Below are 57,172 nucleotides of genomic sequence, written 5' to 3'. Positions count from 1 at the left end.
AGAAAATAAAAAAGAGGCACTACTCAGCGCATATGCGTTAAGTAAGTGCCTCCGTTCTCTCCGGTTAGGCTAGGCTTATTTATTTTTCGGCAAAGACATGATATAGCGGATGATCCGCTTTGCCTGCATGACTTTTAATTTCAACAGTTCCGTATTCCGGCAGCGGATACATGACAATCTTCCCGCCGCTCACAATGTAAAGTCCATCGTCTTTTAACTCTGCTTTTCCGTTAATGATCGGAACCTCGATTTTCTTAATCCTCAAGGATTTTTCCAATTTATCCCTACCTCCATTTTATCAGTATTATCAGTGCTTGTCCTCCAACATCTTCGCAAATTGAATCAGCTTTTCACGGGATATCATTGACGGATGCTGCTCGCCGTTTTCATCCCATTGCACATAGAAAATGTCATCGTCCTTGCCTTCCATAAACATGTTCTGATCACCAAATTTATCATTCCACTTGAGATATTGCTTTGTCTCAATCTCTTGCAATCTCGTTTCACTCCTTCGCCATAGTGTCGGAATGCGACATAATTTATTTTTATTCTGGAACAATTAATCTCGTAAAATGGGTAACGTGTTTAGGAAAATCGCTGTCTAGCGGCTTTCCACAGTAAGGTGGTTCAACGATCGGAAAACTCCACCACAGGCAATCTCCGTCATCTTCTCCCCATTGTTCAATTGATCTTGGCTCGTTTGCATCTTCAAGTTCGCCTAATCGCTTAACAGCAAGCTGATAAGCATAGAAAGCGTCGTAATCGTTGAACTCTCTCGGCTTATGTTTAAAATTTTTCAAATCATATTTAAAGCAGCCAATCGTTTTCTCTGTTAATCTGTCCATGACCTACCTCCTTCGTATTAGCTGTCTAATTTGGTTTTTAAAATCTTACAACCAATTAAATTTGGATAATCTTTTTCAAATCTATCCTTTGCTTCCTTTTCATTTCCGGCAGAAACAAAGGCTTTTAGAATTATTTTGGGCTGATTTGGAAAACAAAATTCCAATTCATAATGTGCCATACGTCCATCCCTTTCTTCGCTATTGCTGTCAACTGCGCCGTTCATGCCAACTCAATCCGCAGCTTCTTCCGCCGCTCTTCAAATAGTTTTGCTCGAGCTTCTTTGCGGCTAATCGGAAATATCGGCTTAGCATAGAAGCTAACTTCTATATCCGTTCCATCAATCTCTATGTCCGAGTATTCAATTGCTTTAACCCACGTGCCCTCCAATAGGAATACGCGTCCCAGAGTAGTTGCTTCTTTCAACCGAACATCATCATATTTGCATCTTGTTAACACCTCCTGCCAATGTTCAACAGGTGTCCAAACTCGTTCGCTGTCTGCATAATTCATTTGATTTAAATCCTGGCAAGTGAACCAAATAGTCAAGTGTTGTCCATACAGAACGTAGTTGTTAATACCAATGATCAAATAAGTGTGTCCATCATTTTCTAGGGTATCTCCGACCCTATGCGGATGCTTGAATAGCTTGGTGCTGCATTTAAACACTACAATCGGGCTCTTCAGTTCCTCTGACAATCGAATTCACCTCACCGTCATCACTGGCTATTAAATACGCCCTATAAAACGCATGTTAGCGCCATCATGCACTATTTTGTGCGTAATCACTTTACCCTTTCATCCATCTTCATGATCAGGCCATGCACTGCCTGTCCGTATTTTTTCTTTAGTTCCGGATCGGGAATGTCGGCCAGTGACAAGAGCAAATCGCTAAATCCACTCACTAACTGATCGAAACGAAGTTTGAATTCAATTGTTTCTTTCCTACCTTGAGTATCCGCTCTCCTAAGTTCCGCCATTTCTGCCACCACTTCATCAGGAATCTTCTCAACAACCTCTGGAGCTGGCGGGACGTCGATAGGCTTCTCTTTTAATTGTTGCTGTAACAGATTAACCTGTGCTTCGAATTTCTTTGCCTGTTTATTGCTCTGATCGATCGTTTCCCGCAACTTGTTTACTTCTTCTTCATTTCCGGACTTCCGAGCTGCCTCAAGTTCATCATGCAACCGCTCAGACACTTCAAGCTGCTTTTTCAGAGCCTCTGCTTTGTTCTGATACTGCTTTTCTTTCTCTTGCGTTTTGGCGCGTTCAGCGTCCAGTTGTTTCTGCAAATTCTCTTTTTCCTTAATTGCTTTTTGCAACTCACGGGCAGACATTTCTTCAACATGGTTCTCTTCTACAAAATTTTCACGTTCATCACTAGGAACACTAAGCAAGGCAACCGCTTGGCTGTAGCTCAAATTCGCAAACGTTTGCGAATTTAAACTTGTTCCGAAAAGTCCTAATTGATCGTCACCGTACTGCTGAAATACCTTCATGAGGTTGTTGGCCGTGCGCTGTGAATAATCCACGCTCTCTTCCAACCATTTGCCCCACTCACCATGCGGAAGTAACGACTTCGCCTCGGACAGACGCCGCCCAATCTCTATGCTGTTCACGATCAGCAATTTGCGCGTCTGCTCTTTGATGCTGTTGATCTCGGCGGCGATCATGACTGGCGTCCGTGTCGCAACATCATTCATGCCCATAGCGATTCCCTCTTTTCATATTTTCGGTTTAATTTAGTCATTGAAAATTCATCAAGAAATTTCTTAACCATTGACGTGGGCAACGTATCATTATGACCATAAGCCTGCCGGATTTCGTTTCCTCTGACTTCAACCGTTACATACGGAACATCCGGTGCTGATTTGCGTCTGACAAATAAAATATTTGTCTCTCCATCTGCATAAGACTTAACGTAAGTTCCCACGCAATGATGAAGCTTTTCTCCTTCGGATATTAGTTCTTGCGCGCTTTTTGCCGGACGTATCATCAAATCGTTGGCTAAGAAAATATACCTTTTAAGCGCGCGGTATCGTTTTAAAATCTTTTTATCAAGCAATGCATCCCGCTGTACTTCCACTTGTTTCATAAGGTTGTTATGCTGCCGGCGAAGATGCGGCGGGAAATGGATATACTCATCATTCAGATCCATTCCGAGTTCCTTACAAAATCTTTGATAATCGGCTAGCATATAGAGAACACCAGCTGGAGAATTATAAAATTGTTTATCTTTCTCTGTTTGCTTTTTTAAATAGTTCAGTGTTTTTCGTATTGTAAATGGCTTTGAAGCTTTGCCTAAATCATTCGGATCAATAGAGCCGCCTATTCCTTGAACTATTTTTATTACCTCATCAGTGGTGAATTTCGATCCATCCTTGCAAGCCATTTGAATCATTCTTAACGTTTGCAAGTTTATTTTCTCTTGTGAACGAATGACCGGTTTGATCATTTGCTTCGGCAATCTAAGCACCTGTTGAATACTCTTCCCGCGCCAATTGATTGATCCATAATTTGGCCATCCACGAAGTTTTGCTTCAATCGCTTCTCCGAAACCAATTTTCGTTAAATATTCAACAGATGGGTATTGTGCGGCTAGTGAAAAGAATCTTACAAAGTCATCATCACTATATTTTTCCCATGTGCTGTATTGAAAGGGCGTACCTCTTACTGCCTTTGAAATGCTTTCTAGTGATACACAGTTTTTCATGCCGGCCATTGTCGTTCGTCTGAGTGGATAAACGGATTTGTGACTTTCCCACCGCTTAGACCAAGTATTCAATTGATACATGATGCCCTTCTCGCCAGGGCAAAACAGATACACCGCATGAATTTGATAGCCTGTTTCTACTGATCGAATATCTCCTGAGTAATCACGTTCAACGAAATATCCCTTGGCCACAATAGATTTATCATCGTGAATCGATTTATCATAATAGACAAAATAAGCGAAATCTCTAAGGTGTTTGTGTCCCTTGCCACTTGCTCTTACATGACATTTCGACCCGCATTCAGGGCATGTTATGACGCTACCGTGTTTCAGCGTTTCTTTGTTCTCAAAGTCCTTTTGGCAATGAGTACAGTATCCATACTGATGGCGGCCGCTGCGATGGGTAAAGATATATCTGCTTGATGTCAATACACATTCGTCAACGAACTTTTTCATTTCCGGAGTAATCTTTGTGTTAAAATGTTTTCGAACCTTTTCAAATTCACCCATAGTCGCAGCTCCTTTCACATGAAGTCCTCAAGCTTCACATCGAATGGATCTGCTTGGGATTTTTGCTCTTTTTGGGTTGGTTCCTGGTTAGCCGGCTCTTGCACAGCCGGATTTCCGTCTATTCCAAAGTATTTGAGAACTACCTCATAACCTTCTGCGTCCGTCAAAATTCCGCAATTGTCCACTTTTTTCTTTTGCGCTTCGGTTTCCATGGCTTTCAGACTCATCATGATCGTTTTCTTTTCGTCAGCGATTTTATCCGCATCGTTCGGATGCACCTGAAGATGCCCGATTAGAAACTGACCAATCACTTGCACGTACGGATTCTTCTCCTTGTCCATTTCTGCTTTGATCTTGTCAATTGCTCTATTTGGCATTGTCCATTACCCCTCACCATTTCTTTTCATTCACAGGCTTCCATCCATCCCGCCGCCGTGCATTCAGATCATGTTTCTGCAATGGCTCATAGCACCAAACCTTTTGCCGATCTTCCATCCGAAAGAGCAATACCCAGCGGCGCCGACTCATATGAATTCCTCTTTGGCATTTCGCTTCATTCGAAAATACCGGAGTCTGCCTTCTTTTTTAGTCTCACACCAGGACTGATTCCACGTTGCCTGCAGCGTGGCCATCACGCTTGGCTTTGGGCTTGCGTAATGAGTTTCACAAACCTCAAGTATCTGATCTACAGTCACCCAGCCTTCACGTCTCATAAATCCTTTAATAATGCGAATCGTTTCGCTGTAGTCAGTAATCGACTCACCGCCTTTCACACCTCCGACCTGCTTTGATGAATAGTTCCTGATCGAATGACGTATGGAATAAACCTTTCGCATTTTCTTGAAGTGGTGATTAAACTTCGCTTTTTGAAAAACATAAATCGGATGATGATCTGCATGCATGTCCACATAGATCAGGCCAATTTTGTTTTGATCCATGAACTCGCGAATCACCCTTGCCGGCCATTTCCTGCCCTTTGGAATAGGCACTGCCATGTAGACGTACGGAGCATAATTTAAGCGGTCCCGCACTTGGTCAAGCAGTTTAAATGACAATCTTGTTTTGGTTTCAACGATAATGTCCATTGGTCCGCTCAATCCGAGAATGTCACAAAGCCCAACTTCTCCGTAAACTTCGTTGCATCCGATATCTTTGATCAGCCAACTTTTGATTGGGAAGAATAGATCTGACTCTTTCATGTCTTCACCTCAACTAACCCACAGAATAATTGCCTTGGGTGCGTTATCTGGATAGGCAACACTGATTTGCTTAATAGTTTCAAAGCATCCTTCATGTTCTTGGCAAATTAGAACTTCCATATCATCTGGAACATCAATACTTTCAAATTCATCTAACAGCTCTGCCTTTGTCATGTTGTCACCTTCCCGCCTAGAAAAGGTCTCAAATAGTCGATTGCGATTCCGTTCCTGCTCTTAACCTGTTCGCAATTTTCAATAAACCATGTGTATGGAATGCTCTTGCGGCCACCATACGCCATGTCCTTCCACCACTGTGCAAGTTGCATGGACGTTAAAATAAATGTTTCTTGATGCACAACGAATCTTACCAATACAAAGGATATCCCGCCTGTCACTCTAAAGTTTTCTAGGAACCGCTGTTGATGCTCTTTGACATTTTTGAGCGGGAAGCATGTTGGGTTTGTCGTTTCCTTTGCATCAAAAGCTATTCCCCGCCCTCTTAAGATTCCGAGAAAATCAATCGTGCTTTTTTCAGAAAAAACTGCCTTGTCATTTAGCTTTTTCATCGGCGTAGCAATTTTCTGAATCACAGCTGTTCTGGTAAACTGATATGATATATTGCTAGATTCAATTTCCCGCTCGAGCTGCATCCCTCGGTTTCTGTAGTTAGTCATCCGTGCCACGCTCCCCTCAGGGCAATCGGCTGCCTGTTGTCACCGTAATCCTTGCAATGTTCCCCGGGTTTTCCAACTCGCTTGTGCAGTTCCTCAAGCTCTGCTTCTGAAAGAAAATAAGTCTTGACCGGTCCATTGGCGGGATTAACTAATGGCTTGCGCGGTTTCGGTGCTCTTGGTGGTCGCTTCTCACCTTTCTTAACGCTCACCGCTTCCTCAGGTGTCCATTTTTGCAAGCGGATCCGGTGCTGCACATTTGCTTTGCCGAGTCCGTTTTGCTCCATCTTTTCAAGGAGCTCACCTTTAATTTCGTGACCGTCAACGATAAATGGTTTAATCATCGCTCTTGCTCCTTTCTATTGCCTGCATAGCTGCTAGAGAGATTGCTTTAGCTGCTGATTCGTCACTTTCCGCATTCACCATCGGCAGATTGTCATTCCCGTATCTCATTGCGACCCATATGTTTAGTGATCGATAGAGTGCATCAAGCTTGAAATATATAAAAACTTCCCAAGCATCATGTATTTCTTCGGTTGGTCGAAAATATCTCCATGAATCGCCATCTGGTATCATCAGCACTGCATGATCATGGCCATTCCGAATAATCACGTCATGTTCAAACTTCGAATAGCCCATCGCCTCGGCCAGCTTCCGATCAATATCAAGATTATCCATTCCGTTTCGCCTTCTTCCTGCGGTACATTAGTGCCTCGTGCCGTATTTGATATTCCAATCGTTCCAAGCTGCAAAATGGATAATTTGTCTGTTGCAGGATTCGCCGACAATCAGCGTCAGACGCTTCAGGCAGTTCTTCCCGCACAAGATTGTATATGGCTTTCATCCTGCCACCTCCGGCCACCATAGGGTTAAAGCAAAAGTTAGTCCCGCCGCGAATGCTATTGCTGAAAAGCCAGTACGTACGTCCGGATCCTCGTTCTGATTCCAATCACCCATGATGCCAACAAAAAACAAAAGTGCTAAAAGAATGCGTGTAATGATCATGTGTTTGCCACCTCTCTCTTGCGTGATGACTGATGTATGTATCTTGGTGACTTGGCCAAATGTCATTACGCATATTTCAAATTGAGTTTAGAAACTCTTCCAGCTTTTCAGCGCGCCGTTTGACCTCTTCCGGATCTTCAGGAGGCTTGTCCTTCTTTGGGTGTTTCATAAACTCAGGCACAACTTCCTGGTGCTGCGATTGAGGTCCGTGCCTCCCCCGCTGAATCTGATGTGTGCGGCGGGATGTTTCCCCGCTTTCCAGTTGTTCTGCATCGGCAACTGTGTGAACGCCTTGCTTTCGCCAATATTCCAAACGGTTGTAGATAAACTTCCAAGTACGGCCGTTCCCTCGTACTGCTACCTTTATGCCGTAAAAGATAATTTCCTTAGGATCATCAAATCCGAAGTTGCTGCATATATCATCAATGTCCTCACGAAGCGTCTCGGTGATAAATGCTGGTGAGATGATATTGTTTTTCAGGAGCTTGTCCACAACGGAGATGTCCTTCGTTGCTTCCTCCTCATTTCTTTTAATATCTTTTTCTTTACTTTCCTTTCCTTTACTTTCCTTTAATGCATTGCGTTCGCTATGCGTTTGCATTGCGTCTGCATTGCTATCGCTATCCGAATGCACCGAAACCGCGTCACTACTAACTTTTTGCCAACGCTTTTGTGCTGCTTTTCGTGCTTTTTCCGACTTTTTATCCTTGTGATTCATGCGATTTACAAGTGATTCCGACCATATAAATTCATCATCTTCATGCAACAATCCGAACTCATTTATGCACGCATCTACAAAGTCATGTGCCGCATTGCGTTCGCATTGCATTTGCATTGCTAACGCATCATACAGGTGTTTTGTCTTCTTGAGCTTGTACCCATCTTCATCACGGAGGATTTCAATCAGACACCAATACCGGCCATATCCCTCCATGCCAAAAGCTGAACGCATGGCAAGAATCTTGGGGTCATACCTGGCATTGCTGTCATGGCTGAAATAATACGCATCCTTAGCCATAACACCGCATCCCTCCTTTCCTTACATGATGTTCGCCATCTAGAACGGCAAATCATCATCCGATATGTCGATCGGCTTACTTCCCGCGAATGGATCATCCGGTTGTGGCTTTCGATATTTCCCCTTGCCAGCGTTTTGACTACCGCCTCCAGTATTGCTTGTACTTGCTGATTGATTGCTAGAATGCGAGCTCTTAGGCTCTAAAAACTGGACACTCTCAGCGATCACTTCGGTTACGTACACCCGCCGCCCTTCGCTATTTTCATAACTGCGCGTCTGAATTCGTCCGTCTACTCCTGCCAAGCTGCCTTTCTGTAGAAAATTCGCCGCATTCTCTGCTGGACGCCGCCACACAACGATCTGAATAAAATCTGCTTCACGTTCCCCTTGCTGATTTGAAAAAGGTCTGTTAACAGCCAGTGTAAAAGTCGTTACCGCCACACCGTTCGGGGTATAGCGAAGCTCCGGATCTTTCGTCAACCGGCCAACCAAAACCACCCGATTAATCATTGATTATCACCATCATTTTCATGCGTCTTTGCCATTTTCTTGCGGAGCGATTCATAAGCCCGTGCATGTTCCACTGTCGGGAATCGCATAACTAAGCGTTTTCTCCCGCCAGGACAATGCCAATAACCGCCTGATGCGGACATGGCCATCTGATCAACCGGATCAGAACTAAAATCCTTGTCAACAACCAATGGATTATCCCCCTTTCAGATTCTCTTTTGCTGTCCGAACAAACGCTTTCATGTCCCGCCCTTTCATTAGTGGCGTGCAAAGCCATACAAACGGCTTTGATTGCGGTTTACGGCTTGCCAGCTTTTCCAGTGTTTCCGCGGCAATTGCTCTCATTTTGTTTTCACCTTCTCCCCACTTCATTCATCTTGCTCAGTCGGTCATAGTTCCACAAAAATTCTTGATACTGCAACCGATCCATAATCCATGACAGATCGTCAATGAGGTCTTGCGCCTTCTCTCGATCAGTCATTATGCTTGTCCCTCCTCTCGAAACAAGTCCTTGAAGTTATCCTCCAAAAACCGTCTCATTGGTTCAGCAATGAATTTCCACCGTTGCCCTTGTCGGCGCGGATAAAAAACCGGGCCGCCATTATCTGCATCAAGTTTCTGGCGCCATTCCTTTCGATAAAGAATGTTGCGTGTCAGCCAAAGATATTTGAATCCCGTGTAATGCTCCAAGTCTTTGAAAGACCAGAATAATTTGTCCTCATCCAATAAAATCACCCGCCTTTCGAATTGGAATTTTTATAAAAAAGATTCCAGATCAGCTCACCTCTTCGTCTTGCGTTTTATGCAAGTTGCGATTAAAAAAAATTGATGTTGCTTCTTGAGAATTAAGATTCAGAACTTCATAGATTGAAATCATCGCACGATAAGATGGATTTTGTTGTCCACTGATTATCGCGCCAATCGTGTTTCTACTTAGTCCAGTCGCTTCAGAAAGGCTTCTACGATTAAAACCTCTCAGAACCATTTTCGCTTCCAGCCTCTTGCCATTTACACATGTGCTCACAATGTTCACCTCCCAACTTGCATCTTACGTAAGTTATTCTAGCATCCTTGTTTCTGTCGGTCAAGCATATTATGCAAGATTTATTGTTTTATGCACAATTAATCTTGCATTAAATGCAACATTGCGATAATATTAATCTATCAAATAGGGAGAAGGAATTTCAAAGATGAAGATGACTATTTCTGAAAGAATAAAGGAGATGCGGTTGAAACGTGATCTGACCCAGAAGCAGCTTGGTGATATAATCAAAAAATCAGAAGCAACCGTCAATCGTTATGAATCAGGTAACATTAAGAATTTAAAAAATGACACAATTCTAGAAATTGCTCAAGCACTTCGTTGTTCCCCTGCTTATTTAATGGGATGGTCCGATATTCGGGATTCTAAAATGGATATTAATATTACAGATCAGTTAGTTTCGTTTCCAATTGTCGGAACCGTTAAAGCCGGAGCGGATGGTCTTGCCTATGAACATATTGATGGGTATGAATTATTTGATGGGAGTTATGATCGTTCAAGCCATTTTGTCCTTCGAGTTAGTGGCGATTCAATGACAGGTGATGGAATTTTCGATGGAGATTTAGTTATGGTTAAGGAAACCTGTGATGTTGATTATAATGGTCAAATTGCTGTTGCGATTGTAAATGGTGAGGAAGGTACATTAAAACATGTATATAAGACAGATGAAAGTATCACACTTCAATCTTCCAACTCCGAATATGCCCCCCGTACTTTCGTTGGTGCTGATATGAATATTGTACGCATTGCTGGTACTGTTGTCGAAATGAAAAGAAAGTTTTTATAACATAATGAGCCAATCATCCCTGGCTCTTTGCAACCCTTACATAGAACATACATTCCCACTGAAAGGAGGTGATAGAAAATGGCATCTTATCGCAAGCTAAAATCAGGTTGGAAATACCGCATCACTTATTATGATTCTGAGGGAAAGCAGCATGAGATTGGGGATAAAGGGTTTAGAACAAAGGCAGAAGCACGCATGGCCGCGCAAGAAGCTGAGCTCCAATTTAAACATGGGGACAAAATCGATAAAAGCAATATTGCCTTTCCTGTTTACATGCGGAGCTGGTACGAGACATTTCGCAAAGGCAAAAAGTCGATCCGGAACGATGAGGACATTGATCGGGCTGTACGTTTTGCTGAGGAACACTTTGCGGGAATTGAATTGAAAAACCTAGACCGCAAGATGTATCAGAAAGCCTTGAATAGTTATGGGAATGGGCACTCCACGAATTCCGTAAGCAAGAGGCATATTTATATGAAATCCTGCCTGGAGGAAGCCTTACAGGAAGGCATCATTCATCGGGATCCGACATTTCGTGTGACTGTAAAAGGCACAGTTGAAGAAAAGGACGAGGACCTCAAATACATTAGTTTTGATGGTGCCCAAAAGATCAGCAATTATTTCATAGAACGCTTAGACAACTTTGATTATATATCCAGGTATATGATTATCTTTTGTCTAGCTACCGGCTGCCGCTTTGGAGAAGTGCTGGCAGTTACTTGGGATAATGTTATGATCGATCGGAACGAGGACGGAGAGCCCACGGGCGGGACTGTAAACGTTAAGCGCTCATGGGACTATCATAAGAACCCGCGATTCATACCGACAAAAAATGAAGCATCTCGACGCGTCCTGCCGATCGATAAGACAACCTGTATCTGGTTGGACAAGCTGCATGCGCAGCAGAGCGAATACTTTTTAAAACATAAGACGCTTTTAAATGCCTGGCGAAAAACGCCCTTCGTATTCGTTAACCATCAGCTGAATCATATTTCGAACAATGCGGTAAACAAAACGCTCAAGCGCGCCTGCACGAAGTTTGACTGTACAGAGATCACGTTTCACGGTCTGCGCCACACCTTCGCGTCAATCCTGTTGTATAAAAAGGTTAGCATTCATTATGTGAGCCGCCGACTTGGCCACGCGGATATTGGCACGACTTTAAGAATCTATGCGCACGTCCTAGATGAAATGGAGCAAAGGGATTCTCAGGCAACAATGGCTGTCATGGACGAGCTGTTTCAAAAGCCAAAAAGCTCCGTTGTTCCGCTCAAACAGAAGGCTTAAAAAAACAGCCAGTTTTTAGCCAGCAAAGTTCTAAAAAACTGTAAAAAGTTATAAAATAGTAAGTAACGAAAAAACCCCGAAAACCGTATCAGATTAACGATTTTCAAGGATTCGTAAAAAACTATGAAATTCTCCGAATGGAGACGGTGGGAGTCGAACCCACGTCCAGAAGCATCGTGATTTAAGTTTCTACGAGCGTAGTCGGCATATTAGCAGTTCGCCCCAGCGTCGGCCTGCCGACAGGCTTTTGCGAGGCTATCCCGATTGTTCTCTTCCTTAGCCCTCAGGATGCGGGCGTCCGGCGTATCCCACTAGAGTGAGTCCCTGATCCTACCACATGGGCGATGGAGGGAGGGACCGCAAAAGCTACTTAGGCAGCTAAAGCGAGGTTGTTATTCGTTTTGCCAGTTATGGCTTTGGCGTTTTTACGAGGCCGACCCCCTCGGCTCGCCGCTTAAACCCGACCTACCCCTGTCGAATCCGTAACGTCCCCGTTTAAAAAGCAACGGGACTTGCGGTGAAAGTGAATCATCCATAACTGTAACTGTTACTAACACAGTAAGGTCATTATAGCAAAAGAAAGCAAGCTTTTCAACTTACATTTTCTGGTGATCGCGAAAAGCGCGTGCCATTTCACGTTGAGCGGTTTGCTTTTTCATTGACTCCCGCTTATCGAACATCTTTTTGCCTCGCCCGAGACCAACCAGAACTTTCGCAAATCCGTTCTTAATATATACCTTGAGCGGAATCAGTGCATAGCCGGTCTTATCGGCCTCCGGGCCAAGTTTATTGATCTCTTTCTGATGCATCAGCAGCTTCCGAGTGCGGAGCGGATCGTGATTGTATCGGTTGCCCTGCTCGTATTGACTAATGTGCATATTATAAACAAACGCTTCGCCATTCTCCACACGGGCAAACGCATCCTGAATACTAACCTTGCCGCGGCGGATCGATTTGATTTCCGTACCCTGCAGCACAATCCCCGCCTCTACTGTTTCCTCAATAAAATACTCATGATGTGCCTTGCGATTTTGTGCAAGCACACGACTTTCGCCTTTTCCCATATCAAACACCTGCCAGACTTTCATTCATTGTTTCATTATAGGTCATGCAGACGCCGCGGGGCAAGCGCTTCACCATTTGATCCGCTTACCTCCGCCTTTTTACCGAAACAAAATCAAGGAGAATGACAATAACGATAAATACGAACGAAGCCAGCAGCATGTCGAGCGGCGTTTTATTCGACTTCGTCATAATTTGCGTGTACCAAAACCATTGAATCGCAAAGCAGGCTATGAACAACCCGGCATAGTACAGAATCTTTTTCATGACTTTATGCCCTCTCTCCGTCCGGATAGCCGATTTCTTCATAGATCGCATGTGCGACACCGTCTTCATCATAATTCTTGGTCACGCGGTCGCAAACCGCTTTAATATCGTCATGAGCATTGCCCATGGCGACGGACACACCGGCGACCTCAAACATCGACAAATCGTTGTAATTATCACCAATCGCCATTACCTGATCGATCGGAATGTTTAAATAATGTGCTAGATGATCAAGCGCATTTCCTTTCGATACGTTAGGGGGCATGATTTCAAAGTTACCCGTTCCGCTTGAAACAATGCTGTATTTATGTTTGGCTTCGTACACATCGCGAGCCTTTTTCAACTTTTCGTCATCATAGGAAAAAATAATAATCTTGGAAAATTCTGTGCTTCGATTTTTAAAAATGTCCCAATCTTCAACAAAGCGATAAAAGTCAGCACGTGTCGCCTCTTGAAAACCAACGGATCGGTCCTCGTGAATACCCAGCCTTTTCAGTTCTTCGCGAAGCCATGTTGTTCCTTCTTCAGGAACATAAATATGATGTTCTGAATAGACACCAAAATAATAGTGCTGCTCCGCAAGCTCTTTTACAATTTCCAGTGCTTCATCTCGGTTCAGAAAATCCGCGCCAAGCAGTTTGCCGTCAGAGGAATGAATGGTTGCTCCATTCGCTCCAATCAGATGCGTTTCCATATCGAATTCCGTCATTTTGCTTTCAATATCAAAGAAGGCACGTCCTGAAGCAATCGCCAGCGTCACACCCTTGGAACGTGCATAACGCAGCGCTCTTAAGTTTCCCCAGCTGATCCCGCGATGCTTGTTTAACAACGTCCCATCCATATCCATTGCTATTAATTTTATCATTAGATCCTCCTGTTTATTATTGATGTTCTCGCCGTGCAAAATCGACAAAGCGGAATTTATCAGCCCGATGGCGCGATTCGGTGAATTGAAACAGTTCAGCATTTTCTAAGTAGACCAGACTGCGCACCACCACAACATGGGTATCCTGACTCATCGTCAGATAACGTTTATCCTCAACGCCTGCACGTTCGACTGTAATTTCCTTTTTGGCAAAGCCGATTTTTAACCCAAGTTCATTCTCAATATAATCATACATGGAACGTTCGCAAATATCTGCAGTGAGCATGGGCACGATCCCTTGAAGTAAATAATCCTTATCCAAAATGACTGCTTCCCCATTTACCGTGCGCGATCGGATCACTTTCCAGACCGTCTGATCGTCACGAATATTCATCATCATTTTTAAATGATCATCAGGTTTCATTAATACAAGCTGATGTACTTGCGTTGTCCATTTGTTCTTTGAATGATTGGCAAGCTCGCGAAAGCTTGTTAATCCTGAGATTGGGAAGTTCTGCCTGCTTACATCCAGAACAATGGAACCTTTCCCCTGAATCTTTTGAATGTACCCGTTGCGCGACAGCATTGCAAGCGCCTTCCGAATGGTTTCACGCGATGCTTTGAACTGCTCACCGAGCTCATTCTCAGTAGGCAGCAGCGAACCGGCCGCAATTTCTTGTTTGTGTATTTTTTCACTGAGATCGTTATAAATTGAAATGAATTTGCTCCTGCCCATAATTACCTTTCCCCTTCAGTTGCCGAACGACTGCCCATTTCTATTTTATCAAAAAAACTTTTTTAGACAGTAAAAATAAAAGGGCAAAGCTGCCCTCTTATCCATAATCCCAATATCAGTATATCAAAGTTTCGGTATGAAAGCCTTCACATATCAGGCAAATTAATGAACTTCCTCATTTACCTTCAAGATGGTAAACCACTGATTCATAAGGACGAAGCTTCAGATCCTGCAGCTGTTCCGGGGTATCAGAATAATTACTGATCAGCACTTCACTTTGAGCACCTGCTAATTCTTGAGGTACAGAGAATTTTGCGTTGGCATTGGCAAAATTGCTGACGACAAGCAACCGATCACTTACCCCGTTACGAAGATAGGCGAAAATTTGCGGATCCTCGGGAAGCAGCAGCTGGAAATCACCGTTAACGATCACATCGAACCTTTTGCGAAGAGCGATCAGCTTCTGATAGTGATAATAGACAGAATTCAGATCGTTCAGTGCCGCTTCGGCATTTATGACTTTATAATTATTTGCGGCATCAATCCATGGCTTGCCTAGGGTAAAACCGCCATGCTCGCTCGCATTCCATTGCACCGGTGTCCGACCATTGTCTCTCGATTTTTGCCGGAGAATCGCCAAAATTTCCTTTTCAGACTTGCCCTCTTCCCGAAGAAGTTTATAGGCGTTGAGCGATTCCACATCCCGATAGTCATCAATACGCTTGAAGTTCGGGTTGGTCATTCCAATTTCTTCGCCTTGATAGATATACGGTGTACCTTGCAGCATGTGCAAGGTAGTGGCGAGCATTTTCGCAGATTCAATTCGGTATTCACCCTCATCGCCGAATCGAGATACAATCCGCGGCTGATCGTGATTGCACCAGAAGAGCGCATTCCAGCCCCCGCCGTCATGCATGCCTTTTTGCCACTCTTCCAGAACCTTTTTCAAATCAACAAGTCTTAATTTCCCGATCGCCCACTTCTGGCCATTGGGATAGTCGACCTTCAAATGGTGAAAATTGAAGGCCATACTAAGCTCTTCATACTTCGGATTCGTGTAATGGATACAATTGTCAACCGTTGTCGAGGACATCTCGCCAACGGTAACGGTTCCCGCACGTCTGCTGAATACCCGTTGATTCATCTCATGCAGAAACTCATGAATTCGCGGTCCGTCCGTATAAAACGGCCGACCGTCTCCAGGCGATTTCGGATCATGATCATCCGGAAAACGCTGATCTTTTGAAATGACATTGATCACGTCGAGGCGGAAACCATCCACACCCTGATCAACCCAGAAATTCATCATCTTGTAAACATCATCACGGACGGCTTTGTTTTCCCAATTCAAATCCGCTTGGCTGACGTCATACAGATGCAGATAATACTGCCCGCTTTTTTCATCCAGCTCCCAGGCCGGTCCTCCGAATTTCGACTGCCAATTGTTCGGCATTCCGCCATCTTTGGATGGATCGCGCCAAATATAATAATCACGATACGGACTGTCGGCACTGCTCAGCGCAGCCTTGAACCAAGAATGCTCTGTTGATGTATGATTGACGACGATATCCATAACGATTTTCAGTGCTCTCTGATGTGCCTCAGAGAATAAGCGTTTCAAATCCTCCATCGTTCCGTACTCCGGCTGCAGACTGTAGTAATCGCTGATATCATAGCCATTGTCGTTTTGCGGTGATCGATACATCGGCGTCAGCCAAAGGACATCGACACCCAGCTTTTTCAAATAATCCAGTTTCTCGATGATTCCATTAATATCGCCGATACCGTCTCCATTTGTATCCATGAAACTCTTCGGATAGATTTGATAGACGGTTGCCTTTTTCCACCAATCTTCATTCATATCGTCACACCCTATCTCTTTTTTACTTTGCACCCTGATCTCTTTAGCGTTACCCTTCGTCAATCGACTTCTTGCTGAATTTAGAAAAAATGTACGTCAGAATAAATGGCAGGATCAATACGATCAGCATACCGATGAAAAATGGTCCCCAATATTTCGGAATGATTGACAGAAAGCCCGGCAATCCACCGATACCGATTGATGTTGCCTTAACGCTGCACAAGGTAATGAATGCACCGGCAATACCTGAACTGATAATTGCCGCAAGAAATGGATAGCGGAATCTCAGGTTAACCCCGAACATCGCCGGTTCCGTAATACCAAGCCATGCAGAAACTGAGGATGTCATCGCGAGCCCTTTCAATTTGGCGTCACGAGCCATGAGGAAAATGGCAAAAGCCGCCGCGCCTTGCGCAATGTTTGACAATGCAAGCATCGGCCATAGGAATGTCGAACCGGTGCTTCCGATCAACTGGAGGTCAACAGCAAGAAAAATCTGATGCATACCCGTGATAACCAGTACGCCATAGAAGAATCCGTAAACCAAACCGCCAAGAATCGGAACGTAGTGGAACAAACCAACGATGCCGGCTGTGATCCAGTTCGCCAGCTGCAGAGTCACAGGTCCGATAATCGTAAAGGAAAGCAAACCGGTGACAAGCAACGCAACCGGAGCCACGACAAGCAGCTGGATGGAATCCGTGACATGTTTTTTCAAATAAACTTCAATTTTTGCAAGCACATAAGAAGCAACGAGTACTGGAAGCACTTGTCCTTGATAACCGACTTTGTCAATGTGCAGTCCGAACAGATTCCAAATCGGAACGGTGCCCTTGGTCTGTGCTTCTGCCAGGCTGTAGGCATTCAACAGTGATGGGTGAACGAGTACAAGACCGAGTACGATGCCTAGCAATGGGTTGCCGCCAAATTTCTTCACTGCGGACCAACCGATCAGTGCAGGCAGAAAGACAAAAGACGTATTTGCGATGACCAGAATAATATCAGCAAAATCTTTCCACTGTGGATAGGCTTGCACCACTGATTCTTTAAAGAAAATCCCCGGATTTGCAAGCACGTTGTTAATGCCCATCAACAAGCCGGCAGTTACGATTGCAGGAAGAATAGGGATGAAAATATCTGCCAGCGTTTTAATCCCCTTCTGCAGCGGATTCATTTTTTCTGCCGCCGCATCTTTTACTTCTTGTTTTGAAGATTCGCCGATTCCCGTTAAACGAACAAATAAATCATATACCTTGTCAACGGTACCATTTCCAATCACGATCTGAAATTGACCATTTGCTGAGAAAAAGCCTTTGACCAGGTCAATCTTATCAAGTTCTTCTTTGTTTACTTTATTTTCGTCCTTTAAGATTAAACGCAGCCGGGTAACGCAATGCGTCGCGGCGCTAATATTTTCACGACCGCCGACCGTATCAATGATCTGATTAACCGATTCTTCATTAATGACTGCCATACGAATCACTCCTGTTTTATGATTCTGCAAATTAGTGCGAGATTATTTTTATAAAACGTTTTCATTTATTTTCCTATAAATTGAGCTGCATTTCAGCACTACACGGCCGTTGCAATGCCTAGATGTCCGCTCAGCTATTTACTACATTTGTAAGTATAACGCTTTCATTTTTATTTGTATAGTCAAATGATTTATATAATATGATTTGTATAGATAAATGCTTGTCCATTTATAAAATGTCAGTATCTATGGAAAGTAAAAAGCCCCGACCTCCGAATTCAAAGATTCGGATGCCGAGGCACCAATTATCCCTTATTTACTTTTGCTGTTATTGTTCGAATAGGAATTTCCTTGACCTGAACCACGATTATTTCCGCCTCGACCTCCACGGCCACTGCGGCTTCCACCTCGCGAATCAGAATGTCTGCCCCCGTTTTTGTCGCCGAACCGTTTCTTGCCGGGGCCATTGCTCGGTCCGGTTTTTCCTTGGATAATTGTTGGTCGTGATTTTTTCTGACGCGGCTTCTGCGGTTTCATGCCCACAACTTCAAAGTCGACCGCATGTTCATCCAGATTAACAGCCAGCACACGAACTTCAATTTCGTCACCGATCCGGTACATATGACCGGTTCGCTCGCCCATCAGTGCCATATTCTCTTCACTGTAGTGATAATAATCATCGGTCAGATAACTGATATGGACAAGTCCTTCGATCGTGTTCGGTAATTCAACAAACAGTCCGAAGTTGGTGACACCACTGACCACACCATTAAATGTCTCTCCAACCTTGTCCTGCATATACTCAGCTTTCTTCAAGTCATCTGTATCACGTTCCGCTTCAACCGCATGCTGTTCGCATTCGGAGGTATGCTTCGCAATTTCCGGCATTTCACCTTTCCAGTAGGCCAATGTCTTCGGATCCGTTTTCTTCTCAAACAGATATTTGCGCAGAAGACGGTGAACCGTCAAATCCGGATAACGACGGATTGGCGATGTAAAGTGTGTGTAATATTCCGTTGACAAACCGAAGTGTCCCAAACATTTGTCATCATATTTTGCCTTGGCCATCGAGCGCAGCATCACGGTACTGATAACCGCTTCTTCCGGCTGCCCTTTTGCTTTTTCAAGCAAGGACTGCAGCGTACGCGGATGTACTTTATCCGGCGAACCGTGCAGCACATAGCCGAAGTTAACAACGAAATCAAAGAACTTTTCCAAACGTTCCGGGTTTGGTTCTTCGTGAACACGATAAATGAACGGTAGATGTAGCTTGTCTACATGCTCAGCAACCGTTTCGTTAGCCGCCAGCATGAAAGACTCGATTAAGCGCTCAGCAATCGTTCGTTCACGAACGACAACATCCACCGGCTTGCCTTGTTCATCGACAATAATCTTTGCTTCTGTGAAATCGAAGTCAATCGCGCCGCGATCTTGGCGATGCTTTTCAAGAATACCGGCTAGTTCTGCCATGAGATCAAAGAATGGAATCATGTCTTTATAACGTTCCAGCACTTCGTCGTCTTCGCGTTTCAAAATCTTACGGACATTGTTGTAGGTCATGCGTTCTGTCGAACGAATGACACTCGGGAAAATATCATGGCCGACAACAATGCCCTGCGGATTGATCTCCATCTCGCAACTGATCGTTAAACGGTCAACATGCGGATTCAAACTGCAGATTCCGTTCGACAGACGATGCGGAATCATTGGAATCACGCGGTCAACAAGATACACACTCGTTCCGCGTTCGTATGCTTCCGCATCCAGTGCTGATCCCTCTGTCACATAATAGCTGACGTCCGCAATATGTACGCCTAACTTATAGTTGCCGTTGTCCAAACGAGAGACCGTTACCGCATCATCCAAATCCTTGGAATCTTCACCATCGATTGTCACGATCGTCTCTTCACGTAAATCACGGCGGCCAATATAATCCTTCTCCGACAGTTCATCCGGAATCGCTTCAGCTTCGGATAGAACTTCCGGCGGATATTCAAGCGGCAAATCATGCTTGTAAATAATGGATAGTATATCGACACCGGGATCATTCTTATGACCGAGAATCTGAGTAACCATACCTTCAGCATTTTTGCGGCCTTCCGGATATTTCGTGATTTCAGCAACGACTTTATGGCCTTCCATTGCACCGTGTTCCGCATTTTCCGGAATAAAAATGTCTCCGGTAATTTTATTGTCGTCCGGAATGACAAAACCAAAATGCTTCCCAGCATTAAAGGTTCCGACGACCTTGGTGATTGCTCGCTCAAGAATTCGGATGACGGTACCTTCAGGACGTTCACCTGATGTTTTGTGAGACACACGAATAACAACCGTGTCTCCGTTCATAGCGCCGGCGAGATCGTTTGGGCTGACAAATACATCATCCAGTTTTTCGTCTTCTTCCGGAATAATAAATGCAAAGCCCTTAGCGTGTGCTTGTACACGGCCGGTCATTAAGCTCATTTTTTCAGGCAGACCGTAGCGATCCGAACGTGTACGGATCACAAGTCCCTGCTCTTCCATTTCATTCATTTCTTTCACAAAATTAGTGAAGTCCTCCGGCTGTTCTGCTCCAAAAGCAGCTTCCAGTTCTTTTAATGTCATCGGCCGGTAAGTTTCTTCTCGCATATAATTCAGGATTTTCTGAATGCGTTCTTCCGCCATGTCGTTAACCTCCCTATACTTAGGAAACAGACCAATCTAGGCTTTCAAGAAACGCATAGATATCCTTGTGCAGTTGCACTTTCTCTGTTCCTAACGTAATCACGTGTGTTGAATTTTCGTACCACTTTAATTGCTTGTTTGTAGAATGAATGGAATCATAATAATAGTGTGCGCTTTCCGGGTTAATCATTTCATCCTTTTGCGCCTGAATAATCAGAGCAGGAGCCGTAATTTTATGGCTTTCTTCCCTGACATTGTCAATCAGAGCGGATAATTGATCCAGAACAACCGGTATTCGACGTCTGAATTCTTGCAATTCGACGGTTATTTCTTCACCGCTTTTTCCTTGATACTGCTTGTACGTACGTGCGTATGCCGTCGTACCGGCAACCAAGCGGTCACGCATTGCGGAATAAGCCGGAGCGCACATTGGAATAATACCCTTCACTGAAAAAGTGTATCCACATTTGAGTGAAAATACCCCGCCTAATGAAAGACCGCAAACCGCAAATTCAGTATGCCCAGTTTGCTGCAAGTGTTCGACAGCACGGCAAACGTCCTGCCACCACTCCTTAGGTCCTGTTTTGAGTAATTCCTCCGGTGGTCCGCCATGACCGGAATAAATCGGTCCGCAGCATGTGTACCCGCGCTGATTCAAGTAGCGTCCGAGCTGCCGGACATCAATCGAATTGCCTGTAAATCCATGCAGCAACAGTACAGCACGCGGTCCGGATTCAAGGAAAAATGGCTTTGGACGTTTTAATTCCATCCTTCCCTCATCCCCTAAACAAAAGATCCGCTTTTGCCTTATTCCACACGTTCTCTATCCCTGTTTCACGCGAACTTTGCTTCTATAAAGAGTTCAATTGCGATCAGCATGAATGAACAGCATATTGAAATGAAATAGGCATCTTCTTCCAAAATATATTATACGCTATATCTTCTGCCAGGTCTAAAGGAAACCGGAAGTTTTAGCCGGACAAGTCCGCATGGACGGTTTCCTTGTCAAGTTCGAATTAAAATAAAAACCGGAGTATCCGCTCCGGTTTTACTTACTGGCATTATTTAAAATAGTAGCCAATTAAAAACGCGCAGGCAAAAAAGACAATTGAGAAGAAAATCGTCAGCCTTTTAATGCCGACTTCAATGCCTCTCGCTTTTTGCTTGCTGAATAATTGTTCAGCTCCACCAGTAATTGCTTCGGACAACCCGTCGCCCTGACTTCTTTGAATCAAAACGAGCGCAATGACTACAACAGCTGAAATAATCATAACCGTTAATAAAAATGTATGCATCGACGTGTACCCCTTATCTTCGAATCAACGTTCATTCAGTCATTAGTTTTAATGTACCATACCGAAGTGCCAAGAGCAACCGGCCACGGATGATTTTTAACCGCGCAGATCAATCGTTCATTTGATCTGCAACCCTGTCCATTCTTCGCTGCTTCCGTTTATAAGTAATAGTCGCAACCGTCACGCAAATCTCATAGAGGAGTAAAAGTGGAATCGACATGACCGTATCGGAAACAAAATCCGGCGGCGACAACACGACGCCAATGACGATCAGCACAAAATAGGCAATTCTGCGCATTTTTTTCATAAGTATCGGCGTCAAGATACCTAAATTGGTCAAAAACACCACGATCACCGGCATTTCAAACAAAACTCCGAACGGTAAAACAACGTTAATCATAAATCGAAAATAGCGATCCGTTGTAAAAAGCACTTGGAACATATCGTCGTTCATGCCAAGAAGAAAATGAAGGATGTTCGGAAAAACAATTTCGTAGCCAAAGACGATTCCTCCTATAAAGAGCAAGAAAATCGCCGGTATGTAAGAAAGCGTCAATTTACGCTCGTTCTTACTTAAAGCCGGGGCTACAAACAGCCAAAGCTGCCACGCCGCAAACGGAATGGTTACAGCGATTGCAACAACGCCGGCGATCAAAAAATAGACGCTGACAATATCCGTCGGTCCGAGCACAGCCAACTTATTAGAGACACCCAGATCACTAACGAGCCAAAGATAGAAGTTTTTTGTAAAAAAAAGCATAGCGGCGGCGCTTAAGACAAAGACAACGAAAACAGAAATGATTCGTTTTCGCAGCTCATTGAAATGTTCAATGAGCGACATATTTTTTTCAGTCATCTGTTACCAGTTCCTTAAGCCTTTTTTTCGTTGCTTGTCTTCTCCGCTTCGGTAATTATCGTTTTATTACGCTGATCCGATTGATCATCGCCAAGTCCTTGCGTTGCTTTTTTAAACTCCTTCAGCGTCTTTCCGAAAGATTTTCCAATCTCAGGAAGCTTTGACGGTCCGAAAATGACAAGCGCAATCACCAGAATGAGAATAAGACCGGGAATACCAATGTTTTGAAGCATGACACACACCTCTTTAGTTCATCTTTCGTTTAACCTAATAAGAATTCACTGCATAGTATTCGTTCTGATCATCGCACGATTGCTGTCGATTGGTCAATTTTTTTGTTTCTTTATCAAGGCGACTTATGTTCAGAACCAACACATGAGGATTTATTTAACAACAAAAGAACAGGATCCATGAATGATGGATCCTGTTCTTTGACTTAAGATTCTTTAATTAGAATCGATCTTACTTAATGTTGTAGAATGAAGCATCGCCAAGGTATTCAGCAGAAGAAGCGAGATCGTCTTCGATTCTGATCAACTGGTTGTACTTAGCGATACGGTCAGTTCTTGCAAGAGAACCAGTCTTAATTTCGCCTGCATTCGTTGCAACAACGATGTCAGCGATTGACGTATCTTCAGTTTCACCGGAACGGTGAGAAACAACTGCAGTGTAGCCAGCCTTTTGAGCCATTTGGATCGCGTTCAACGTTTCCGTCAGCGTACCAATTTGGTTAACCTTGATAAGGATCGAGTTGGCAACGCCAAGGTCGATACCTTTCTTCAGGTAGTCAGTGTTCGTTACAAACAGGTCGTCGCCGACGAGTTGAACTTTGTCACCAATTGCCTTGGTAAGTTTTTGCCAGCCTTCCCAATCGTTTTCATCGAGGCCGTCTTCGATCGAGATGATCGGATATTTTTCAACCAATTTGGTGTAGTATTCGATCATTTCGTCGGTCGTTCTTACAACGCCTTCGCCTTTGAAGTTGTACTTGCCGTCTTCGAACAATTCAGAAGAAGCTGGGTCGATTGCGAGCTTAACGTCAACGCCCGGTTTGTAACCTGCTTTTTCGATTGCTTCAAGAATCGTGTCAAGAACTTCTTCGTTGTTCTTAAGGTTAGGAGCAAAACCGCCTTCGTCGCCGACAGCTGTCAGGTGACCCTTAGCAGAAAGAACCGATTTCAAAGCGTGATATACTTCAGCACCGATGCGAACAGCTTCCTTGATGGAATCTGCGCCTACAGGCATGATCATGAATTCCTGGAAGTCTACGCTGTTGTCAGCGTGCTTGCCGCCATTAAGGATGTTCATCATTGGTGTAGGAAGAACTTTAGAGTTTACGCCGCCGAGGTAACGGTAAAGCGGAACACCAAGTTCGTCTGCAGCAGCGTTAGCAGCAGCAAGAGATACACCAAGAATAGCGTTAGCGCCTAATTTGCCTTTGTTTTCCGTTCCGTCAAGATCGATCATTGCTTGGTCAAGAGCTACTTGGTCTTGAACTTCCATGCCGATTACTTCAGGAGCGATTAATTCGTTAACGTTCTTTACAGCTTTCAGAACGCCTTTGCCGCCGAAACGGCTCTTGTCGCCGTCACGCAATTCAACGGCTTCGTGTTCGCCGGTAGAAGCACCACTTGGAACAAGTGCGCGGCCTTTGCCGCCGTCTTCTGTATAAACTTCAACTTCAACAGTTGGGTTGCCGCGTGAGTCAAGAACTTCGCGACCGTAAACTTCAACGATTTGAGACATTCATATCTCTCCTTATCCTCATATAAATTTATACAGTACTTTGGTTATCGATCGTTATGTCCGGACGATAACGAACGACTTCAAACATCATTTTCAATAAAACTGATTTTGAATCAGCCTTTTACTGCATTAAGCAGTGCAAGGAATGATTCAGGCTGCAAGCTGGCACCGCCGACAAGTGCGCCGTCGATATCAGACTGAGCGAGCAATCCGGCGATTGTTGCCGGTTTTACGCTGCCGCCGTATTGAATTCTAACTTTTGCAGCGGTTGCTTCGTCATAAAGAGCTGCGATTGTTGTGCGGATATAAGCGCAAACTTCGTTAGCATCTTCATCCGAAGCAGATTTGCCTGTGCCGATCGCCCAGATTGGTTCATAAGCGACAACAACGTCAGAAGCCTGATCGCTTGGAACACCTGCAAATGCTTTTGTTACTTGGTTCTTGACAACGGATTGCCATTTGCCGCCTTCGCGTTCGTCTAGTGTTTCACCAACACAGACAATCGGAACGAGGTGATGTGCAAAGGATGCAAGCACCTTTTTGTTAACTGTTTCGTCCGTTTCAGCGAACATCGCTCTTCTTTCAGAGTGGCCGATGATCGTGTATTGAACACCTAGATCTTCAAGCATAACCGGGCTGACTTCACCGGTAAATGCACCGGATTCTTCAAAGTGAACATTCTCAGCACTGATTTTCAGATCTGAGCCCTTTGCGTCCGCAACAATGCGGTCCAAAGCGAGAAAAGGAGCGGCAACAACAGAATCAACGAGTTCAGCAGAAGGAACCTTGTCCTTAACTGCCTCAACAAATTCGTGTGCTTCCTTAACTGTTTTGTTCATCTTCCAGTTTCCGGCAATAATCGGTTTACGTGACATGAAAGAACACCTACCCTTTCTTGCGGTTATTTCTTAGTTATCTTGTCCTGATTATTCAGCGTCATCAAGGGCTGCAACGCCTGGAAGTACTTTGCCTTCCATGAGTTCAAGAGAAGCGCCGCCGCCGGTTGAAATGTGCGTCATTTTGTCTGCAAGATGGAATTTCTCAACAGCTGCTGCAGAATCGCCGCCGCCGATGATCGTTGTTGCATCAGTTGCTTCAGCAAGTGCTTTAGCAACTGCTTCAGTACCCTTAGCATAAGGTTCCATTTCGAAAATACCCATTGGTCCGTTCCAAACAACAAGTTTGGACTTTTTGATTGCGTCTGCATACAGAGCAACCGTCTTCGGTCCGATGTCTACGCCGAGCCAGCCTGCAGGCATTTTGTCGATATCGACAACGTCTTTGTTAGCTGTTTCGGAGAATTCATCAGCAATGACCGTATCAACAGGAGTCAAGAAATTAACACCTTTTTCTTTTGCAAGTGCAAGGAATTTCTTAGCGAGATCAAGTTTGTCTTTGTCGAGCAGAGACTTGCCGATTTCGTAGCCCTGTGCCTTAACAAACGTATAAGAAAGTCCGCCGCCGACGATTAAAGTATCTACTTTGTCAAGCAGATTTTCGATAACGCCGATTTTGTCGGTTACTTTCGCACCGCCAATGATGGCAGTGAACGGATGTTTCGGATTTTCGAGAGAAGCACCAAGAATCTTCAATTCCTTTTCGAGAAGGAAGCCTGCGACTGCAGGAAGATATTCAGCGATGCCTGCTGTTGATGCATGCGCACGGTGTGCAGAACCGAATGCGTCGTTGACGTAAACGTCTGCAAGCGCAGCGAATGCTTTTGCAAGTTCAGGATCGTTCTTCTTTTCGCCTTTTTCAAAACGAACGTTTTCAAGAAGAAGAACATCGCCTTCGTTTAATTTTGCAACAGCTGCATCAACTTCCGGTCCGACTACTTGGTCCGTTTTAGCAACTGGTTTGCCGAGCAATTCGCTCAAGCGTTTTGCGACAGGATCCATTTTGAAGGAATCCTTGTCTTCAGCCGTAGGACGGCCGAGGTGAGAAGCAAGAATAACTTTTGCACCGTTTTCGATCAAATAGTTGATGGTAGGGAGCGCCGCACGAATACGTGTGTCGTCCGTAACCGTCGTACCGCTAAGCGGAACATTGAAGTCGCAACGGCAGAAAACTTTCTTGCCTTTAACGTCAATGTCTTTAATGGTTTTCTTTGCCATGCCTAGACCCTCTTTCGCTATATTTCATCGGACACTGGGGCAAGGCTGCAGTCCGTGCCCACCGCCGATAAGAACAGTATTCATCAAAAAAGCGGAAACAACTAAGGTTTCCGCTATTCAAGTTCTATTCAAAAAGTTAGGCAATACTTATTTTGCAAGCTTTGCGAAGTATTCGAGCGTACGAACAAGTTGTGAAGTATAAGACATTTCGTTGTCATACCATGCAACAACCTGAACGAGTTGCTTGCCGTCTACGTCAAGAATCTTTGTTTGAGTTGCGTCAAACAGAGAGCCGTAAGTAATACCGATGACGTCAGAAGAAACGATTGGATCTTCGTTGTAGCCAAGAGTTTCGTTAGATGCAGCTTTGATCGATTCGTTGATTTCTTCTACAGTTGTGTTCTTAGCAAGCGTTGCGTAAAGCAGCGTTACAGAACCTGATTTAACTGGAACACGTTGAGCAGATCCGTCGAATTTGCCTTTCAATTCAGGGATAACAAGAGCAACGGCTGCAGCAGCACCTGAAGAAGCAGGTACGATGTTTTCAGCAGCGGCACGTGCACGACGAAGGTCGCCGCCTCTGTGCGGGCCGTCAAGAGTCATTTGGTCGCCTGTGTAAGCGTGAACCGTAGTCATCAAGCCTTTTTCGATGCCGAATTTGTCATTCAATACTTTAGCAACAGGAGCCAAAGAGTTCGTTGTGCAAGATGCACCGGAAATAACTGTTTCTGAGCCATCGAGTGAATCGTTGTTTACGTTGAATACGATTGTCTTCAGATCGCCCTTTGCAGGAGCAGAGATAACGACTTTCTTAGCGCCGCCCTTGATGTGTGCTTCAGCTTTTTCTTTCGAAGTGAAGAAGCCTGTGCATTCAAGAACGATGTCAACGCCGAGTTCGCCCCATGGCAATTCAGCAGGGTCACGTTGTGAGAGAACTTTTACTTTCTTGCCGTTAACTACGAAGTAGCCATCTTCTACTTTAACTTCGCCATTGAAACGGCCTTGAGTTGTATCATATTTCAGCAGGTTAGCGAGCATTGCTGGATCTGTAAGGTCGTTAACTGCAACAACTTCCAATTCTGGAACATCCTGAATTCTTCTGAAAGCAAGACGACCGATACGTCCGAAACCGTTAATACCAACTTTAACTGTCATGTTAATAATGACCTCCTAAATGGTTTGGAAATTTTTTAAAATCTCTTGTGCTGCCCCTTCATCCGTGATAAGCACGGAATCGGGACCTTTCTTAAAGTAAGCCTGAATTGCCTCAGCCTTAGACTTGCCCCCGGCCACGGCAATCACTGCGTGCGCGCCAAACAGATCTTCCCACTGCAATCCAATGGTCTGAACTTTGTGAATGACGCGACCCGTCTGATCAAAGAAATAGCCAAAAGCCTCGGCCACAGCATGTTCCGTGTCGACTCTTTTGAGAATTTCTTCACCGGAATGACGGCGGATTGCCATCGTTTTTGCATCACCAATGCCGTGCACGATGATGGTTGCACGACGGACGTGCTGCAGGACCCGATGAATACTGGGCTCTTCCATCAAGCTGTGATAGGACTCGTCACTGAGCTGATCGGGAACGTGGAGCAGATGATAGCGCCCTTCAGCTTTTTCCGCCATTTTAGCGCAGATCGTGTTCGCTTGATTTTCGACCTTCTCGCCAAGACCGCCTCTCGCCGATACAAACAGGAGATCCTGGTGCGCTCTTCTAAGCGGGTGCATCATTTCAGCAGCGGCTGCGAGCGTTGAGCCCCCGGTCACCGCAACAATGTTGACTTCACCTAGTGCGCGTTCGATTTCCTTGACGCAGGCCAGCCCCATCTCATTCTTGACAGTCGCGTACTGATCACTGTCGCCAGAGACAATGACAACTTTGGAAACGCCGAGAACTTCTTCCAGTTGCTTCTCCATGTTCTTCAATCCGGAAATATTCTTCATCACAGTGCCAAGAGCCTTAACAATGGCTTCTCCGTTTTCCGTCAGATACATGCCGCTTGACGCCATTTGGATAAGCCCTTGCTGGCTCAGGAACGTGACTTCGCCGCGCAGAACCCGCTCAGTCATGCCTAAATGAGATGACAAACTCCGTCTGCCGATCGGCTGAAGAAAATGAAGAGATTGAAGAATACGGTAGCGACTGGACATTATGTCTAAGACATCGGGGATCAGCCTTTTTTGAAGATCAAGCAAATGTTCCACAGCGTCCCCCTCGATCGACCTGTTCAGGTCTCAAAATGTCCCACACAGTCAATTTATGTCCCATCTGCTCCATGTTTCATGATAGCAACTTTCGCCATTGTTTACAAGCATAATCATGTAAATGTTTTGTATAGGCATTTCAATGACGCAGAATCGTCACATTATAAAAAATGTTGATTTAATGCGGCTTGTTAAATCGAAACTATCTGCAAATTTTGAAAAATGTCACATCTGCACGATTGATTGCATGCTTGTCCGGATCTTCTCTTGCGGCTTTTTTGTCCATGTGAAGTATACCCTGTTTCGACAAAAGGAAACAAAGAAAGCGTTGTAAAATTTTACAACGCCAATCAAATTGGGACTCAACCAGTCCCAACATTTTTTAATTGTAGGCTGCTCTGCGTTCAATTGTCGATCCAATTCCACAGCTTGCCCTGTACTTCGCAACGACTCGTCTGGAACAGCGAATTCCTGATTTTTCAAGAAGCCGGGTAATATTCTGATCAGACAGCGGTTTTCTGCGATCTTCCATTTTTACCAGCTGCTTAATCTCATTTTGAATTTGGAAAGCAGAAACCGTCCCGTGTTCCGCACGCACAGCACGGACAAAGAAATTTTTCATCGGAAGAACGCCGAAATTCGTTTGAACATATTTTCCGGCAGCTGCCCGACTGATTGTTGACTCATGGACCGAAAGCTGTTCGGCAGCTTGTTTCATGGTAAATGGAAGCAAACAATCCTGATCTCCACTCAAAAAGTAATTTTTTTGACGCTCCATCACCATCTGCGCAAGTTTCATCAGCGTCTGCCGGCGCCGGGATACACCAGAAAGAAGCCAGTCAGCTTCATCAAACTTTTCGCGAAGATAACGTTTCGTTTCCGCATCCGCTGCCTCCATATAGCGCGTATAATCGTTCATATTTACAGAAATCGTCGGGAGATATTGATCCTCCAATTCGCAAACAAGTTCGCCGTCCCTTTTCGAAATGACGACATCAGGAACAATATATTGCGGCGGATCATCCTGAATCGTTGCCACAGGATTCGGATTCAGTTTACGAATTTGTTCAACAGCCGCATCAATATCGGCTTGTGCCACATCCAGTAAAGAAGCAAGTTCTGCCCAGTCTCCGGTCATAAAGCAGTCCCGATACTCAGTCAAGATTGTTTCCGCAAGCGTGCAGCGCCGATCGAGTCGGCGAAGCTGCAGACACAGGCATTCGATGAGCGAGCGGGCACCGACACCGGCAGGGTCCAAGGCTTGAACGGCCTCCAACGCTTCTTCCGGATCCGCATCAAACTTCCCGAACCGATCAAGAATGGCTTGCGGATCTTCATCAATGAATCCATTGTCATTTAATGAATCAATAAGGATATCGGCAGCATCCATGAGCATGTGATCAAGCCGTGTTTGATGCAGGTCTTGATGCAGCAGTTCACGAAAATCAACACGATTCGCCGCAGTTTCCTCGATCACGTCGGACGTGCTCTTCGCAGCACCGTCTATAGAATAGGACGAATAATCTCTGCGATCCTCGCGATCCTCGACATGCAGCAATGGATTTTCCAAAGCTTTTTCATGGAGCATCCGCGAAAGCTCTTCATTATTACATTGGAGCACGGTCATCGACTGGAATAGAGCCGGCGTCATTTTCAGTTTTAACGATTGCGTTTGAACGAGTGCCAATCCCATCTCGCTCACCTCCTTTACTATTATTATAGCAATTCATCAATAAAATGACTACGCTTTCATTGACGGAATTTGTCACATTTAATGATCATTTAGCGAACAATAGACCGCTCTAGACCAATCCACATAAATATAATGCACTATTTATGGGCTGCTTTTCATGATTCTGCAGTGCATCATTTCAGTCACGTAAACAGAAGGAAACCGAAAAAAGGATACAGCGTTGTTCCGGCCGTATCCCTTCATCAATATTTTTGTTTAAAAATATTTCTTTTTCCAGAAGAATAATGCCGTAATCCCGGCAAGTCCCAGAGCAAGACTGATCGGAATCCAAAAAGCATACGGTGCATGTTCCCATGGAATTGAGCCCACATTCATACCCCAGAAACTCGCCACCATCGTAGGGATCGAAAGCACAATCGTAACCGTGGTCAAAAATTTCATAACCACATTCACATTATTTGAAATCACGGAAGCGTACGCGTCCATCATGCCGCTTAAAATATTGCTGTGCACTTCCGACATTTCAATCGCCTGCTTAATCTCAATAATAACGTCTTCCAATAGATCCTGATCATCTTCATACATACGTAAGAAGCGTTGTTTGGTCATTTTTTCCATAACAATATTGTTTGATTTCAATGATGTTGTGAAATAAACCAGCGTTTTTTCAAGACTAAGCAAATCAAAAAGTTCTTTATTTCTCATTGATTCATGCAGTTCACGTTCGATCAGCGACGTTCTGCGATCAATGGTTTTCAAGTATTTGAGATAATAGCGTGCAATCGCATAGAGTATTTGCAGGGTAAAGCGTGTTTTCTTATAAGTAAAAAAGTTCCGGATACGATTATTAATAAAATCATCAATGATCGGATTACTCTGCAAACAAACGGTCACAAAATAATAAGGCGTAACAATAATGCCAAGCGGAATCGTATCATAAGGAGCTGAGTCGGATTCATCTTGGATCAGCACCGGAAAGTCAACGATGATCAGAACCGAATCGTCTTCCTTTTCAATACGAGAGCGTTCGTCATCATCCAGTGAGTCTCGGATAAAGTCCGATGGAATGCCGGTACCGTCCACAACCTTCTGCACTTCAAATTCGGATGGACGTGTCAAATTTATCCAGCATCCTTTAACCAGCTCTTCTTTTTTCACCAATTTGTCTTGCTCATCAGTTAAATAAATATCAATCATGATGCACCTCCTCTTAATTTAGAGGAAGCCTACACAGATATCTGTCCGCTGCCGTGATTTTGCCCAAGAGCGTCTGATGCCATATAAGCTTCCCCTGCCGATGACTGGGACCAGGCTTTGGACTCGAACTATCAGAACTCATCGAACAATCACTTCCTTCAGCGGAATTGTGTATTTGGCGCGCATCGGATTACGTGCGCGGTCGAATACCGCCACGTTCTATAATACATGGTGTGCCAAAAGAACACAAACTGATCGCAAACGTTACACAAAATATTTTTTCATCTTTTTAAGCGGACTAGAAAGAACGCGCAAAAGCGCCCGGTCCATACGTCCGCAGGATGCGGAGAATTTCCTTCTATTTCAGATTGGGCGATCAGCATCTTATGACGTCTATCGTCTAACCAACAAGGCAAAACGCTAAACGGTTTATACATAAATAGAAGCATCTTATATTTACATGTCCATTGGTGTCCAGCGCCCCTCAAGCGAGTCATGATGTTTCTTTACTTGGTAAAGAAAAAGAGCCCTTTGACAGGCTCTTCTTCATTAATAGTGCGGTAAATACCTTACTTCAGCAGTGCGGCTTTGGAAAACATGGTTTGCCGCATTGTACGTCATAGTGGCACTCATCACAAGTCTCCGACATCGTGTGTGGGTAGTAGTGCTGATGTTCGTAGATGTAATGAGTTTTTCTGATCGTGTGCAGTTGATGAATATGTTTCACAATGACTGGCTTGTAAATATGCTGAACATTGACGGTCTGCGGATCATAGACTGTACCGCCTTGTGTTGGCGGACAATGCAGCGTATTTTCAGTCGTTTTTCCTGCGGCAGCTCCCGGGGCTGTGCCAGCTCCGGCAACATTTCCATAGGGTGCATAACCACCTTTACCTTTCCCTTTACTTGGGAAGCCCATTGGTGCTGTTGAGCATTTGGAAGCCGGTTTAAATTCAGGTTTGTAAGCCGGCTTGTTTTCCGACTTATATTCATGTGTCGGACTTGGCAATGGACTGACTGGGCCGGCATTGCCCCAATTTCCGATATTCCCCGTGTTGCTGACATTTCCGACGTTTCCCATATTGCCTGAAACAGGCTGATTTGAATAAGGTGAAACCTCCATAATTTTGCTCCTCCTCGTCAATTAAAGTACACTAATAACCTATGAGTCGAGGAAAGCCATTGCACTAATGAGAACACCTAATTTTAGTCGTTCCGCCTAAATTTGGGCAGATAACATGAGAAACTGTTGGTGTTGATCATCCTAAATTACCTCATTGATTTTTGAAAAACGCTTGCAAAAGCGAAGTAAATCACTTAGAATAGACAAATGTCAGCGAGAATTTTCTTACCTATGCGCTCGTAGCTCAGTGGATAGAGCAATGGTTTCCGGTACCATGTGTCGGGGGTTCGACTCCCTTCGAGCGCATCAAATGGTGCAGCAATCCGAACGCATCATACAGTAATTGTATTGACGGCACTTCTGAGAAACGCTCGGAAGTGCCCTTTTTATTCCATGAATGTGCTTGTACCGTATTGTCTATGAAATTTGTATCAAATTATAGGCAAAACTTTAGAAATAATTAAGACGAATATCTATAATTTGCTTTATGATTAACCAATAAAGTACAAATTGGTGTTTTCATTTTTCTTTGAATCATTAAAGAAAATTATGTTCCGCTTAAACGGGAATGAAAACAAATACTCAGAATAAAAAGGAGTCGTACACATTGACAAAAGTAACAGTAGGCGTTCTATTTGGAGGTCACTCGGCAGAATATAAAATCTCTCTGAAGTCTGCATACTCCATTATCACCAGCCTGGATACTGAAAAATACGAGTTGGTACTGATTGGCATAACGCAGGACGGTTCATGGAAAAGATATACAGGCCAGGTAGATGCCATTCCTTCGGATACTTGGAGTGAACAAAATTGTGTGCCTGCATGGATTTTACCGGATAAAAAATTGCATGGATTGATTGAACAGCATCATGATCAGCTTATTCGCACACATCTTGATGTCGTTTTCCCCGTTTTGCATGGTAAAAACGGAGAAGACGGAACCATTCAGGGCCTCCTTGAACTATCCGGAATTCCCTATGTCGGTTGTAATGTGCTGAGTTCTTCAATGGGCATGGATAAGGATATTTCACACCGTATCGTGAAGGACGCAGGCTTCCGTGTTCCTGAAACAGTTTCCATCACCGGGAAGTCCTCAAAGGAACAGTTAGAGAAAATTAGTGTCGGCTTGAGTTACCCGGTTTTCGTCAAACCGGCAAACGGCGGTTCTTCGTTCGGCGTCACTAAGGTTGCTGATTCTGCCGGTCTTCTAGCGGCAGTTGTTGATGCTCAGAACTACGACAGCAAAATCTGTATTGAAGAAGGAATCGACGGCTGTGAAGTGGGTTGCTCCATATTAGGAAACGGGGACGACTTGACAGTCGGCGAAGTTGATCAGATTGTTCTGTCTCACGGTTTCTTCCGCATTCATCAGGAATCACATCCGGAAACAGATTCCGAGAATTCAACGATTCGCGTCCCAGCCGATGTTTCATCAGACGTTGAGGCACGTATCAAGCAAACCGCTAAAGCAATTTATAGTGCGCTGGGATGTACAGGATTAACACGTGTCGACATGTTCCTTACACCTGATCATGAAGTTGTCTTTAATGAAATAAATACAATGCCCGGATTCACCAGCTACAGCCGCTATCCGCGAATGATGAAAGCTGCCGGCATCAGCCTGACCCAGGTTACGGACACGGCCATTCAATTAGCACTCCAAAGCAAATAATTGAAACCTTGAAAGCTGATAACTATTATTGACTCTGAAGTTTGCGCTTTCTGCACTCAGTTTGTCATTATAGGAGCAGATCCACTGCCTCAACTTCATGAAAAGCCAAGCAGTGGATCGTTAAATTTGACCTATATTGACCTTTAATGTATCATGGATGTTGGTAATGGGAAAAATAACTTTCTTCAATGGAAAAAGGGGGTTCGTTCAATGCCTTTAATACCAACAGTCATTGAGCAGACAAACCGCGGCGAACGCGCGTATGACATCTACTCACGCTTATTGAAAGACCGTATCATTATGCTTGGAACAGCAATTGACGACAATGTAGCTAATGCGGTTGTCGCACAGCTGCTTTTCCTGGCAGCAGAAGATTCGGAGAAAGATATTTCGCTTTACATCAATAGCCCCGGCGGATCAATTACCGCAGGAATGGCCATTTTTGATACAATGCAGTTTATTAAACCAAAGGTATCAACCATTTGCATTGGTATGGCCGCTTCAATGGGCAGCTTCCTCTTAACTGCAGGCGAAATCGGTAAGCGTTACGCACTGCCGAATAGCGAAATTATGATTCACCAGCCGCTTGGCGGCATGCAGGGTCAGGCGTCAGATATGGAAATTCACGCAAAGCGGATCATTTCTATTCGTGAAAAGTTGAATCATATCTATGCTGAACGTACCGGTCAGCCTTACGAAGTGATTGCTCGTGATACGGATCGTGACAATTTCATGTCCGCAGAAGAAGCGAAGAAGTATGGTTTGATTGACGATATTATGGTTTCAGCAAAATAATTGACCATAAAGAAAAGCCGGAGCATCTGCTCCGGCTTTTCTTATTGTCTTTTAGTAAGCGTTATCATTTGTTTTCAATAAAAGAAGCCAGCGTCTCAAGCGCCATACGTTCATCCTCACCCTCAGCGGTCAGAATGAGCTGCTCACCGCGAGCCGGTGCCATGCTCATGACACCCATGATGCTCTTCACATTTGCTACGTGCCCGTCTTTTTCAAGCGTTATAGCTGCCTGATAAAGGTTGGCATTCTGCACAAATAGAGCGGCCGGCCGCGCCTGAAGGCCATTTTCCAGCCCGATGATCACTTTCTTAGTCAGCATGTTGTCCATTCCTCCTTTCATAAAAATGAAGGCGCACAACCATTTATTGGCCCTGTCGAATCCGATTGGCAATCGCGTCGATTTTTCGGAAGCGATGGTTAATCCCAGATTTGCTGATTGGCTCACCATTAACCATTTCTCCAAGCTCTTTCAGCGTAATGTCCGGATTTTTCAACCGAATCTCAGCAATTTCCCGCAATTTATCCGGCAATTCTTCCAACCCGATACTCTTCTCAATCAACCGGATATTTTCCATCTGTCTCATCGCAGCGGAGACCGTTTTATTCAAGTTCGCCGTCTCACAATTGACAAGCCGGTTCACTGAATTACGCATGTCCTTGACAATACGGATATCCTCAAAATAAAACAGAGCTTTGTTTGCGCCGATAATGCTCAGAAAATCGGTGATCTTTTCGCCCTCTTTCATATAAATGATGTATCCGTTCTTTCTCGGCAAGATCTTAACATTAAGATTGAACGTATTCATCAGTTTAGCCAAAGAATACGTATGTTCTTCATAATTCGAAAAAATTTCTAAGTGATATGAGGATTCCGGATGGTTCAGTGAACCACCTGCCAAGAATGATCCGCGCAGATAGGAACGTTTGCAGCAGTCGCTCTCAATTAATTCTGGGGCAATTTCACGGGTAAACTGTCCTCCGTCATCAATGATTCTCAAATCTTCCAGGAACGGACGCGCCGTTTCTTTCAGACGAACAATATAAACATTATTTTTCTTCAGCCGCATCTTTCTCCGTACCAGGATCTCGATTTGATAATGGTACGCTTGTTTAATCAGTCGGAAAATCCGTCGAGAAATTGCTGCATTCTCTGTTGCGATATCCAATTCAATTCTCTTGTTACGAATTGAGATGAAGCCATTCATTCGTGTCAGCGCAGCAAGCTCCGCACGCGCGCAGCAGTCATCTACCTCGAGCATCGTCAATTCTTTTTTGGTTTCGGCGGCAAATGACATGCCAATCCCTCCAAACCTTACACTTTTTTCTCCGTAAATAAAGACATCAGCATACGGCCGACGACTTCTTCATCATGGCGTACAACGCCTCCGGCAGTCTTGATCAGCGGCGCATGAATGACATCAATGCCTAGATCATTCAGTTGCTCCCAATCAATCTGCACCGGCTCTGATTCTTCAGCTGCGTAACGCTTCAGCAAGTCGACTTTAATGGGCCGGCTGTTCACAATAATTGTATCGATAAAAGGATGTGCGACATGGCGATGAATGGCCTTAATATGTTCAGATGCCGTAAAATGGTCGGTTTCCCCCTTTTGCGTCATGACATTACACACATACACTTTTCTGGCCTTCGAACGCGCAATTTCATCGGCGAGTTCCGGTACAAGCAAATTAGGGATCACGCTCGTATAAAGACTGCCGGGTCCGAACGTAATTAAATCCGCGTCACGAATCGCTCGGACGCTTTCCGGGAGCGGCTGAATATCCGCCGGCTTTAAGAAAACACGTTCAATCCGTTTGTTCACTTCGGGAATATGCGATTCTCCTTCCACGATACTGCCGTCGCTCATCACTGCACCGAGTGCAATCATTTGATCCGCCGCAGGCAGCACCTGGCCGTGAACATTGAGAATTCGGCTTAATTCGCGCACACCTTTGACAAAATCACCGGTTATCGATGTCAGCGCGGCAATCAGCAGGTTTCCTAAGGAATGGCCGTTTAATCCACTGTCTGTTTTGAACCGATGCTGAAGCAATTGTTCGAACATCGGTTCAATATCTGATAGCGAAACAAGTACATTGCGGATATCGCCGGGCGGAGGAATCTGCAGCTCATTTCTCAGCTTTCCGCTGCTGCCGCCGTCGTCCGCAACAGTCACAATCGCAGTGATATCCACCGGGTACTTCTTCAAACCGCGAAGCACCGCCGGAAGCCCTGTGCCCCCGCCGATCGCAACGACTTTTTTTCGATCTGTCATTCGATTATTTTCCTCTCTCAATATCCCGGTGCGACACATTCGTCGGGAAATCTCCGGAAAGTTTTTTGGCAATCCACTCGGTCAAGGCGACTGATCGATGTTTGCCGCCTGTGCAGCCGATCGCAATAACCAGCTGCCCTTTGCCTTCACGTTTGTACTGTGGAATCATGAATTGAAGCAGATCCATCAGCTTCTTCAAAAATTGCTTCGTCTCCGACCATTTCAGCACGTACTCAGAAATATCAGTATCAAGTCCAGTCCGCTCACGCATATGCTTCACGTAGTAAGGATTGGGCAGAAAACGTACATCAAAAACGAGATCAGCATCGATGGGAAGCCCGTATTTAAAACCAAAGGACAGCAAATTAACGCGGAATGTCTCCGTTTCGCTGGCAAATTCCTGAACGATGCGATCGCGTAATTCTCTTGGTTTCATGTCTGTTGTGTTTATATAATATTGGGCGAGTCCTTTAACTTCTTCAAGTTTTTTTCGTTCGGCGCGAATACCGTCAATCGGCCGGCTTTTCGGAGACAGCGGATGTGAGCGGCGTGTCTCCTTGTAGCGATGAACTAGTGCATCATCCTTCGCATCGAGAAAAAGAATCTTCGGCCTGACTTTCTCGGATTTGCTGAATGCATCCAGTGATGCGAAAAGCGAATCGAAAAAAGTTCTGCCGCGAAGATCCATGACTAATGCTAGTTTATTCAGTTTTTCCGAATCTGAATCTTCAATTAAGTCAATGAACTTTGGAAGCAAAGTCGGCGGCAAATTATCGATGCAGAAGTAACCCAAGTCCTCAAAAATACGGGTCGCAACTGTCTTTCCCGCGCCCGACATTCCGGTTATGATCACTACTTGAATATCTTTCATCCTGCATCCGTCCCCACCGATCAATTTTTCACCTGTGACGCAACACCTGCATCAAGGCATTCTTTCATCTTTAGTATACTCGAAAAAGAAGCATTCAGAAAGATAAACGATAATCAGCAGACGTGCGTTTATGAAAAATGCGATGCGTATTGGCAACTATTTTCCTTGCCCGGAAGCGACAAAGCGCAGAGAAATAAGGCAAAAAAAGCAGCACCGCCATATTGCGATGCCACTAAATGTTTATATAAAAAGGGGGGTCAATTTCATACTTTAATCATATCGTGTTTTCATTTCATAATGATTACATGATGATTAAACACTTATGAAATTACGCCCAATGATTCATCTAAAGAATCATGACTAAAGACGCACAGGCCTTATTTGACTGCCGAAGCATCCTTCAGCTTCTCAACATATTTCTGTGCATTTTCTGCCGCAATGCTGCCGTCTCCGGTCGCTGTCACAATTTGGCGCAGCTCCTTTTGGCGCACGTCGCCTGCCGCGAAAATACCTGGAATACTGGTCTCCATCTTTTCGTTCGTCACGATATAACCCTCATCGTCAAGAATGCCTAAATCGCTCACAGCACCAGTCAGCGGATTCATACCGACATAAATAAACACACCGTCTACTGGAAAATCGGTTTCTTCTCCGGTTTTCTTATTCTTCAGCGTCAGGCTGGCTACCTTGCCGTCCGCACCATTGATCTTCGTGCAAATGGTATCCCAAATAAAGTCAACTTTTTCATTATTGAATGCACGGTTCTGAAGAATCTTCTGTGCGCGCAGCTGGTCGCGCCTGTGAACGATTGTTACCTTGGATGCAAAACGTGTCAGATAAGTTCCCTCTTCAACCGCAGAATCACCGCCGCCAATCACCGCCAGTTTCTTCTCCTTGAAGAATGCGCCATCGCACACCGCGCAATAGGACACGCCGCGGCCAGCGAATTCTTTTTCGCCGGGAACGCCAAGCTTGCGATATTCAGCACCCGTCGTTACGATGACCGTCCGCGCCTTGTATTGCTTGCTTCCGCAATCAATAGTTTTGACATCCGAACCATCCTCGATTTTCTTAATATCGCCATACGCATACTCTGCTCCAAATTTTTTCGCATGCTCAAACATCTTGTTTGACAGATCCGGTCCGAGAATCGATTCAAAACCGGGATAGTTCTCGACTGCTTCCGTATTCGCCATCTGACCACCTGGAATTCCGCGTTCAATCATCAACACTGACATATTCGCTCTCGCCGCATACACGGCGGCCGTCATTCCGGCTGGCCCTGCCCCCGCAATAATGACATCATAAATTTTCTGTTCTTCAGCCAACGTCAATCCATTCCTTCCATAGCAAATTTGCTAGTCTTCTTTATAATTATTATTATCTACTGATCTGATAATTCTATGCTAAAGAATGGCGCGACCAAAGTCCAGAAAATTGCTCATACGTAAAAACACTTGATTCGTATCAATCATCATCCCACTGTTTTTCAAGCGCAATTGATAATTCCTGAATATGTTTTCGCAATCGATACAGTGTCGTACCTGCTTCCATCGCAATGTCCTTCTGAGCAGCCGGTTTGCCGAACTCCTTCTTCCACAAATAAATCAAAGCAGCAGCCCAGCCCTTGATGTCCTCCTCACGGATATGTGCGAACGAATCGACAACGGCCCAGAAACTGTAAAGCTCCGGATGCTTTAGCGTCTCTTTGCATCCTCCTGCTAACCGCTCAACCTCGCGCATGACTTGCATACTTAGGTCGCGCACGCCGCTGTCCATTTCTTCAACCAGCCTGCGTGCATGACCCATGATTTCCGGATCTGTGCCTTTCTTCGCCACATCCAGAAGCAGAGAACGATCATGACACCGCGCAGCATAGAAAAGAGAAAAAATTTGAAACGATTTTACGTCTTCCCATGCTTCTTTTCGAATGAGCTCCCGAACCATGAAGTTCTTTTCCGCCCCTGGTTCGAACATCATGTCCTGAATCTTGCTGTACTTAAACGGGTGGAAGGGCTTGTCACTGAAAAAGTCAACACGTCTCCAGTTCTGCTTAGCCGCCTCTTCATCGCCGCAATGATAAGCAGAAAGTGCCATCCAGAAGTAAAAAACCTGATCACGCCGTGCGCCTCGCTTTTCCGCAATGCGCAACCAGTAGTAAGCCCGCTTGTAATTACCGATAAAAAGATAGGTTGAACCGAGTTTTCCGCAATGCTCTGGGTAAAGCGGATAGATCAAATCAAGACGTGCAACCACTTTCTCCAGCCCGGATTTATCGTGCAATTGATAGTAAAAAGTCGCTAAATTACACAAAGCATGAATATTTCCCGGATCCTTTTCCAAAACGCGGCATGCAGTGGCAAGCGCATTTTCCTGATCATCCATAGAAAAATAGGCGATTGAAAGATTATTCTGTGCCGCAAGAAAATCCGGCTCGTCCTCAATCACTTGTTTAAAGTAATGGATTGCTTCGTCAAAATGGCCGTGTTCCAGTGCCAGACGACCGCGTTCATGAACCGTAACATAGGCAGATTCATCTTCATCCAATTCTTTCATTTCTGAGTTCAGCATTTGAAACAATTCCTGAGCCTCATGCTTAAATGTTCCATTCGGTTCCAAAGTCAAATAGATTTGAACTTCATCTAATGCCTCTTGAAATTCCCCAAGATAGGCATAATTATTTGCTATAAAAAAATAACAATCGGTCATTTTCGAATCAAGTTCATAAACCACTTTTTTTAGTAAGCGAATTGATGATTCATAGTTTTCCAGCTCAGCAAGAATCTCAGCTTGCTGGCAAAGGTATTCGACATCATTCGGTTTGAATTTGATTGCGCGCTCCATATATTTGCTGGCGCGTTCAAGATCGCCTTTTTCAAAACAAGCGATCCCTTTCTGATAAAAAAAGTCACCGTCACAATGAAAATCGATGACGCGTGCTTTTTTCGTGCAGTTTCTCTCCTCCATAAAATCCTTTTGCCCCCGTGCCTCTTTTTCCAATCCCAAATAATTATAGCATAACTGCTCTCGCCATTTTTGAAAAGCCTTTGCCAATTACAGTTTACCTGCCGACATGTAAAAACAACCGTCTCTTGGCGGTTGTTCTAGAAACTCTTAATTCAGATTGTTACTTCTGTACTCCGTACGATACTGAGCAAATCCTTCATGTTATTCAATAAATAATCCGGGTTCAATCGTTCCAGCATCGTCCGCCCTTTGAGTGACCAGCCGACTGCCGCGGTGCGAACATGTGCATTTTCTCCTGCCAGGATATCGGCCGGGCTGTCACCAACCATAATAGTTGTTTCCTTCTGTGCGGCCAAGTCGTTCATCGCGCGTACTACAGGTTCAGGATCTGGCTTGAGCCGCGTAACATCATTGCTCGTAATTACCGTTTCGAAGAAATCAGCCATTCGGGTCAAATGGAGACCGCGCTCCACCATATCTCGCGTTTTGGTTGAAACAACGCCGAGTTTGCAGCCATCTTCTTTCAACACGGTCAAGGTTTCGCGCACGTAGGGAAACTCCTTGACAAGCCTGTCATGGAATCGGCTGTTATGATCGCGGTACATGGAAATCATTTCATTTGTCAGCTTCGGACTAATCCGGTTAAAGCTTGTTTCCAAGGATTCACCGATAAACGGGATCAGATCTTTCCGTGTAAATTTTCCTGGATAATAGTGGTCCAGTGTATATTGAAAAGAAGTCAGGATTAAATTATTTGTATCAATCAGTGTTCCGTCCAAATCAAATAAAACCGTCTTTATCAAATTGCCCATCTCCCCAAAAGAAAACTCAACTAAGTGTTAATGAATTCGCATCAAATCTCTCTATACAGAAAAAAATCACCGCAATTGTTTCTTGAATTGCGATGATCAATTAAATTTATGTCTACTCACTATAGAGCGGTCTGTTTTTCTGTGCCGTTCGCCAATAGGTGATCAGTCCTACGCCAACAATAACCAAAACAACGGACAGCCATTGCGATACGCGAAGCGGCCCGAGCATCAAACTGTCTGTGCGCAACCCTTCAATATAGCAGCGGCCTAAGGCATACCAGGTTACATAAATCATAAAAAGTTCGCCGCGTTTCAATCGAACGACACGCCGGATAACCAGCAGAATAACAAAACCGACGATATTCCAAACCGATTCATACAAGAAAGTCGGAATGTAATAGGTCCCATCAATATACATCTGGTTGATGATGAAATGAGGCAGATGCAAATGTTCCAGTGCCGCCCGTGTTGTTGGACCGCCGTGCGCTTCCTGATTCATAAAATTGCCCCATCGTCCGATCGCTTGACCGAGGATAACGCTCGGTGCGCAGACATCGGCAACCTTCCAAAAAGGCAGATGACGGAGCCGGCAATAGACAACTGCGGTCAGCACTGCACCGATCAAGGCACCATAAATTGCGATGCCTCCGTTCCAAATAGCAATGATCTCTCCGGGATGCTTGGAGTAGTAACCCCATTCAAAGGCCACATAATAGATACGTGCGCAGATCACCGCGATTGGCGCTGCATAGAGAATTAAATCGGTAAATGTATCTGGCGGGAGGTCAAGACGTTTGCCCTCGCGCATCGCAATAAGCAGTCCAATTAAAGCGCCTGCCGCGATAATGATGCCGTACCAATAAATATGGAGCGGTCCTAATTCAAAAGCCACTCGATTGAGCGGTTCAATTGCTTCGTTCATAAAGATGGACACCTCAACTTAAATAAAATGGATTATCGATCATTCAAACTGTCATTCAGTCGATCAGCAAATTGCTGCGCGGCATGGTAACCCATGTTTTTCAACCGATAATTCATCGCCGCTACTTCAATAATGACAGCAAGGTTGCGCCCCGGTCGTACAGGAAGAACAAGCCTTGGAATCTCCGTATCAATCAATTTAATCTTTTCTTCATCCAGTCCGAGCCGATCATATACTTTGCTCTGATCCCACAGTTCCAGATGAATGACCAATGAAACGGTCTTATAATTGCGGACTGCCCCGGCGCCAAACAAGGTCATTACATTAATAATCCCGAGTCCACGAATTTCAAGAAGATGCTGAATCAATTCCGGCGCGCTGCCGACGAGCTCAGCCTCGCCTTCCTGACGAATTTCAACCGAATCATCCGCCACAAGGCGATGACCGCGCTTCACGAGTTCGAGTGCTGTTTCGCTTTTCCCCACGCCGCTGTCCCCGGTAATCAGAACTCCGACACCATAGACATCAACGAGCACGCCGTGCACGGCTGTCATCGGTGCGAGTCGCGATTCCAAATAGTTTGTGATCATACTGCTCAGTCGTGTCGTCTGCATCTTCGACTGAAGCACAGGGACATGGCGTTTATTTGATGAAATGATGAATTCCTCAGGCACTTCAATTCCACGAGAGATCACAATGCACGGCGTCTGTGCGGTGCACAGCTGAGAGGTTCGTTTATACCGCTCATCCTGGCTCAATTCATTAAAAAAAGAAAGCTCGGTACGCCCAAGCAGCTGCAGACGTCTCCTGGGATAATAAGTAAAATAGCCGGCAATTTCCAAGCCGGGTCTCGAAATGTCGCTGACAATAATTTCACGATCCAACCCTTCCTTGCCGCTTACCAGCTTCAAATCAAAATGCTCAATAAGTTCACGCACACGCACTCTGCTCATGTTTTCATTTGCCGCCGGAACCTGTCCGTTTTCTTCCGTCATCACGCACCTCATGTTAGGGCTGACAGGCGCTCGGGAAGCATAAAATCCGCCGGGCAAGGCGTACACGCCTGAGAGAGAGAATCAGCCTCCATTTCTTTCTATTAGTGCACCGGGGTGTCGGTCCGGTGCTCTCTCAGGTTCATTTAATAAATCGGGGTACTGCCCGATGATTAGTCACATTTTCTTTATTTTACCATAGATTCGCCGCGCGCCAAAAAATGAATTCCATGATTTTAAATGATCGGGCAATCCTTGGGAAACAGCAGAAAAAACAGCGCAATTACTCGCGCCGCAAGGGTTTGATTATAAAGTTTTGGATGATCATCTGGCAAATAGCCATAATGATCGCAACGATCAACGCGCTTCCAAAGCCGTCCAGTTCAAATGCCGGGCCCATGATCGATGCCGTCAGCATCAGCATCAATGCATTGATGACAAAAATGAAGAATCCGAGCGTCAGGACGGTCGCCGGTAAGGAGAATAATAACAGAACCGGCCGGATAAAGAGATTGAGAAATGACAAGATCAGGCTGGCAGCAAAAGCCGCGCCAATGCCGGAAAGATGCACCATCGTATGAAGATAGCCGGCAAGTGTCATTAAAATCACCATATTTATGATGACATTAAGCAAGGTTTTGGCAAACCAGTTTTTAAACAAAAGCGTCACACTCTTTCAGGAATAATTAGATAAGCAATAAAATAACCAATCAAGCATGGAAAAAAGGCGGTTACGATTGTCAAAACCACAAAGGCAAGCCTGACAACTACGGGGTCAATATTAAAATAGTCGCCGATTCCGCCGAGTACACCGCCAAGTACCCTGTTTTCTCTTGATCGGAATAATTGTTTGTACACGAAAAAACCTCCCGCCTCATTCATCTTATTCCACTATACCCTTTCATCATGCAAGGTAACAAGAACATTTTCCCGTTTTATGGGGAAAATCTGGTTTACACGCGCAACTGATCGCTCGATTCAGCTACCTGCTGCTGGTTATGAAGATGCTCCTCCATGCGCACACGGTCACGTTCCAGCACCGGCTTCAGATACTTGCCGGTATAGGATTCCTTGGTATCCGCTACTTTTTCCGGAGTCCCTGTAACCACAATCGTGCCGCCGCCGTTTCCGCCTTCCGGACCAAGATCGATCAAGTAGTCCGCACATTTAATTACATCAAGATTATGCTCGATGATTAACACACTGTCACCGCTGTCTACGAGTGCCTGAAGCACAACAAGCAGCCGGGAGATGTCATCCATATGCAGACCGGTCGTCGGTTCGTCCAGGATATAAAGTGCACGGCCTTTCGTACGACGATAAAGCTGGGACGCGAGCTTGACACGCTGAGCTTCGCCGCCGGAGAGCGTCGTGGCCGGTTGGCCGAGCCGAATATAGCCTAAGCCGACATCATAGAGCGGTTCCAGTCTGCGTTTGATCCGCGGTACATTTTTGAAAAATTCCAGACCTTCCTCTACAGTCATGTCCAGAACATCGGCAATCGTTTTCCCTTTATAGGTCACATCGAGCGTTTCACGATTATAACGTTTGCCATGGCATACTTCGCACGGCACATAAACATCCGGAAGGAAGTGCATTTCTATTTTAATAATACCGTCGCCGCTGCACGCTTCGCAGCGTCCGCCTTTAACATTGAAGCTGAAACGACCTTTTTTATAGCCGCGCACCTTTGCCTCATTTGTCGCCGCAAACACGTCGCGAATCATGTCAAAGACTCCGGTATAAGTTGCCGGGTTGGAACGCGGCGTGCGTCCGATCGGTGCCTGGTCGATTTGAATGACCCGATCCAATTCTTTTATGCCCTTGATCTGCTTATACTCACCGGGAGCATCGCGCCGCCCGTGCAATTTCTGAGCAAGTGCCTTGAACAGCACCTCATTGACCAAGGTACTTTTCCCCGAGCCGGAAACGCCGGTAACCACCGTCATCACACCGAGCGGGAAACTAACCGTCACATTCTTCAAATTGTTCGCCTTCGCGCCGATCACTTTGATCTCGCGCTTGGTTGCTTTTCTCCGTTTCGCCGGAATCGGAATGAATTTGCGGCCCGACAGGTACTGCCCGGTGAGTGAATTTTCATTGTGCATGATTTCCTCAGGAGTACCCTGTGCCGTGATTTGTCCGCCATGCTCGCCGGCACCCGGACCGACGTCGATAATGTAATCGGAAGCAAGCATGGTATCCTCATCATGTTCAACGACGATCAGTGTATTTCCCAGATCGCGCATGCCGAGCAGCGAATGAATCAAGCGGTCATTATCGCGCTGATGCAAGCCGATTGACGGTTCGTCCAAAATGTAGAGCACACCCATGAGCTGCGATCCGATCTGCGTTGCCAGCCGGATTCGCTGTGCTTCCCCTCCTGACAAGGTACCCGCCGCACGGCCTAAGGTTAGATAGTCCAGTCCTACATCAATGAGGAACTGAGTCCGCTGTGTAATTTCACGAAGAATCAAACGAGCAATCGTCTGTTCCTTTTCGGTGAGTTCCAGCCCGTTAAAGAACGAAAGCATTTCCCGAATCGGCATTTCGGTCACTTCACTGATGTGCTTGCCGCCGATTTTCACCGCCAACGCTTCCGGACGAAGCCGGTGACCGTGACAGGTCGGGCACGGCTTTTGCATCATATACTCGGACATTTGTTCACGAATAAAGTCAGAGCTTGTCTCACGGTATCTACGTCCGATATTGTTCATGACGCCTTCGTAGTACATGTCTTTATCCCGAACATCGCCGAATTCATTTTCATAGTGAAAATGGATGCGTTCAGTCCCTGAGCCGTAGAGAAGGAGTTTCATCTTCTCTTTCGGCAGCTCTGAGACCGGACAATTCATATCAATGCCAAAGTGAGCACAAGCCGCCTTAAGCAGCTGTGGATAATATTGTGAACTCGTCGGTTCCCAGGCGATAATTGCACCTTCGGCTAACGATTTGGTCTGATCAGGGATGACCAAATCAGGGTCAACTTCCATGCGTGAGCCCAGTCCGTCACAATCTGGGCAGGCTCCGAACGGACTGTTAAACGAAAAGAGTCGAGGTTCAAGTTCACCGATTGAGAAGCCGCAATAAGGACATGAATGTTGTTCGGAAAAAAGCAGTTCTTCACCACCGATAATATCCACAACGACACGACCGTCAGTCAGTTTAGTTGCTGCTTCAAGTGAATCGGCAAGCCGTCCCTCTATATTCGGTTTCACAACAATTCGATCAATCACAACATCGATGTTATGCTTCTTGTTCTTTTCAAGCTTGATTTCTTCCGACACCTCACGCATCTCGCCGTCAACACGTACCCGAACATAGCCCTTTTTCTTAATATCTTCCAAGGTCTTGACATGTGTTCCTTTTCTTCCGGAGACCAGCGGTGCCAGAATCTGCAGTTTTGTCCGCTCCGGATAAACCATGATTCTGTCAACCATCTGTTCAATAGTCTGCGATGTGATTTCAACACCGTGCGTCGGGCAAAAAGGGTGCCCGATTCTGGCAAAAAGAAGACGCATGTAATCATAAATTTCCGTTACGGTTCCCACGGTTGAACGCGGGTTATGACTCGTCGTCTTCTGGTCAATCGAAATCGCCGGCGACAAGCCTTCAATCGCGTCCACATCCGGTTTGTTGGATTGGCCGAGAAATTGGCGGGCATATGCCGACAGCGATTCAACATAGCGGCGCTGCCCCTCGGCGTAGATTGTGTCGAACGCCAGCGATGACTTGCCTGAGCCCGACAATCCGGTAACAACAACCATTTTGTCACGTGGTATTGTTACGCTGACATTTTTTAAATTATGTTCCCTTGCTCCTTTGACAACAATATTTTCAAGTACCATCTGCGTGTTATCCCTCCGCCTTCAGTTCATAGAGTGCGTCCCGCAGTTCCGCTGCACGCTCGAAGTCAAGCGACTTTGCCGCCTGCTTCATTTCTTTTTCAATACCGATAATTGCCTTGTTGCGCTCGCTCTTTGTCATTTTCTTCTTTTTCTTCTTGCCGGAGCCATCCTGTTTTTCCACTTCGTATGTCGCTTTAATCAGCTCAGGAATGGCCTTTTGAATCGTCGTCGGTGTAATATGATGCACTTCATTGAATTTCTTTTGAATTTTGCGGCGGCGTGCGGTTTCATCCATCGCCAACCGCATCGAATCGGTAACTCGGTCGGCATACAGAATGACTCGCCCTTCCGCATTTCTCGCCGCGCGTCCGATCGTCTGAATCAGCGACCGTTCCGAGCGAAGGAAGCCTTCCTTATCGGCGTCAAGGATAGCGACAAGTGAGACTTCAGGAATATCCAGTCCTTCACGGAGCAGGTTGATCCCGACCAGCACATCGAATTCGCCGCGTCGCAAATTGCGAATGATCTCAATCCGGTCGAGCGTCTTAACTTCCGAATGAAGATAATTGACTTTAATGCCCATGCCCTTTAGATAGTCGGTCAAATTCTCTGCCATCTTCTTCGTCAGCGTCGTGACGAGGACACGTTCATGCTTCTTAATCCTAATATTAATCTCGTCGTAGAGATCATCAATCTGTCCCTTGATCGGACGGACTTCGATTTCCGGATCCAGCAATCCGGTCGGTCGAATAATCTGCTCGACCGGCTTATTGGAATGCTCCAATTCATAATCCGCCGGAGTCGCCGAAACGTACACGATCTGATTGACACGTTCCTCAAATTCTTCAAATTTAAGCGGCCGGTTGTCTTTTGCAGAAGGAAGACGGAAACCATGATCAACCAGGACGTTTTTTCGCGCCTGGTCGCCGTTGTACATGGCCCGAATCTGTGGCAGTGTCGCATGGGATTCATCGACCATAATGAGAAAGTCCTTTGGAAAATAGTCCATGAGCGTATACGGCGATTCACCCGGTTTTCGAAAGGTCAGATGCCTTGAATAGTTCTCAATTCCGGAGCAAAAGCCGACTTCCTCCATCATTTCCAAATCGTAACGCGTACGCTGCTCAAGCCGTTGTGCCTCAAGTAGTTTACCGTTCTCATTAAGCACTTTCAGCCGATCCTCGAGTTCCTTCTGTATGTTCACAATTGCTCGCTTCATTTTCTCCTGTCCGGTAACGAAGTGGGAAGCCGGGTAGATGGCGACATGATCACGCTCGCCGACAATCTCTCCGGTCATCGGATCCATCTCGGTCAGCCGTTCAATTTCATCACCGAAGAATTCGACGCGAATGCAGTGATCATCGCGTGAAGCCGGGAAAATCTCCACCACATCGCCGCGCACACGGAATGTCCCGCGTGTAAAATTAATATCGTTACGCGAGTACTGGATGTCGACAAGTTGACGCAGCATCGCATCCCGCTCCTTCTCCATACCCGGCCGCAATGAGAGTACAAGTGAGCTGTATTCTTCCGGAGAACCTAAACCGTAAATACACGAAACACTGGCAACAATAATGACATCGCGACGCTCAAACAATGAGCTGGTTGCCGAGTGACGCAGCTTGTCAATCTCGTCATTGATGCTCGAATCTTTTTCAATATACGTATCCGTCTGCGGAATATAGGCTTCCGGCTGGTAATAATCGTAGTAGCTGACAAAATATTCGACCGCATTATTCGGGAAAAATTCCTTAAACTCGTTATAAAGCTGCCCTGCAAGCGTTTTATTATGGGCAATGACCAGCGTCGGCTTCTGCACTTGAGCAATCACATTCGACATCGTGAATGTTTTACCGGTACCGGTCGCGCCGAGCAACGTCTGATGCTTTTGACCGTTCCTGATCCCATCGACCAATGTACGAATCGCTTCCGGCTGGTCGCCTTGCGGTTGAAAATGGGACGCGAGTTGAAAATCCATAGCGCCCTCCTCCAATCTTTACTGTTTTTCTATGAAAAAAGCATGATTTGTCATTAATAGTAAAAAATCTTTCTTAAAAAAAGTATAGCATACCTCTATAGCAAAATAACAGCAAAATGCGAACGGATATTCCCAATGTTTTTCAGTCATTTATTCTAAACTCGGCTCATCTCACACAGGATAACCGGAGAAGTCATTTACTAGTACTTAATGAAACTAAAAAACTTCCATGGCACTCGGCCACAGAAGTCTTTTTTGAGAACATGAATTACGATTTAATATCTTCACCCATGTATTTTTCAATTTCTTCTAGAATTCCTTTTGCTGCTTTGCGGCTCAGGATCAGCTTGCCGTTTGCCAGAACAAGGTTATCCGGCGACACTTCATTCGTGATCTGGCACGCCATATTCGGCACATATTTCTTGAAGATAATCCGTTCATCCTCCGTGAAGATTTCGAGCGGATCACCCTCTTTAATATTCATGGTCCTTCTGAGTTCAATCGGAATCACAACACGTCCTAATTCATCAACTTTACGCACAATACCTGTCGATTTCATTTTTGCGCTCCTCCTCTCGCCTTTTCTATACTACGACCTGCATCACTTTTAACTTGATTATAGCACCAATATGCACCACAATTCGTGCAGGGGTTAAAAAATTCCAATTGCTCACATAACTACACCCAGTTTCAAAATCAGTCACATTTTAACAGTTGGGATTATTGTAAATTTTGACGGAACAAACAGCCAAGGGGACCAGCAAGCTTGCTCACCTTTTAGGTCTGCGGGCAGCGCCTCACCTTAAGCATCTTCCTTTCTTCCCATAAAAAGGAAGGAAAAGGAATCTCGCTGTCCCTCCTGCGGATTTTTGTTCCTGTTAGATTATTCGAATTAAGGCTTAACTATTTGTCTTTTGTTTCAAATTCCATTGATCGCCTTCAAGAAAAAGTAGCCCGATCTTATAATTGTCATCTTCATGAATTGGCCCCTTTTCAAAGCGCTGCTCGCCGAAACGATCGATCACTTCCAGCTTGCAGTAAGCCGCATGCTTTTGAAGTGCTTCATAGAATTCATCCACGCTGCTGACCTCTAAATCATTCACCCGCAAAATTTCTTCCCCAGGAATAATGCCCATACGCGCACCAAGCGAGTGAGGGATCGCTCCAATAACGCGCAGTCCTCTGTTCGGCATAAGATAATAGAACGGCTGCGTCTCACGCAGGTGATGGTGGTACCAGGTGAGCAGCAATCGGCTGACGAGTGCCACAACTCCGCCCAGCACGACGAAAAGCGCCATATGAAGCAGATAGCCCGCACCGATGAAGATCGCCGTTATGCCGGACGACGCCATCAACCAGCTTGCCGTTTGACGAACAGCAGGTTTCGGTAATGCGTGCGTGATCAATTGTGCGATTCCTATGCCCAATGGGAAAATCGCAAAGCTAAATGAAGCGCCGCCGGAAACAAACGGCCAGGGACCAATGGACGAAATCGCACCCGGAACCGGCATAAGGAAGAGCAGCGGCGCGATCCAAAGCTGGCAAGCTTCATGAGCTCCGACCAAACTGCCCCGCTTGCTGCTGATGAGGCGCGGCGAAGTCTGCTGTGCACCCCAAAAATAGACCAGTGCTGTCTCAGCCAGCATAGCGACAACTAGGAATATGCCGAATGATACATAATCAATGGCTCGGATGTCCCCAATCCAACCGTTGATGAGCGAATACGGGGTCTGCAGTGCCGGCATAAAATAAGCGGCAATCAATGCCAAGCCACCTGCCACCGCCGGCGACAAAAAGCTTTGCCGGAACGTGAACAGTGTCATGATATATGCCAGTGAAAGCAAGGCAATGACTCCCGGCGTCAGACTGATTCCGGCGGCAAGCAACACAAGAGACGCTGCAAGTCCGACAAGCAGACTCGGCGCAATACTGGAAAAAATTATATTAAACATACCGTATGCCTTGACGCGAAATGACCGCCGCTCCCTGCGCACGCGCTGCGCGCCATAAAGAAAAAGCGCGATCAAAAGTAAATAGAGTAATGGATTGATAAAAAAAGTGGCAATGCCTGAAAAAATAAACCCAATGATGTCCGCCATCTGCAATTCCCCCACCTGGTACCCCGATTAAACAGCTATATTTTATAACCGTTTAATCCGATCTTCTTTGGTATTTCGACAAGATGCGCAGCATTTCCTGCCCATCGCTTCTGATTTAATTATACATGACGAACGTATCCGTTGCCGATTTCTTAGGAAAATTTTTACTGCACATGCAACTCTCATTACACAAAAAAGAACTTTTCCATCACGATCAGTGAAAAGTTCTTCAGATAATAAAATGATTTACATGTTATCGAGCGATTCGTCAAGTTTATCGTGCACTTTGTTCACTGATACGCAAAGCCCCCTGCATTTTCTTTTCCCTTCAAAAAAGTTGACGGCCAAGGGACCATCAACTTTCCAAGTTTATCGCTTAACTCTAGAAGCACGAATGACTTTTGCTCCATCCGGATTTCGGTGTCTGAAAAGAGTTCTTGCTCTTCTTTTGACAATCACTTCTTCGTTGTCCTGAACCACAACAATCCTCGCTCCAAGACCTCTCGTGATTTTGGCCATCGTTCCAATCGTAAGATTATGATCACCATTTTCAGCTCTGGATATGCTACTTTGCTGCGTTTCAACACGTTTAGCCAACTGTTTTTGCGTTAATCCCCGTTGTTTTCTCAAGTCAATAAGTTGCCTTGCTAATTGATAGCTTGCTTCACTTTCATCCCAAGCCTTCTTAAATTCCGGATCTTTCAATTGATCGTTAATGTAATCGTCAAGAAAACTCATCTCTGATCACCCTTTCTTTTTAAAAAGTCATCGCGGTAATCCTTTGCTTTTTTAATTTCTCGTGGAGGTGTCTTCTCAGTTTTTTTTGTGAATCCATTGGTCAAGATAAGATTCTTATCAACCAAATGAAAATAAAGGATTCGGAAAATGTTGTTAGAGAATTGTGTACGGAGCTCAAAAATTCCGTTACCTAATGGCTTGATTTTTTCCCTCATTTCCTTAGTCGGACCAAATTCCTCTAACAGTTGAAGGTTACGGAGAACTTTTACTCGATGCTTGGTGTCGAGTGAATTTAAATATACAGTTACTGGTTTTTCACCATTTTGTTTCTCATAAGGTATCAGGTTCCATTTCATTGTATTCGAATTATATCATATATGCGATATTATGTTCTAAAATAAATAAATTATCCCAATGTACATTTTTCACGCAGAAATTTTTGGAACGATTTTTTTTAAAACCGGCTAATTTATCGAGCGTTCCAGATTCAGCGCCTCTTACGACAGAAAACAGGCACTGCCGGAGCTGCGCCTGTTTTCCTTTTTGCTTTTTATTTTTTGATTTCTTTTTCGATTTCCGAAAGCGCCGTGTTTAACTGGCGATCGTTTTGCTGTTCTTTGATGGCCGTCAGCGTTGCTTGCTGCAGTGCGTCGGCTGTTTTCTGATCAATTTCACCGGTAACCGGCAGTTTCTTTTGTTTTTGGAACGCTTTTACTGCCTGTGCGGTCTGATCGCTGAAGTAGCCGTCAACGCGTCCAGGATTCTGGCCCGCGGCTTTCAGCATCTTCTGTGCGTCCGCAATGACTGTACTCGTCTCATCTGCTTTCAAGTTCTTGCCCTTTTTCACGGTGATCGGAGCGACATAGAAGTAATCCGGCTGCTTAACCGCAATCGTTGGCTTAATTCCTTTTTTGTGAATCCAGTTGCCGTCCGGAGTCAGCCATTTGTCCGTCGTCAGTTTCAGTTCGCTCTTGTCCGACAACTCAATCCCTTGCTGAACCGTACCCTTGCCGAACGATTTCACACCGACCAGCGGGTATCCGCCTGCTTCATGCAGGGCACCGGCAAGAATTTCAGATGCCGAGGCAGAGCCACCGTCAATCAATGCTGCGATCGGATAGCTCTTCTTCTTTTTCAGAGTAGAGTAGAACGGCTGCTTTTTGCCGGCTCGATCTTCAATTTGGACGATCGGTTTCTTCGATGGAATCAGCAGATTGCCTATTTTCTCAACCGCCTGCAGATATCCGCCCGGATTGCCGCGCACATCGATAATCAAGCCCTTCATTTGATCGCCTTCGAGCTTGCTGAGTGCTTTGCTGAATTCTTGATCCGTATTTTCGTTGAACTGCGTAATCGCGATGTAGCCAATTGATTGACCGTCTTGTTTCAGCATTTTGCTTTCAACCGTGCGGATCGGAATCGTATCGCGCTTAATATTAAAGGTCAAGTTGCCGCTCGTACCTGGACGGCTAACCACAAGGTGGACAACCGTTCCTTTTTTCCCGCGAATTTTGTTGACGGCTTGATTAATATCAAGACCTTCCGTCGATTTTCCGTTAATTTTCACGATCACGTCTTTCGGCTTCAGTCCCGCTTTTTCAGCCGGCGTTCCTTTAATTGGGGAGACGATGGTGACCTGCTTGCCGACCATCTGAACTTCGGCGCCGATTCCCTCAAAAGAAGAGGACAGCGATTGGTTAAAGTCCGAAGCCGTTTTTGTACTCATATAGCTTGAGAATGGGTCATTAAGTGCCTCGATCATACCTTTTATGGCGCCGTCATACAGATCAGTGCTGCTGATTTTCCGGAAATATTCCTTTTCAATCAGATCATGAATTGCCTTCACTTTTGCCGTATCCTTATCCGACGCCGCCGAACCGGCAGATGCTGATGCCGTTGATTCCTGATTGCGATTCTGGACAAAGCCAAACACCGCGTAAGAGCCTGCCGCCCCCACGATCAGTGAGATCGCCATAAGCAAAGCGACCACTTTGCCGCTGAACTTTTTCATAAAGAATTGCCTCCTCAATGACACTGTTTACCCGCAGCGAATCGTTCGCCGGGCAAAATGAACTTAGCTCCTATCATACAACAATGGCACGCGATTGTCTCGAACAATGGAGACAGCCCCGCACCAAAGCTTCTTGATGTAAAAAAAACCACCTGACATAGCGGGTGGCTTCAGATTTTCAAGAATTTTCGTACTGAACTCATACTGCCCCAGACACCGATCAACGCGCCGATACCTACTAAGAGCAGGCTCAGATTCGTTGTCATAGTGTGATAAGGGATCAGTCGGATGAACATCTGCTGCAGGTTGCCCCCAAGATTATAATAGGCAAATCGGTACACAACCATAACTAAAACAATAGGAACAATTGATCCGAGAACGCCCATAACCAATCCTTCGATGAAATACGGCCATCGGACAAAAGCATTGGTTGCACCGACAAGCTTCATGATTTCAATCTCCCGCCTGCGGGCAACAATCGTCAGCTTAATCGTATTCGCGATCAAGAATACAGAAGTAAACAGCAACCCGATGATCAGGACAATGCCTACGTTTCTCGCAATGTTGATGAATCGGAACAGCTTTTCAACCGTCCCTTTTCCATAACGCACATCCGTAACATTCGGAAGACTCTTCACCGTTTTAGCGACAGCGATCGTCTGCTCCGGTTTATTCGTTTTTAAGATATATGCGTTCGGCAGCGGATTTTCTTTTTTTAGATCCGAAAAGCTCTGCTTATCGTTACCGAGGCTCTCCATTAAGCTGTCTAATCCTTCTTTTTTCGATTGGAAACGAACGGATTGAACATTCTTGACTTCCTTCAGATCTTTTTGCAAAGCGTCCTGCTCTGCCTGCGTCATCGATTGATCCAGATAGACACGCACTTCGACGTCGCTTTCAATATCTCCGGCAATTTTATTCAAGTTGAACATCACCATCAGGAAAAGTCCGACGAGAACCAGCGACACCGTAACCGCGCTCACCGAAGCGAAGGTCATCCACCCGTTTCGACCGAGACTCTTAAAGCTTTCATTCACGTGTCTTCGCAATGTTCTAATCTTCATAGCCATAGTCACCTTCCTGCTGATCGCGCACAATCATGCCGCCTTCAAGCGCCAATACTCTGTGCCTGATCTTGTTGACGATGTCTCTGTTGTGGGTCGCCATAACGATCGTTGTCCCTTGCTCATTGATCCGCCGGAACACATCCATGATCTGCCACGACGTTTCGGGATCAAGGTTTCCTGTCGGTTCGTCGGCGATCAGTACAGGCGGACGGTTACAAATCGAACGTGCGATGGACACACGCTGCTGCTCACCGCCGGACAACTGATCCGGGAATGAGCGCAGCTTGTGCTTCAGACCGACGAGATCAAGCACTTCCATCACACGACGTTTAATTTGCCGCGGGTGCTCTTCAATAACCTCAAGCGCAAAAGCCACGTTTTCATAAACGGTCAGCTTCGGAAGCAGCCGGAAGTCCTGGAACACAACGCCGATCTTGCGGCGGAAATAAGGCACCTGCCGTTCTCTCAAATTCGCAATGTTTTTATTGTTAATGAAAATTTTGCCCCGTGTAGGCTTCAATTCTCTGAAAATCATTTTTATAAACGTCGACTTCCCTGCGCCGCTTGGCCCAACGATGTAAACAAATTCACCCTGTTTGACAGACAGATCAATGCCGTTCAGCGCCATAACCCCATTCGGGTAAGCCTTCCAGACATTTTGCATCAAAATAACGTCATCCATAAAGTTCCTTCCCCCAAAATCCTTTTTCACTTTTTTTGTCACATTCTCTAAAAATCTGTCTGATTATGCATTTCTATGTAAACCATTCGCACGAAACACAAGAATGGGAGGGTTGCCCGCATCGAAAACGTGTTCGGATGCATTCCCATTGCACCAACCTATGTAACCTATGAAACAATCATCATTATACCATCCGAACCCTTCAAATGACCGATGAAAATTATTACATTTCAATTTCAAATGAGATATCGAAATGAAACGAATGCTGTCGAATGACCGCCGGTAAGAAAAACTGGGCAAAAGTGCGAGATCCTTACTTCCGCAGGATGCGGCGGCCTTTTGTGTTGCGTACAGAGCCTGTGCATATAGCGAAAGATCCTTCGCTAAGTAACAAGTGAAAATAAGCGGAGATATTCCTGTTATTTGCATCATGGAGCTTGTTTCGCCAGTCAATAAGGGCAATTTTTCCGCTTATGCAAAGCAGAACCCTCCATTTTCACATTTTTCGATTCGATAAGCGGAATTTCTCCGTCTATTTAAGCTCTATTTTCGTTCATTTTCTAAATAAGGGTAATCTTTTCCTCTATTTATCAGATTGCGCACCTACCTGATCTCCTAATCGATAAGCGCAGATTGGGAATCAGCATCTATGACCATATCGTCGGATCAGCAAGGAAAAACGCTAAACTTTCCTTTTCCT

The 57,172-nt window shown here is 45.2% G+C and carries 66 protein-coding genes, 1 tRNA gene and 1 other RNA gene; 5 read left to right on the top strand and 63 right to left on the bottom strand.

The genetic code is table 11. From position 1 onward, the window contains the following. Window positions 1-79 precede the first annotated feature (79 nt). The 23 genes from NOM01_RS04465 to NOM01_RS04355 form a co-directional block, all read right to left on the bottom strand. Window positions 80-277, bottom strand: coding sequence for a hypothetical protein (locus tag NOM01_RS04465; protein ID WP_255746743.1), 198 nt, complete (start codon window positions 275-277; stop codon window positions 80-82). A 30-nt stretch (window positions 278-307) separates the two neighbouring features. Further along, window positions 308-496, bottom strand: a complete 189-nt coding sequence (locus tag NOM01_RS04460; RefSeq protein ID WP_255746742.1) for a hypothetical protein — start codon at window positions 494-496, stop codon at window positions 308-310. Between the two features lie 49 nt (window positions 497-545). After that, entirely contained in the window at window positions 546-845 is a 300-nt protein-coding gene (locus tag NOM01_RS04455; RefSeq protein ID WP_255746741.1) for a hypothetical protein, read from the bottom strand. A gap of 17 nt (window positions 846-862) precedes the next feature. After that, window positions 863-1,069, bottom strand: coding sequence for a hypothetical protein (locus NOM01_RS04450; protein ID WP_255746740.1), 207 nt, complete (start codon window positions 1,067-1,069; stop codon window positions 863-865). Beyond that, entirely contained in the window at window positions 1,066-1,542 is a 477-nt protein-coding gene (locus tag NOM01_RS04445) for a hypothetical protein (RefSeq protein WP_255746738.1), read from the bottom strand. Before NOM01_RS04445 ends, NOM01_RS04450 begins: the two co-directional genes overlap by 4 nt. Window positions 1,543-1,628: 86 nt before the next feature. Beyond that, window positions 1,629-2,552 (bottom strand): DUF3102 domain-containing protein, encoded by a 924-nt coding sequence (locus NOM01_RS04440; protein WP_255746737.1) that lies wholly within the window; start codon window positions 2,550-2,552, stop codon window positions 1,629-1,631. After that, window positions 2,543-4,066 (bottom strand): PcfJ domain-containing protein, encoded by a 1,524-nt coding sequence (locus NOM01_RS04435; RefSeq protein ID WP_255746736.1) that lies wholly within the window; start codon window positions 4,064-4,066, stop codon window positions 2,543-2,545. Before NOM01_RS04435 ends, NOM01_RS04440 begins: the two co-directional genes overlap by 10 nt. Before the next feature lie 14 nt (window positions 4,067-4,080). Beyond that, entirely contained in the window at window positions 4,081-4,443 is a 363-nt protein-coding gene (locus tag NOM01_RS04430) for a Cas9 inhibitor AcrIIA9 family protein (protein ID WP_255746735.1), read from the bottom strand. A 13-nt stretch (window positions 4,444-4,456) separates the two neighbouring features. Further along, the gene (locus NOM01_RS04425) at window positions 4,457-4,594 is read right to left on the bottom strand and encodes a hypothetical protein (RefSeq protein ID WP_255746734.1); all 138 of its coding nucleotides are present in this window, start codon (window positions 4,592-4,594) and stop codon (window positions 4,457-4,459) included. Then, entirely contained in the window at window positions 4,591-5,265 is a 675-nt protein-coding gene (locus tag NOM01_RS04420) for a hypothetical protein (protein WP_255746732.1), read from the bottom strand. The genes NOM01_RS04425 and NOM01_RS04420 overlap by 4 nt, the downstream gene beginning before the upstream one ends. A 9-nt stretch (window positions 5,266-5,274) precedes the next feature. Then, window positions 5,275-5,439, bottom strand: a complete 165-nt coding sequence (locus tag NOM01_RS04415; RefSeq protein ID WP_255746730.1) for a hypothetical protein — start codon at window positions 5,437-5,439, stop codon at window positions 5,275-5,277. Next, window positions 5,436-5,939 carry a Holliday junction resolvase RecU gene (locus NOM01_RS04410; RefSeq protein WP_255746729.1) on the bottom strand — a complete coding sequence of 168 codons (504 nt, stop codon included), beginning with the start codon at window positions 5,937-5,939 and terminating at the stop codon, window positions 5,436-5,438. Before NOM01_RS04410 ends, NOM01_RS04415 begins: the two co-directional genes overlap by 4 nt. Next, window positions 5,936-6,280, bottom strand: a complete 345-nt coding sequence (locus NOM01_RS04405) for a hypothetical protein (protein WP_255746728.1) — start codon at window positions 6,278-6,280, stop codon at window positions 5,936-5,938. The genes NOM01_RS04410 and NOM01_RS04405 overlap by 4 nt, the downstream gene beginning before the upstream one ends. Next, on the bottom strand, window positions 6,273-6,614 hold the full coding sequence (locus tag NOM01_RS04400; RefSeq protein ID WP_255746727.1) for a BC1872 family protein: 342 nt from the start codon (window positions 6,612-6,614) through the stop codon (window positions 6,273-6,275). Before NOM01_RS04400 ends, NOM01_RS04405 begins: the two co-directional genes overlap by 8 nt. Then, window positions 6,607-6,780: a hypothetical protein gene (locus NOM01_RS04395; protein WP_255746726.1), complete on the bottom strand. Its 174-nt coding sequence runs from the start codon at window positions 6,778-6,780 to the stop codon at window positions 6,607-6,609. Before NOM01_RS04395 ends, NOM01_RS04400 begins: the two co-directional genes overlap by 8 nt. Next, window positions 6,777-6,941 carry a hypothetical protein gene (locus NOM01_RS04390; protein WP_255746724.1) on the bottom strand — a complete coding sequence of 55 codons (165 nt, stop codon included), beginning with the start codon at window positions 6,939-6,941 and terminating at the stop codon, window positions 6,777-6,779. Before NOM01_RS04390 ends, NOM01_RS04395 begins: the two co-directional genes overlap by 4 nt. A 76-nt stretch (window positions 6,942-7,017) precedes the next feature. Further along, window positions 7,018-7,959, bottom strand: coding sequence for a Lin1244/Lin1753 domain-containing protein (locus NOM01_RS04385; protein ID WP_255746723.1), 942 nt, complete (start codon window positions 7,957-7,959; stop codon window positions 7,018-7,020). A gap of 39 nt (window positions 7,960-7,998) precedes the next feature. Further along, complete coding sequence (ssb, locus tag NOM01_RS04380) at window positions 7,999-8,469, bottom strand: single-stranded DNA-binding protein (RefSeq protein ID WP_255746722.1); 471 nt, start codon at window positions 8,467-8,469, stop codon at window positions 7,999-8,001. After that, window positions 8,466-8,660, bottom strand: a complete 195-nt coding sequence (locus NOM01_RS04375) for a hypothetical protein (RefSeq protein ID WP_255746721.1) — start codon at window positions 8,658-8,660, stop codon at window positions 8,466-8,468. Before NOM01_RS04375 ends, ssb begins: the two co-directional genes overlap by 4 nt. A 4-nt stretch (window positions 8,661-8,664) precedes the next feature. Then, window positions 8,665-8,814, bottom strand: coding sequence for a hypothetical protein (locus NOM01_RS04370; protein ID WP_255746720.1), 150 nt, complete (start codon window positions 8,812-8,814; stop codon window positions 8,665-8,667). A 7-nt stretch (window positions 8,815-8,821) separates the two neighbouring features. Beyond that, the gene (locus NOM01_RS04365) at window positions 8,822-8,950 is read right to left on the bottom strand and encodes a hypothetical protein (RefSeq protein ID WP_255746718.1); all 129 of its coding nucleotides are present in this window, start codon (window positions 8,948-8,950) and stop codon (window positions 8,822-8,824) included. Next, the gene (locus NOM01_RS04360) at window positions 8,950-9,195 is read right to left on the bottom strand and encodes a DUF771 domain-containing protein (RefSeq protein WP_255746716.1); all 246 of its coding nucleotides are present in this window, start codon (window positions 9,193-9,195) and stop codon (window positions 8,950-8,952) included. The genes NOM01_RS04365 and NOM01_RS04360 overlap by 1 nt, the downstream gene beginning before the upstream one ends. A 49-nt stretch (window positions 9,196-9,244) precedes the next feature. Continuing rightward, on the bottom strand, window positions 9,245-9,493 hold the full coding sequence (locus NOM01_RS04355; protein WP_255746715.1) for a helix-turn-helix domain-containing protein: 249 nt from the start codon (window positions 9,491-9,493) through the stop codon (window positions 9,245-9,247). Window positions 9,494-9,659: 166 nt separating this feature from the next. Between NOM01_RS04355 and NOM01_RS04350 the strand changes: the two genes are divergently transcribed. Both NOM01_RS04350 and NOM01_RS04345 read left to right on the top strand, forming a co-directional pair. Further along, window positions 9,660-10,298, top strand: coding sequence for a LexA family protein (locus tag NOM01_RS04350; RefSeq protein ID WP_255746714.1), 639 nt, complete (start codon window positions 9,660-9,662; stop codon window positions 10,296-10,298). A 78-nt stretch (window positions 10,299-10,376) separates the two neighbouring features. Next, window positions 10,377-11,585 carry a tyrosine-type recombinase/integrase gene (locus NOM01_RS04345; protein ID WP_255746713.1) on the top strand — a complete coding sequence of 403 codons (1,209 nt, stop codon included), beginning with the start codon at window positions 10,377-10,379 and terminating at the stop codon, window positions 11,583-11,585. Between the two features lie 135 nt (window positions 11,586-11,720). Here NOM01_RS04345 and ssrA read toward each other — a convergent pair. The 20 genes from ssrA to NOM01_RS04245 all read right to left on the bottom strand — a co-directional run bounded on the left by ssrA (window position 11,721) and on the right by NOM01_RS04245 (window position 32,743). Beyond that, window positions 11,721-12,078, bottom strand: a transfer-messenger RNA (tmRNA) gene (gene ssrA, locus NOM01_RS04340). Between the two features lie 103 nt (window positions 12,079-12,181). Beyond that, entirely contained in the window at window positions 12,182-12,649 is a 468-nt protein-coding gene (gene smpB, locus NOM01_RS04335; protein WP_255746712.1) for an SsrA-binding protein SmpB, read from the bottom strand. A gap of 85 nt (window positions 12,650-12,734) precedes the next feature. Beyond that, complete coding sequence (locus tag NOM01_RS04330; protein WP_255746711.1) at window positions 12,735-12,914, bottom strand: hypothetical protein; 180 nt, start codon at window positions 12,912-12,914, stop codon at window positions 12,735-12,737. Between the two features lie 4 nt (window positions 12,915-12,918). Further along, window positions 12,919-13,779, bottom strand: coding sequence for a Cof-type HAD-IIB family hydrolase (locus NOM01_RS04325; RefSeq protein ID WP_255746709.1), 861 nt, complete (start codon window positions 13,777-13,779; stop codon window positions 12,919-12,921). A gap of 16 nt (window positions 13,780-13,795) precedes the next feature. After that, entirely contained in the window at window positions 13,796-14,515 is a 720-nt protein-coding gene (treR, locus tag NOM01_RS04320) for a trehalose operon repressor (protein WP_255746707.1), read from the bottom strand. A gap of 175 nt (window positions 14,516-14,690) precedes the next feature. After that, on the bottom strand, window positions 14,691-16,376 hold the full coding sequence (gene treC, locus NOM01_RS04315) for an alpha,alpha-phosphotrehalase (protein WP_255746705.1): 1,686 nt from the start codon (window positions 16,374-16,376) through the stop codon (window positions 14,691-14,693). 49 nt (window positions 16,377-16,425) lie between these two features. Next, window positions 16,426-17,850 (bottom strand): PTS system trehalose-specific EIIBC component, encoded by a 1,425-nt coding sequence (gene treP, locus NOM01_RS04310; RefSeq protein WP_255746704.1) that lies wholly within the window; start codon window positions 17,848-17,850, stop codon window positions 16,426-16,428. 312 nt (window positions 17,851-18,162) lie between these two features. Further along, a complete protein-coding gene (gene rnr / locus NOM01_RS04305; protein WP_255746702.1) occupies window positions 18,163-20,514 on the bottom strand; it encodes a ribonuclease R in 2,352 nt (783 codons plus the stop codon). Window positions 20,515-20,533: 19 nt separating this feature from the next. Next, entirely contained in the window at window positions 20,534-21,283 is a 750-nt protein-coding gene (locus tag NOM01_RS04300; protein ID WP_255746700.1) for an alpha/beta hydrolase, read from the bottom strand. A 292-nt stretch (window positions 21,284-21,575) separates the two neighbouring features. Next, a complete protein-coding gene (secG, locus tag NOM01_RS04295; RefSeq protein ID WP_255746698.1) occupies window positions 21,576-21,809 on the bottom strand; it encodes a preprotein translocase subunit SecG in 234 nt (77 codons plus the stop codon). 109 nt (window positions 21,810-21,918) lie between these two features. Further along, window positions 21,919-22,665 carry a twin-arginine translocase subunit TatC gene (gene tatC / locus NOM01_RS04290; protein WP_255746696.1) on the bottom strand — a complete coding sequence of 249 codons (747 nt, stop codon included), beginning with the start codon at window positions 22,663-22,665 and terminating at the stop codon, window positions 21,919-21,921. A 14-nt stretch (window positions 22,666-22,679) separates the two neighbouring features. Beyond that, the gene (locus NOM01_RS04285; protein WP_255746694.1) at window positions 22,680-22,898 is read right to left on the bottom strand and encodes a twin-arginine translocase TatA/TatE family subunit; all 219 of its coding nucleotides are present in this window, start codon (window positions 22,896-22,898) and stop codon (window positions 22,680-22,682) included. 229 nt (window positions 22,899-23,127) lie between these two features. Continuing rightward, window positions 23,128-24,411 carry a phosphopyruvate hydratase gene (gene eno, locus NOM01_RS04280; RefSeq protein WP_255746692.1) on the bottom strand — a complete coding sequence of 428 codons (1,284 nt, stop codon included), beginning with the start codon at window positions 24,409-24,411 and terminating at the stop codon, window positions 23,128-23,130. 113 nt (window positions 24,412-24,524) lie between these two features. Then, a complete protein-coding gene (tpiA, locus tag NOM01_RS04275) occupies window positions 24,525-25,286 on the bottom strand; it encodes a triose-phosphate isomerase (protein ID WP_255746690.1) in 762 nt (253 codons plus the stop codon). 51 nt (window positions 25,287-25,337) lie between these two features. Continuing rightward, the gene (locus NOM01_RS04270; RefSeq protein ID WP_255746688.1) at window positions 25,338-26,525 is read right to left on the bottom strand and encodes a phosphoglycerate kinase; all 1,188 of its coding nucleotides are present in this window, start codon (window positions 26,523-26,525) and stop codon (window positions 25,338-25,340) included. Window positions 26,526-26,672: 147 nt separating this feature from the next. Next, the gene (gap, locus tag NOM01_RS04265; protein WP_255746685.1) at window positions 26,673-27,680 is read right to left on the bottom strand and encodes a type I glyceraldehyde-3-phosphate dehydrogenase; all 1,008 of its coding nucleotides are present in this window, start codon (window positions 27,678-27,680) and stop codon (window positions 26,673-26,675) included. Window positions 27,681-27,695: 15 nt separating this feature from the next. Then, entirely contained in the window at window positions 27,696-28,730 is a 1,035-nt protein-coding gene (locus NOM01_RS04260) for a sugar-binding transcriptional regulator (RefSeq protein WP_255746683.1), read from the bottom strand. 382 nt (window positions 28,731-29,112) lie between these two features. Beyond that, complete coding sequence (gene rpoN / locus NOM01_RS04255; protein WP_255746681.1) at window positions 29,113-30,423, bottom strand: RNA polymerase factor sigma-54; 1,311 nt, start codon at window positions 30,421-30,423, stop codon at window positions 29,113-29,115. Between the two features lie 255 nt (window positions 30,424-30,678). Beyond that, window positions 30,679-31,620 carry a magnesium transporter CorA family protein gene (locus tag NOM01_RS04250; protein ID WP_255746678.1) on the bottom strand — a complete coding sequence of 314 codons (942 nt, stop codon included), beginning with the start codon at window positions 31,618-31,620 and terminating at the stop codon, window positions 30,679-30,681. 574 nt (window positions 31,621-32,194) lie between these two features. Further along, window positions 32,195-32,743: a CotD family spore coat protein gene (locus tag NOM01_RS04245; RefSeq protein WP_255746677.1), complete on the bottom strand. Its 549-nt coding sequence runs from the start codon at window positions 32,741-32,743 to the stop codon at window positions 32,195-32,197. 233 nt (window positions 32,744-32,976) lie between these two features. Between NOM01_RS04245 and NOM01_RS04240 the strand changes: the two genes are divergently transcribed. The 3 genes from NOM01_RS04240 (at window position 32,977) to clpP (ending at window position 35,210) form a co-directional block, all read left to right on the top strand. Continuing rightward, window positions 32,977-33,049: transfer RNA gene (locus tag NOM01_RS04240), tRNA-Arg, on the top strand. A gap of 301 nt (window positions 33,050-33,350) precedes the next feature. Beyond that, window positions 33,351-34,415, top strand: coding sequence for a D-alanine--D-alanine ligase family protein (locus tag NOM01_RS04235; protein WP_255746675.1), 1,065 nt, complete (start codon window positions 33,351-33,353; stop codon window positions 34,413-34,415). Window positions 34,416-34,625: 210 nt separating this feature from the next. Continuing rightward, the gene (gene clpP / locus NOM01_RS04230) at window positions 34,626-35,210 is read left to right on the top strand and encodes an ATP-dependent Clp endopeptidase proteolytic subunit ClpP (RefSeq protein ID WP_255746674.1); all 585 of its coding nucleotides are present in this window, start codon (window positions 34,626-34,628) and stop codon (window positions 35,208-35,210) included. A 64-nt stretch (window positions 35,211-35,274) separates the two neighbouring features. Here the strand turns inward: clpP and NOM01_RS04225 are convergent, their stop codons facing one another. The 20 genes from NOM01_RS04225 to ftsE all read right to left on the bottom strand — a co-directional run bounded on the left by NOM01_RS04225 (window position 35,275) and on the right by ftsE (window position 56,472). Beyond that, window positions 35,275-35,529: an HPr family phosphocarrier protein gene (locus tag NOM01_RS04225; protein WP_255746672.1), complete on the bottom strand. Its 255-nt coding sequence runs from the start codon at window positions 35,527-35,529 to the stop codon at window positions 35,275-35,277. Window positions 35,530-35,572: 43 nt separating this feature from the next. Further along, a complete protein-coding gene (gene whiA, locus NOM01_RS04220) occupies window positions 35,573-36,505 on the bottom strand; it encodes a DNA-binding protein WhiA (protein ID WP_255746671.1) in 933 nt (310 codons plus the stop codon). 17 nt (window positions 36,506-36,522) lie between these two features. Then, entirely contained in the window at window positions 36,523-37,485 is a 963-nt protein-coding gene (locus NOM01_RS04215; RefSeq protein WP_255746669.1) for a gluconeogenesis factor YvcK family protein, read from the bottom strand. Window positions 37,486-37,489: 4 nt separating this feature from the next. Continuing rightward, window positions 37,490-38,356: an RNase adapter RapZ gene (gene rapZ / locus NOM01_RS04210; protein WP_255746668.1), complete on the bottom strand. Its 867-nt coding sequence runs from the start codon at window positions 38,354-38,356 to the stop codon at window positions 37,490-37,492. 377 nt (window positions 38,357-38,733) lie between these two features. After that, entirely contained in the window at window positions 38,734-39,684 is a 951-nt protein-coding gene (gene trxB / locus NOM01_RS04205; RefSeq protein ID WP_255746667.1) for a thioredoxin-disulfide reductase, read from the bottom strand. Between the two features lie 139 nt (window positions 39,685-39,823). Next, a complete protein-coding gene (locus NOM01_RS04200; protein ID WP_255746665.1) occupies window positions 39,824-41,410 on the bottom strand; it encodes a tetratricopeptide repeat protein in 1,587 nt (528 codons plus the stop codon). 65 nt (window positions 41,411-41,475) lie between these two features. After that, complete coding sequence (gene ppaX, locus NOM01_RS04195; protein WP_255746664.1) at window positions 41,476-42,135, bottom strand: pyrophosphatase PpaX; 660 nt, start codon at window positions 42,133-42,135, stop codon at window positions 41,476-41,478. A gap of 112 nt (window positions 42,136-42,247) precedes the next feature. Next, complete coding sequence (lgt, locus tag NOM01_RS04190) at window positions 42,248-43,057, bottom strand: prolipoprotein diacylglyceryl transferase (protein ID WP_255746663.1); 810 nt, start codon at window positions 43,055-43,057, stop codon at window positions 42,248-42,250. A gap of 32 nt (window positions 43,058-43,089) precedes the next feature. Further along, entirely contained in the window at window positions 43,090-44,010 is a 921-nt protein-coding gene (gene hprK / locus NOM01_RS04185; protein WP_255747076.1) for an HPr(Ser) kinase/phosphatase, read from the bottom strand. A 322-nt stretch (window positions 44,011-44,332) separates the two neighbouring features. Continuing rightward, entirely contained in the window at window positions 44,333-44,710 is a 378-nt protein-coding gene (locus NOM01_RS04180; RefSeq protein WP_255746662.1) for a phage holin family protein, read from the bottom strand. Between the two features lie 5 nt (window positions 44,711-44,715). Further along, window positions 44,716-44,907: a PspC domain-containing protein gene (locus tag NOM01_RS04175; RefSeq protein ID WP_255746661.1), complete on the bottom strand. Its 192-nt coding sequence runs from the start codon at window positions 44,905-44,907 to the stop codon at window positions 44,716-44,718. A gap of 95 nt (window positions 44,908-45,002) precedes the next feature. Beyond that, a complete protein-coding gene (uvrA, locus tag NOM01_RS04170) occupies window positions 45,003-47,897 on the bottom strand; it encodes an excinuclease ABC subunit UvrA (RefSeq protein WP_255746659.1) in 2,895 nt (964 codons plus the stop codon). 7 nt (window positions 47,898-47,904) lie between these two features. After that, the gene (gene uvrB / locus NOM01_RS04165; protein ID WP_255746657.1) at window positions 47,905-49,875 is read right to left on the bottom strand and encodes an excinuclease ABC subunit UvrB; all 1,971 of its coding nucleotides are present in this window, start codon (window positions 49,873-49,875) and stop codon (window positions 47,905-47,907) included. Window positions 49,876-50,143: 268 nt separating this feature from the next. Beyond that, the gene (locus tag NOM01_RS04160) at window positions 50,144-50,434 is read right to left on the bottom strand and encodes an AbrB/MazE/SpoVT family DNA-binding domain-containing protein (protein WP_255746655.1); all 291 of its coding nucleotides are present in this window, start codon (window positions 50,432-50,434) and stop codon (window positions 50,144-50,146) included. Between the two features lie 340 nt (window positions 50,435-50,774). Continuing rightward, complete coding sequence (locus tag NOM01_RS04155; protein WP_255746653.1) at window positions 50,775-51,974, bottom strand: PDZ domain-containing protein; 1,200 nt, start codon at window positions 51,972-51,974, stop codon at window positions 50,775-50,777. Window positions 51,975-52,343: 369 nt separating this feature from the next. After that, a complete protein-coding gene (locus NOM01_RS04150; protein ID WP_255746652.1) occupies window positions 52,344-52,712 on the bottom strand; it encodes a helix-turn-helix transcriptional regulator in 369 nt (122 codons plus the stop codon). Beyond that, window positions 52,709-53,068, bottom strand: coding sequence for a type II toxin-antitoxin system RelE/ParE family toxin (locus tag NOM01_RS04145; RefSeq protein ID WP_255746650.1), 360 nt, complete (start codon window positions 53,066-53,068; stop codon window positions 52,709-52,711). Before NOM01_RS04145 ends, NOM01_RS04150 begins: the two co-directional genes overlap by 4 nt. Window positions 53,069-53,262: 194 nt before the next feature. Continuing rightward, on the bottom strand, window positions 53,263-54,723 hold the full coding sequence (locus NOM01_RS04140; protein ID WP_255746649.1) for a S41 family peptidase: 1,461 nt from the start codon (window positions 54,721-54,723) through the stop codon (window positions 53,263-53,265). Between the two features lie 170 nt (window positions 54,724-54,893). Then, on the bottom strand, window positions 54,894-55,787 hold the full coding sequence (gene ftsX / locus NOM01_RS04135) for a permease-like cell division protein FtsX (RefSeq protein ID WP_255746648.1): 894 nt from the start codon (window positions 55,785-55,787) through the stop codon (window positions 54,894-54,896). Continuing rightward, window positions 55,777-56,472, bottom strand: coding sequence for a cell division ATP-binding protein FtsE (gene ftsE / locus NOM01_RS04130; RefSeq protein WP_255746647.1), 696 nt, complete (start codon window positions 56,470-56,472; stop codon window positions 55,777-55,779). Before ftsE ends, ftsX begins: the two co-directional genes overlap by 11 nt. Window positions 56,473-57,172 lie beyond the last annotated feature (700 nt).

It is taken from the genome of Sporolactobacillus sp. STSJ-5 (genome assembly GCF_024385605.1).
GTDB lineage: Bacteria > Bacillota > Bacilli > Bacillales > Sporolactobacillaceae > Sporolactobacillus.
Note: the sequence above shows the minus strand (reverse complement) of the source record. Positions and strands in the feature narration are given on the sequence as shown.

Bases quoted from the DNA above. Each gene is read 5' to 3' on its own strand.
- NOM01_RS04455 (WP_255746741.1), bottom strand. From the start codon at position 845: ATGGACAGATTAACAGAGAAAACGATTGGCTGCTTTAAATATGATTTG.
- NOM01_RS04450 (WP_255746740.1), bottom strand. From the start codon at position 1,069: ATGAACGGCGCAGTTGACAGCAATAGCGAAGAAAGGGATGGACGTATG.
- NOM01_RS04440 (WP_255746737.1), bottom strand. From the start codon at position 2,552: ATGGGCATGAATGATGTTGCGACACGGACGCCAGTCATGATCGCCGCC.
- NOM01_RS04435 (WP_255746736.1), bottom strand. From the start codon at position 4,066: ATGGGTGAATTTGAAAAGGTTCGAAAACATTTTAACACAAAGATTACT.
- NOM01_RS04430 (WP_255746735.1), bottom strand. From the start codon at position 4,443: ATGCCAAATAGAGCAATTGACAAGATCAAAGCAGAAATGGACAAGGAG.
- NOM01_RS04425 (WP_255746734.1), bottom strand. From the start codon at position 4,594: ATGAGTCGGCGCCGCTGGGTATTGCTCTTTCGGATGGAAGATCGGCAA.
- NOM01_RS04420 (WP_255746732.1), bottom strand. From the start codon at position 5,265: ATGAAAGAGTCAGATCTATTCTTCCCAATCAAAAGTTGGCTGATCAAA.
- NOM01_RS04415 (WP_255746730.1), bottom strand. From the start codon at position 5,439: ATGACAAAGGCAGAGCTGTTAGATGAATTTGAAAGTATTGATGTTCCA.
- NOM01_RS04410 (WP_255746729.1), bottom strand. From the start codon at position 5,939: ATGACTAACTACAGAAACCGAGGGATGCAGCTCGAGCGGGAAATTGAA.
- NOM01_RS04405 (WP_255746728.1), bottom strand. From the start codon at position 6,280: ATGATTAAACCATTTATCGTTGACGGTCACGAAATTAAAGGTGAGCTC.
- NOM01_RS04400 (WP_255746727.1), bottom strand. From the start codon at position 6,614: ATGGATAATCTTGATATTGATCGGAAGCTGGCCGAGGCGATGGGCTAT.
- NOM01_RS04395 (WP_255746726.1), bottom strand. From the start codon at position 6,780: ATGAAAGCCATATACAATCTTGTGCGGGAAGAACTGCCTGAAGCGTCT.
- NOM01_RS04390 (WP_255746724.1), bottom strand. From the start codon at position 6,941: ATGATCATTACACGCATTCTTTTAGCACTTTTGTTTTTTGTTGGCATC.
- NOM01_RS04385 (WP_255746723.1), bottom strand. From the start codon at position 7,959: ATGGCTAAGGATGCGTATTATTTCAGCCATGACAGCAATGCCAGGTAT.
- ssb (WP_255746722.1), bottom strand. From the start codon at position 8,469: ATGATTAATCGGGTGGTTTTGGTTGGCCGGTTGACGAAAGATCCGGAG.
- NOM01_RS04370 (WP_255746720.1), bottom strand. From the start codon at position 8,814: ATGAGAGCAATTGCCGCGGAAACACTGGAAAAGCTGGCAAGCCGTAAA.
- NOM01_RS04365 (WP_255746718.1), bottom strand. From the start codon at position 8,950: ATGACTGATCGAGAGAAGGCGCAAGACCTCATTGACGATCTGTCATGG.
- NOM01_RS04350 (WP_255746714.1), top strand. From the start codon at position 9,660: ATGAAGATGACTATTTCTGAAAGAATAAAGGAGATGCGGTTGAAACGT.
- NOM01_RS04345 (WP_255746713.1), top strand. From the start codon at position 10,377: ATGGCATCTTATCGCAAGCTAAAATCAGGTTGGAAATACCGCATCACT.
- smpB (WP_255746712.1), bottom strand. From the start codon at position 12,649: ATGGGAAAAGGCGAAAGTCGTGTGCTTGCACAAAATCGCAAGGCACAT.
- NOM01_RS04330 (WP_255746711.1), bottom strand. From the start codon at position 12,914: ATGAAAAAGATTCTGTACTATGCCGGGTTGTTCATAGCCTGCTTTGCG.
- NOM01_RS04325 (WP_255746709.1), bottom strand. From the start codon at position 13,779: ATGATAAAATTAATAGCAATGGATATGGATGGGACGTTGTTAAACAAG.
- treR (WP_255746707.1), bottom strand. From the start codon at position 14,515: ATGGGCAGGAGCAAATTCATTTCAATTTATAACGATCTCAGTGAAAAA.
- treC (WP_255746705.1), bottom strand. From the start codon at position 16,376: ATGAATGAAGATTGGTGGAAAAAGGCAACCGTCTATCAAATCTATCCG.
- treP (WP_255746704.1), bottom strand. From the start codon at position 17,850: ATGGCAGTCATTAATGAAGAATCGGTTAATCAGATCATTGATACGGTC.
- rnr (WP_255746702.1), bottom strand. From the start codon at position 20,514: ATGGCGGAAGAACGCATTCAGAAAATCCTGAATTATATGCGAGAAGAA.
- NOM01_RS04300 (WP_255746700.1), bottom strand. From the start codon at position 21,283: ATGGAATTAAAACGTCCAAAGCCATTTTTCCTTGAATCCGGACCGCGT.
- secG (WP_255746698.1), bottom strand. From the start codon at position 21,809: ATGCATACATTTTTATTAACGGTTATGATTATTTCAGCTGTTGTAGTC.
- tatC (WP_255746696.1), bottom strand. From the start codon at position 22,665: ATGACTGAAAAAAATATGTCGCTCATTGAACATTTCAATGAGCTGCGA.
- NOM01_RS04285 (WP_255746694.1), bottom strand. From the start codon at position 22,898: ATGCTTCAAAACATTGGTATTCCCGGTCTTATTCTCATTCTGGTGATT.
- eno (WP_255746692.1), bottom strand. From the start codon at position 24,411: ATGTCTCAAATCGTTGAAGTTTACGGTCGCGAAGTTCTTGACTCACGC.
- tpiA (WP_255746690.1), bottom strand. From the start codon at position 25,286: ATGTCACGTAAACCGATTATTGCCGGAAACTGGAAGATGAACAAAACA.
- NOM01_RS04270 (WP_255746688.1), bottom strand. From the start codon at position 26,525: ATGGCAAAGAAAACCATTAAAGACATTGACGTTAAAGGCAAGAAAGTT.
- gap (WP_255746685.1), bottom strand. From the start codon at position 27,680: ATGACAGTTAAAGTTGGTATTAACGGTTTCGGACGTATCGGTCGTCTT.
- rpoN (WP_255746681.1), bottom strand. From the start codon at position 30,423: ATGGGATTGGCACTCGTTCAAACGCAATCGTTAAAACTGAAAATGACG.
- NOM01_RS04250 (WP_255746678.1), bottom strand. From the start codon at position 31,620: ATGATTGATATTTATTTAACTGATGAGCAAGACAAATTGGTGAAAAAA.
- NOM01_RS04245 (WP_255746677.1), bottom strand. From the start codon at position 32,743: ATGGAGGTTTCACCTTATTCAAATCAGCCTGTTTCAGGCAATATGGGA.
- clpP (WP_255746674.1), top strand. From the start codon at position 34,626: ATGCCTTTAATACCAACAGTCATTGAGCAGACAAACCGCGGCGAACGC.
- NOM01_RS04225 (WP_255746672.1), bottom strand. From the start codon at position 35,529: ATGCTGACTAAGAAAGTGATCATCGGGCTGGAAAATGGCCTTCAGGCG.
- whiA (WP_255746671.1), bottom strand. From the start codon at position 36,505: ATGTCATTTGCCGCCGAAACCAAAAAAGAATTGACGATGCTCGAGGTA.
- NOM01_RS04215 (WP_255746669.1), bottom strand. From the start codon at position 37,485: ATGACAGATCGAAAAAAAGTCGTTGCGATCGGCGGGGGCACAGGGCTT.
- rapZ (WP_255746668.1), bottom strand. From the start codon at position 38,356: ATGAAAGATATTCAAGTAGTGATCATAACCGGAATGTCGGGCGCGGGA.
- ppaX (WP_255746664.1), bottom strand. From the start codon at position 42,135: ATGGGCAATTTGATAAAGACGGTTTTATTTGATTTGGACGGAACACTG.
- lgt (WP_255746663.1), bottom strand. From the start codon at position 43,057: ATGAACGAAGCAATTGAACCGCTCAATCGAGTGGCTTTTGAATTAGGA.
- hprK (WP_255747076.1), bottom strand. From the start codon at position 44,010: ATGAGCAGAGTGCGTGTGCGTGAACTTATTGAGCATTTTGATTTGAAG.
- uvrA (WP_255746659.1), bottom strand. From the start codon at position 47,897: ATGGTACTTGAAAATATTGTTGTCAAAGGAGCAAGGGAACATAATTTA.
- uvrB (WP_255746657.1), bottom strand. From the start codon at position 49,875: ATGGATTTTCAACTCGCGTCCCATTTTCAACCGCAAGGCGACCAGCCG.
- NOM01_RS04160 (WP_255746655.1), bottom strand. From the start codon at position 50,434: ATGAAATCGACAGGTATTGTGCGTAAAGTTGATGAATTAGGACGTGTT.
- NOM01_RS04155 (WP_255746653.1), bottom strand. From the start codon at position 51,974: ATGGCGGACATCATTGGGTTTATTTTTTCAGGCATTGCCACTTTTTTT.
- NOM01_RS04150 (WP_255746652.1), bottom strand. From the start codon at position 52,712: ATGAGTTTTCTTGACGATTACATTAACGATCAATTGAAAGATCCGGAA.
- NOM01_RS04145 (WP_255746650.1), bottom strand. From the start codon at position 53,068: ATGAAATGGAACCTGATACCTTATGAGAAACAAAATGGTGAAAAACCA.
- NOM01_RS04140 (WP_255746649.1), bottom strand. From the start codon at position 54,723: ATGAAAAAGTTCAGCGGCAAAGTGGTCGCTTTGCTTATGGCGATCTCA.
- ftsX (WP_255746648.1), bottom strand. From the start codon at position 55,787: ATGAAGATTAGAACATTGCGAAGACACGTGAATGAAAGCTTTAAGAGT.
- ftsE (WP_255746647.1), bottom strand. From the start codon at position 56,472: ATGGATGACGTTATTTTGATGCAAAATGTCTGGAAGGCTTACCCGAAT.